The sequence below is a fragment of the Arenibacterium sp. CAU 1754 genome (genome assembly GCF_054482635.1).
The window spans coordinates 503934-558450 of sequence record NZ_JBTLRG010000002.1; the positions used below are offsets into that span (position 1 = coordinate 503934).

60 protein-coding genes (2 of these 60 only partly in view) are annotated in these 54517 nt (G+C 61.1%); 34 read left to right on the forward strand and 26 right to left on the reverse strand.

Features of this window, described 5'->3' with window-relative positions; all coding sequences use genetic code 11:
- The 3 genes in view from mobB to ACXYMO_RS09195 are tightly spaced (each overlapping or abutting the next) and all read left to right on the forward strand, a layout consistent with a single transcriptional unit that may run on beyond the window.
- Positions 1 to 380, forward strand: partial view of a molybdopterin-guanine dinucleotide biosynthesis protein B gene (gene mobB / locus ACXYMO_RS09185; protein ID WP_458878395.1) — the 3' portion only. 112 nt of this gene lie to the left of the window's left edge; only the last 380 of its 492 coding nucleotides appear in the window; its start codon lies off the left edge, out of view; it ends in the stop codon at positions 378 to 380.
- A complete protein-coding gene (locus ACXYMO_RS09190; RefSeq protein ID WP_458878396.1) occupies positions 377 to 1204 on the forward strand; it encodes a molybdopterin guanine dinucleotide synthesis in 828 nt (275 codons plus the stop codon). The genes mobB and ACXYMO_RS09190 overlap by 4 nt, the downstream gene beginning before the upstream one ends.
- The gene (locus ACXYMO_RS09195) at positions 1201 to 2454 is read left to right on the forward strand and encodes a molybdopterin-binding protein (protein ID WP_458878397.1); all 1254 of its coding nucleotides are present in this window, start codon (positions 1201 to 1203) and stop codon (positions 2452 to 2454) included. Before ACXYMO_RS09190 ends, ACXYMO_RS09195 begins: the two co-directional genes overlap by 4 nt.
- 18 nt (positions 2455 to 2472) lie before the next feature.
- On the opposite strand, the gene ACXYMO_RS09200 is transcribed toward ACXYMO_RS09195, so the two are convergent.
- The 3 genes from ACXYMO_RS09200 to ACXYMO_RS09210 all read right to left on the reverse strand — a co-directional run bounded on the left by ACXYMO_RS09200 (position 2473) and on the right by ACXYMO_RS09210 (position 4474).
- A complete protein-coding gene (locus ACXYMO_RS09200) occupies positions 2473 to 3492 on the reverse strand; it encodes a hypothetical protein (protein ID WP_458878398.1) in 1020 nt (339 codons plus the stop codon).
- A gap of 12 nt (positions 3493 to 3504) precedes the next feature.
- Entirely contained in the window at positions 3505 to 3975 is a 471-nt protein-coding gene (gene greA / locus ACXYMO_RS09205) for a transcription elongation factor GreA (protein ID WP_458878399.1), read from the reverse strand.
- A 115-nt stretch (positions 3976 to 4090) separates the two neighbouring features.
- The gene (locus ACXYMO_RS09210; protein ID WP_458878400.1) at positions 4091 to 4474 is read right to left on the reverse strand and encodes a VOC family protein; all 384 of its coding nucleotides are present in this window, start codon (positions 4472 to 4474) and stop codon (positions 4091 to 4093) included.
- An 80-nt stretch (positions 4475 to 4554) separates the two neighbouring features.
- On the opposite strand from ACXYMO_RS09210, the gene soxR reads away from it, so the two are divergent.
- From soxR to ACXYMO_RS09230, 4 genes are all read left to right on the forward strand, one after another.
- Positions 4555 to 5007 (forward strand): redox-sensitive transcriptional activator SoxR, encoded by a 453-nt coding sequence (gene soxR, locus ACXYMO_RS09215; RefSeq protein ID WP_458878401.1) that lies wholly within the window; start codon positions 4555 to 4557, stop codon positions 5005 to 5007.
- A gap of 165 nt (positions 5008 to 5172) precedes the next feature.
- Positions 5173 to 6822 (forward strand): electron transfer flavoprotein-ubiquinone oxidoreductase, encoded by a 1650-nt coding sequence (locus tag ACXYMO_RS09220; RefSeq protein WP_458878402.1) that lies wholly within the window; start codon positions 5173 to 5175, stop codon positions 6820 to 6822.
- Between the two features lie 97 nt (positions 6823 to 6919).
- Complete coding sequence (locus tag ACXYMO_RS09225; protein WP_458878403.1) at positions 6920 to 8665, forward strand: tetratricopeptide repeat protein; 1746 nt, start codon at positions 6920 to 6922, stop codon at positions 8663 to 8665.
- Positions 8652 to 9479 carry a 4-(cytidine 5'-diphospho)-2-C-methyl-D-erythritol kinase gene (locus ACXYMO_RS09230; RefSeq protein ID WP_458878404.1) on the forward strand — a complete coding sequence of 276 codons (828 nt, stop codon included), beginning with the start codon at positions 8652 to 8654 and terminating at the stop codon, positions 9477 to 9479. The genes ACXYMO_RS09225 and ACXYMO_RS09230 overlap by 14 nt, the downstream gene beginning before the upstream one ends.
- Here ACXYMO_RS09230 and ACXYMO_RS09235 read toward each other — a convergent pair whose 3' ends face one another.
- Positions 9480 to 10478: a polyprenyl synthetase family protein gene (locus tag ACXYMO_RS09235; protein ID WP_458878405.1), complete on the reverse strand. Its 999-nt coding sequence runs from the start codon at positions 10476 to 10478 to the stop codon at positions 9480 to 9482.
- Between the two features lie 56 nt (positions 10479 to 10534).
- Here ACXYMO_RS09235 and ACXYMO_RS09240 point away from each other — a divergent pair, with 56 nt between their 5' ends.
- The 3 genes from ACXYMO_RS09240 (at position 10535) to ACXYMO_RS09250 (ending at position 11803) form a co-directional block, all read left to right on the forward strand.
- Positions 10535 to 10750: a putative signal transducing protein gene (locus ACXYMO_RS09240; protein ID WP_458878406.1), complete on the forward strand. Its 216-nt coding sequence runs from the start codon at positions 10535 to 10537 to the stop codon at positions 10748 to 10750.
- A complete protein-coding gene (locus ACXYMO_RS09245; RefSeq protein ID WP_458878407.1) occupies positions 10747 to 11520 on the forward strand; it encodes a tRNA1(Val) (adenine(37)-N6)-methyltransferase in 774 nt (257 codons plus the stop codon). Before ACXYMO_RS09240 ends, ACXYMO_RS09245 begins: the two co-directional genes overlap by 4 nt.
- A gap of 118 nt (positions 11521 to 11638) precedes the next feature.
- Positions 11639 to 11803 (forward strand): YdcH family protein, encoded by a 165-nt coding sequence (locus ACXYMO_RS09250; protein ID WP_458878408.1) that lies wholly within the window; start codon positions 11639 to 11641, stop codon positions 11801 to 11803.
- Here the strand turns inward: ACXYMO_RS09250 and yddG are convergent.
- The 5 genes from yddG to ACXYMO_RS09275 all read right to left on the reverse strand — a co-directional run bounded on the left by yddG (position 11800) and on the right by ACXYMO_RS09275 (position 17002).
- Positions 11800 to 12669: an aromatic amino acid exporter YddG gene (yddG, locus tag ACXYMO_RS09255; RefSeq protein WP_458878409.1), complete on the reverse strand. Its 870-nt coding sequence runs from the start codon at positions 12667 to 12669 to the stop codon at positions 11800 to 11802. The genes ACXYMO_RS09250 and yddG overlap by 4 nt on opposite strands.
- Positions 12666 to 13613, reverse strand: coding sequence for a transcriptional regulator GcvA (locus ACXYMO_RS09260; RefSeq protein WP_458878410.1), 948 nt, complete (start codon positions 13611 to 13613; stop codon positions 12666 to 12668). Before ACXYMO_RS09260 ends, yddG begins: the two co-directional genes overlap by 4 nt.
- Before the next feature lie 298 nt (positions 13614 to 13911).
- A complete protein-coding gene (gene phbB, locus ACXYMO_RS09265; RefSeq protein WP_458878411.1) occupies positions 13912 to 14634 on the reverse strand; it encodes an acetoacetyl-CoA reductase in 723 nt (240 codons plus the stop codon).
- A gap of 149 nt (positions 14635 to 14783) precedes the next feature.
- Positions 14784 to 15959 (reverse strand): acetyl-CoA C-acetyltransferase, encoded by a 1176-nt coding sequence (locus ACXYMO_RS09270; RefSeq protein WP_458878412.1) that lies wholly within the window; start codon positions 15957 to 15959, stop codon positions 14784 to 14786.
- A 200-nt stretch (positions 15960 to 16159) separates the two neighbouring features.
- Positions 16160 to 17002 (reverse strand): EAL domain-containing protein, encoded by an 843-nt coding sequence (locus ACXYMO_RS09275; protein ID WP_458878413.1) that lies wholly within the window; start codon positions 17000 to 17002, stop codon positions 16160 to 16162.
- Positions 17003 to 17138: 136 nt separating this feature from the next.
- Here ACXYMO_RS09275 and ACXYMO_RS09280 point away from each other — a divergent pair, with 136 nt between their 5' ends.
- Positions 17139 to 17711 (forward strand): DNA-3-methyladenine glycosylase I, encoded by a 573-nt coding sequence (locus ACXYMO_RS09280; RefSeq protein ID WP_458878414.1) that lies wholly within the window; start codon positions 17139 to 17141, stop codon positions 17709 to 17711.
- Here ACXYMO_RS09280 and ACXYMO_RS09285 read toward each other — a convergent pair.
- The 5 genes from ACXYMO_RS09285 to ACXYMO_RS09305 all read right to left on the reverse strand — a co-directional run bounded on the left by ACXYMO_RS09285 (position 17708) and on the right by ACXYMO_RS09305 (position 20686).
- On the reverse strand, positions 17708 to 18637 hold the full coding sequence (locus ACXYMO_RS09285; RefSeq protein ID WP_458878415.1) for a sterol desaturase family protein: 930 nt from the start codon (positions 18635 to 18637) through the stop codon (positions 17708 to 17710). The two genes, ACXYMO_RS09280 and ACXYMO_RS09285, sit on opposite strands and share 4 nt — an antisense overlap.
- On the reverse strand, positions 18630 to 19019 hold the full coding sequence (locus ACXYMO_RS09290; protein ID WP_458878416.1) for a hypothetical protein: 390 nt from the start codon (positions 19017 to 19019) through the stop codon (positions 18630 to 18632). The genes ACXYMO_RS09285 and ACXYMO_RS09290 overlap by 8 nt, the downstream gene beginning before the upstream one ends.
- A gap of 63 nt (positions 19020 to 19082) precedes the next feature.
- On the reverse strand, positions 19083 to 19517 hold the full coding sequence (locus ACXYMO_RS09295) for a hypothetical protein (protein ID WP_458878417.1): 435 nt from the start codon (positions 19515 to 19517) through the stop codon (positions 19083 to 19085).
- Between the two features lie 120 nt (positions 19518 to 19637).
- Positions 19638 to 20063, reverse strand: coding sequence for a hypothetical protein (locus ACXYMO_RS09300; RefSeq protein WP_458878418.1), 426 nt, complete (start codon positions 20061 to 20063; stop codon positions 19638 to 19640).
- A gap of 65 nt (positions 20064 to 20128) precedes the next feature.
- The gene (locus ACXYMO_RS09305; protein WP_458878419.1) at positions 20129 to 20686 is read right to left on the reverse strand and encodes a TlpA disulfide reductase family protein; all 558 of its coding nucleotides are present in this window, start codon (positions 20684 to 20686) and stop codon (positions 20129 to 20131) included.
- A 21-nt stretch (positions 20687 to 20707) separates the two neighbouring features.
- On the opposite strand from ACXYMO_RS09305, the gene argH reads away from it, so the two are divergent.
- The 6 genes from argH (at position 20708) to ACXYMO_RS09335 (ending at position 27884) form a co-directional block, all read left to right on the forward strand.
- Positions 20708 to 22099, forward strand: a complete 1392-nt coding sequence (argH, locus tag ACXYMO_RS09310; protein ID WP_458878420.1) for an argininosuccinate lyase — start codon at positions 20708 to 20710, stop codon at positions 22097 to 22099.
- Complete coding sequence (locus ACXYMO_RS09315; protein ID WP_458878421.1) at positions 22096 to 22278, forward strand: hypothetical protein; 183 nt, start codon at positions 22096 to 22098, stop codon at positions 22276 to 22278. Before argH ends, ACXYMO_RS09315 begins: the two co-directional genes overlap by 4 nt.
- Before the next feature lie 4 nt (positions 22279 to 22282).
- On the forward strand, positions 22283 to 22597 hold the full coding sequence (locus tag ACXYMO_RS09320; protein ID WP_458878422.1) for a DUF2834 domain-containing protein: 315 nt from the start codon (positions 22283 to 22285) through the stop codon (positions 22595 to 22597).
- A 142-nt stretch (positions 22598 to 22739) separates the two neighbouring features.
- Positions 22740 to 23915, forward strand: coding sequence for a sugar-transfer associated ATP-grasp domain-containing protein (locus ACXYMO_RS09325; RefSeq protein ID WP_458878423.1), 1176 nt, complete (start codon positions 22740 to 22742; stop codon positions 23913 to 23915).
- A 70-nt stretch (positions 23916 to 23985) separates the two neighbouring features.
- A complete protein-coding gene (gene lysA, locus ACXYMO_RS09330) occupies positions 23986 to 25251 on the forward strand; it encodes a diaminopimelate decarboxylase (RefSeq protein ID WP_458878424.1) in 1266 nt (421 codons plus the stop codon).
- A gap of 32 nt (positions 25252 to 25283) precedes the next feature.
- Positions 25284 to 27884: a TIGR02302 family protein gene (locus ACXYMO_RS09335; protein ID WP_458878425.1), complete on the forward strand. Its 2601-nt coding sequence runs from the start codon at positions 25284 to 25286 to the stop codon at positions 27882 to 27884.
- 2 nt (positions 27885 to 27886) lie between these two features.
- Here ACXYMO_RS09335 and ACXYMO_RS09340 read toward each other — a convergent pair whose 3' ends face one another.
- Positions 27887 to 28840: a zinc-ribbon domain-containing protein gene (locus ACXYMO_RS09340; protein WP_458878426.1), complete on the reverse strand. Its 954-nt coding sequence runs from the start codon at positions 28838 to 28840 to the stop codon at positions 27887 to 27889.
- A 122-nt stretch (positions 28841 to 28962) separates the two neighbouring features.
- Between ACXYMO_RS09340 and ACXYMO_RS09345 the strand changes: the two genes are divergently transcribed.
- Genes ACXYMO_RS09345 through ACXYMO_RS09360 form a run of 4 tightly spaced genes read left to right on the forward strand, consistent with a single transcriptional unit; the run spans position 28963 to position 31868 of the window.
- Entirely contained in the window at positions 28963 to 29640 is a 678-nt protein-coding gene (locus tag ACXYMO_RS09345) for a cell division ATP-binding protein FtsE (RefSeq protein WP_458878427.1), read from the forward strand.
- The gene (locus ACXYMO_RS09350) at positions 29637 to 30536 is read left to right on the forward strand and encodes a cell division protein FtsX (RefSeq protein ID WP_458878428.1); all 900 of its coding nucleotides are present in this window, start codon (positions 29637 to 29639) and stop codon (positions 30534 to 30536) included. The genes ACXYMO_RS09345 and ACXYMO_RS09350 overlap by 4 nt, the downstream gene beginning before the upstream one ends.
- The gene (locus tag ACXYMO_RS09355; RefSeq protein WP_458878429.1) at positions 30536 to 31276 is read left to right on the forward strand and encodes a lysophospholipid acyltransferase family protein; all 741 of its coding nucleotides are present in this window, start codon (positions 30536 to 30538) and stop codon (positions 31274 to 31276) included. Before ACXYMO_RS09350 ends, ACXYMO_RS09355 begins: the two co-directional genes overlap by 1 nt.
- Complete coding sequence (locus ACXYMO_RS09360; RefSeq protein WP_458878430.1) at positions 31263 to 31868, forward strand: pyridoxamine 5'-phosphate oxidase family protein; 606 nt, start codon at positions 31263 to 31265, stop codon at positions 31866 to 31868. Before ACXYMO_RS09355 ends, ACXYMO_RS09360 begins: the two co-directional genes overlap by 14 nt.
- Positions 31869 to 31954: 86 nt before the next feature.
- Here ACXYMO_RS09360 and lpdA read toward each other — a convergent pair whose 3' ends face one another.
- The 9 genes from lpdA to mdh form a co-directional block, all read right to left on the reverse strand.
- Complete coding sequence (gene lpdA / locus ACXYMO_RS09365; RefSeq protein WP_458878431.1) at positions 31955 to 33343, reverse strand: dihydrolipoyl dehydrogenase; 1389 nt, start codon at positions 33341 to 33343, stop codon at positions 31955 to 31957.
- Positions 33344 to 33430: 87 nt separating this feature from the next.
- Positions 33431 to 33820, reverse strand: a complete 390-nt coding sequence (locus ACXYMO_RS09370; protein ID WP_458878432.1) for an MAPEG family protein — start codon at positions 33818 to 33820, stop codon at positions 33431 to 33433.
- The gene (locus ACXYMO_RS09375) at positions 33817 to 34623 is read right to left on the reverse strand and encodes a hypothetical protein (RefSeq protein WP_458878433.1); all 807 of its coding nucleotides are present in this window, start codon (positions 34621 to 34623) and stop codon (positions 33817 to 33819) included. The genes ACXYMO_RS09370 and ACXYMO_RS09375 overlap by 4 nt, the downstream gene beginning before the upstream one ends.
- Complete coding sequence (gene odhB / locus ACXYMO_RS09380; protein WP_458878434.1) at positions 34623 to 36146, reverse strand: 2-oxoglutarate dehydrogenase complex dihydrolipoyllysine-residue succinyltransferase; 1524 nt, start codon at positions 36144 to 36146, stop codon at positions 34623 to 34625. Before odhB ends, ACXYMO_RS09375 begins: the two co-directional genes overlap by 1 nt.
- A 3-nt stretch (positions 36147 to 36149) precedes the next feature.
- Positions 36150 to 39113, reverse strand: a complete 2964-nt coding sequence (locus ACXYMO_RS09385) for a 2-oxoglutarate dehydrogenase E1 component (RefSeq protein ID WP_458878435.1) — start codon at positions 39111 to 39113, stop codon at positions 36150 to 36152.
- 4 nt (positions 39114 to 39117) lie between these two features.
- On the reverse strand, positions 39118 to 39711 hold the full coding sequence (locus tag ACXYMO_RS09390) for a hypothetical protein (protein WP_458878436.1): 594 nt from the start codon (positions 39709 to 39711) through the stop codon (positions 39118 to 39120).
- Complete coding sequence (sucD, locus tag ACXYMO_RS09395; protein WP_458878437.1) at positions 39708 to 40589, reverse strand: succinate--CoA ligase subunit alpha; 882 nt, start codon at positions 40587 to 40589, stop codon at positions 39708 to 39710. Before sucD ends, ACXYMO_RS09390 begins: the two co-directional genes overlap by 4 nt.
- Before the next feature lie 61 nt (positions 40590 to 40650).
- A complete protein-coding gene (gene sucC / locus ACXYMO_RS09400) occupies positions 40651 to 41844 on the reverse strand; it encodes an ADP-forming succinate--CoA ligase subunit beta (protein WP_458878438.1) in 1194 nt (397 codons plus the stop codon).
- A gap of 303 nt (positions 41845 to 42147) precedes the next feature.
- The gene (gene mdh / locus ACXYMO_RS09405; RefSeq protein ID WP_458878439.1) at positions 42148 to 43110 is read right to left on the reverse strand and encodes a malate dehydrogenase; all 963 of its coding nucleotides are present in this window, start codon (positions 43108 to 43110) and stop codon (positions 42148 to 42150) included.
- Positions 43111 to 43269: 159 nt separating this feature from the next.
- On the opposite strand from mdh, the gene ACXYMO_RS09410 reads away from it, so the two are divergent.
- Positions 43270 to 44025, forward strand: a complete 756-nt coding sequence (locus tag ACXYMO_RS09410; RefSeq protein ID WP_458878440.1) for a sulfite exporter TauE/SafE family protein — start codon at positions 43270 to 43272, stop codon at positions 44023 to 44025.
- 38 nt (positions 44026 to 44063) lie between these two features.
- On the opposite strand, the gene ACXYMO_RS09415 is transcribed toward ACXYMO_RS09410, so the two are convergent.
- Positions 44064 to 44381, reverse strand: a complete 318-nt coding sequence (locus tag ACXYMO_RS09415; RefSeq protein WP_458878441.1) for a hypothetical protein — start codon at positions 44379 to 44381, stop codon at positions 44064 to 44066.
- A 317-nt stretch (positions 44382 to 44698) separates the two neighbouring features.
- Between ACXYMO_RS09415 and ACXYMO_RS09420 the strand changes: the two genes are divergently transcribed.
- The 12 genes from ACXYMO_RS09420 (at position 44699) to ACXYMO_RS09475 (ending at position 54046) form a co-directional block, all read left to right on the forward strand.
- A complete protein-coding gene (locus ACXYMO_RS09420) occupies positions 44699 to 45553 on the forward strand; it encodes an HpcH/HpaI aldolase/citrate lyase family protein (RefSeq protein WP_458878442.1) in 855 nt (284 codons plus the stop codon).
- Positions 45554 to 45592: 39 nt separating this feature from the next.
- Entirely contained in the window at positions 45593 to 46150 is a 558-nt protein-coding gene (locus ACXYMO_RS09425) for an NnrU family protein (protein ID WP_458878443.1), read from the forward strand.
- Complete coding sequence (locus ACXYMO_RS09430) at positions 46147 to 46353, forward strand: DUF1737 domain-containing protein (RefSeq protein WP_458878444.1); 207 nt, start codon at positions 46147 to 46149, stop codon at positions 46351 to 46353. The genes ACXYMO_RS09425 and ACXYMO_RS09430 overlap by 4 nt, the downstream gene beginning before the upstream one ends.
- Complete coding sequence (locus ACXYMO_RS09435) at positions 46354 to 47385, forward strand: MaoC family dehydratase (protein WP_458878445.1); 1032 nt, start codon at positions 46354 to 46356, stop codon at positions 47383 to 47385.
- A 51-nt stretch (positions 47386 to 47436) separates the two neighbouring features.
- Entirely contained in the window at positions 47437 to 48096 is a 660-nt protein-coding gene (locus ACXYMO_RS09440) for a DUF1194 domain-containing protein (protein WP_458878446.1), read from the forward strand.
- A 275-nt stretch (positions 48097 to 48371) separates the two neighbouring features.
- Complete coding sequence (gene sdhC, locus ACXYMO_RS09445; RefSeq protein WP_458878447.1) at positions 48372 to 48758, forward strand: succinate dehydrogenase, cytochrome b556 subunit; 387 nt, start codon at positions 48372 to 48374, stop codon at positions 48756 to 48758.
- A gap of 14 nt (positions 48759 to 48772) precedes the next feature.
- Entirely contained in the window at positions 48773 to 49144 is a 372-nt protein-coding gene (sdhD, locus tag ACXYMO_RS09450; RefSeq protein ID WP_458878448.1) for a succinate dehydrogenase, hydrophobic membrane anchor protein, read from the forward strand.
- Between the two features lie 23 nt (positions 49145 to 49167).
- Positions 49168 to 50973, forward strand: coding sequence for a succinate dehydrogenase flavoprotein subunit (gene sdhA, locus ACXYMO_RS09455; RefSeq protein ID WP_458878449.1), 1806 nt, complete (start codon positions 49168 to 49170; stop codon positions 50971 to 50973).
- A gap of 17 nt (positions 50974 to 50990) precedes the next feature.
- The gene (locus tag ACXYMO_RS09460) at positions 50991 to 51833 is read left to right on the forward strand and encodes a hypothetical protein (protein WP_458878450.1); all 843 of its coding nucleotides are present in this window, start codon (positions 50991 to 50993) and stop codon (positions 51831 to 51833) included.
- Between the two features lie 45 nt (positions 51834 to 51878).
- On the forward strand, positions 51879 to 52658 hold the full coding sequence (locus ACXYMO_RS09465) for a succinate dehydrogenase iron-sulfur subunit (protein WP_458878451.1): 780 nt from the start codon (positions 51879 to 51881) through the stop codon (positions 52656 to 52658).
- 175 nt (positions 52659 to 52833) lie between these two features.
- Entirely contained in the window at positions 52834 to 52989 is a 156-nt protein-coding gene (locus ACXYMO_RS09470; protein ID WP_458878452.1) for a hypothetical protein, read from the forward strand.
- A gap of 211 nt (positions 52990 to 53200) precedes the next feature.
- Positions 53201 to 54046: an urea carboxylase-associated family protein gene (locus ACXYMO_RS09475; RefSeq protein WP_458878453.1), complete on the forward strand. Its 846-nt coding sequence runs from the start codon at positions 53201 to 53203 to the stop codon at positions 54044 to 54046.
- Here ACXYMO_RS09475 and deoD read toward each other — a convergent pair.
- A protein-coding gene (deoD, locus tag ACXYMO_RS09480) for a purine-nucleoside phosphorylase (protein WP_458878454.1) crosses the window boundary here: on the reverse strand, positions 54043 to 54517 show its 3' portion. Its footprint extends 230 nt past the window's final position; only the last 475 of its 705 coding nucleotides appear in the window; the start codon falls outside the window, past its right edge; the stop codon is at positions 54043 to 54045. The genes ACXYMO_RS09475 and deoD overlap by 4 nt on opposite strands.

Below are 54517 nucleotides of genomic sequence, written 5' to 3' on the forward strand. Positions count from 1 at the left end.
CCCATCACACGTTCGATGTGGACCACGCAGGCAAAGACAGCCACCGCCACCGCGTTGCAGGCGCGACCGAGGTGTTGCTGGCCTCGCGCAACCGCTTTGCCCTGATGCACGAGTTGCGGGGCGAAGACGAGCCATCGCTGGAGGATCTGCTGCCGCGACTGGCCCCGGTCGATCTGGTGCTGATCGAGGGTTACAAACGCGATAAGCACCCCAAGGTCGAAGCGCACCGCGCCGAAACCGGCAATCCGCTGATCGCGCCCGAGGATGATTCCATCCGTGCCGTGGCGGCCGATGTGCCGCTTGATCTTGACCGCCAGGTGTTCGACCTGAACGATACGCGCGCGATTGCCGATTTCATTCTGTCCGAGGTTGGGTTGTGACATTCGACAGCTTCGTCATGGTGGACTGGTCCGGCGGCAATGACCGCGGCCCGACCCCCTGTGCCGATGCAATCTGGGCCTGCTCGGTGCGCGGCGGTGTTTCCGACACTCCCGTTTACCTGCGCAACCGGCAGCTGGCCGAAACATGGCTGTGCAATCTGATCGAAGCGGAACTTGCCGCTGGGCGGCGCCTGTGCCTGGGGTTCGATTTTCCCTTTGGCTACCCCGCCGGGTTTGCCGCCGCGCTGACCGGACGGGATGACCCGCTGATCCTGTGGGACTGGTTCACCGGCCGGATCGAAGACGCGCCCAAAGCCAACAACCGGTTTGATATCGCTGGCGAAATCAATCGCCAGTTTGGCGGGAAGGGCCCGTTCTGGGCCAATGCGTTGAAACGTGACATCGACGGCCTGCCCCGCACCAAGGCCGGGTATCACAACCCGTTCCCCGACCGTCGCGCGGTCGAGTTGCTGGCAAGGGGCAGTTTCACCTGCTGGCAGATGGCCGGGGCGGGGGCCGTGGGCAGCCAGGTCATGATGGGCCTGCCGGTGCTGACCCGCCTGAGGCAACGGTTTGCCGGTCAGGTCGCCGTCTGGCCGTATGAGCCACTGGATCGACCCGTTGCGCTGGTCGAAATATGGCCCTCGCTGACCGTGGGGGCGCCACCCGCCGACATGATCAAGGATGCCTGGCAGGTGCAGCAGGTTGCCCTTGGCCTGTCCCGTCTGTCCGCCAGTGCCTTGTCGGATCGTTTGAGGGTCAAAGCGCCGGAAGAAGGCTGGATCCTCGGCGTCCCGCAATCCGGACAAAGGGTCGCCGCATGATCAAGCCGCCCCCCCTGCGCAATGACTGTTTCGCTTTGCCCGCCGGTGTGAACTGGACACCGGTGGATGACGCGCTCGCGCTGCTGCGCGACCGGTTGTCGGCTGTCACCGGCGTGGACGAGGTTGCCTTGGATCAGGCGTTGGCTCGCGTTCTGGCACAGGATGTGATCGCGCAAAGGTCAAACCCGCCGCAACCCAACACCGCCGTTGACGGTTATGGCTTTGCCGGGGCCGTGCCCGAGGGCGACCATATCCTGCCCCTCATGGATGGGCGCGCGGCGGCCGGTGTGCCCTTTGACGGGACCGTGCCCGCTGGCAAGGCCCTGCGCGTTCTGACCGGCGCGGCCCTGCCGCCCGGAGTTGAAACCGTGATCCTTGAGGAGGACGTTACCGCGCAGGACGGGCAGATCGCCTTTCGCGGGCCGCTCAAGGTCGGGGCCAACACCCGCAAGGCGGGCGAAGACGTGGTCGGGGGGGCCACCGCCCTGAGGGCTGGTCGGGTGATCACCGCTGCCGATCTTGCGCTGTTGTCCGCCGTGGGGGTCAGCCGCGTGCCGGTGCGAGACCGGCTGAAGGTCGCGGTGATCTCGACCGGCGACGAACTGGTCGAACCGGGGGATCCTGCCGGTCTGGGACAGATTTACGATGCCAATCGCCCGATGCTGATCTCGATGCTGGACTCCTTTGGGTTCGAGGCGATCGACATGGGCCGCATCGCCGATGATCGCGAGGCGTTGCGCGCCTGTCTCGATGATGCGGCATCAAAAGCCGATGCAATCATCACCAGCGGCGGCGCCTCGGCGGGAGATGAGGATCACGTGAGCGCGCTGTTGCGCGCTGCAGGCGCGATGCAGGAGTGGCGAATCGCGGTCAAGCCGGGACGCCCGCTGGCCTTGGGCATGTGGCAGGGGGTTCCGGTGTTCGGCCTGCCGGGAAACCCGGTTGCGGCGATGGTGTGCACCCTCGTCTTTGCGCGCCCCGCCCTGACGCTTTTGGCCGGGGCCGGATGGGCGGACCCCCAGGGGTTCGACCTGCCTGCGGCCTTTGAAAAGCGTAAGAAACCCGGGCGGCGCGAATACCTGCGCGCCCGCATGCGCGACGGTCGGGCCGAGGTTTTCGCCTCCGAAGGATCCGGGCGGATCAGCGGGCTCAGCTGGGCCGAGGGACTGGTTGAAATCGAAGACGGCGAACGCCACATCCGGCCCGGCGACCTGGTGAAATTCATTCCCTACGGCAGCTTCGGTCTCTAGCCGAAACGCCCTGACCGGTCAGTCGAACGTTCCCGCCACACGTCCCAGCAACATGAAGGCGCGGGCCGTGCGGGTGTCGGACAGTGCTGAAATGTCGCCATCGGTCGCGGTTTTTTCGAACTCGACGAACATGCGGTCGAACAGGCGCAGGAAATGGTGCGCGGCATCGCGGAAGATCGGGTCCTGCTTCATCCGTCCTGCGGAAAGAGCCAGCGACGTGCGGTCACGCACCCCACCCAGTGGGGCAACTGCCCGCCCGCGGATCCCTTGGGCAAACTGGCGCCAGATTTCGGGACGGGCCATGTCGGGGCGCAGATCGTCCATGTAAATGCCGTCCTGGGACAGCAGGGTCAGCACATCCTGGCTGGCCTGGATGATCTGTGATGTCTTGCGGTCCCGCAGCGCCCGGCGCAGGGCGGAAAACCCGGCTTCGTCTTCGGCTGTTTCAGGAAAATTCAGGGCCCGGATGAAATCATCCGTTGGCAGGGGCGGCGACAATTCTTCGGCGGGCGTTCCCAGCGCCAGAGACCCCTGATCGCCCGTGGCGACCTGTTCGGGCGCAGGCGCCGCACGTTGCTGTTCACGCTCGCGGCGGGTTGAAAACGTGGCCAGCGTGGTTTCCGTCTTTTTGGCGACAGCGGCAATTTCATCCAGCTTGCGCGCGACCGAGGGTTCCGGGCCCATGGACGACCTTTGCTGCATCGCGACATAGGACTGCCGGATACCGTCGATGGCCGCCTGCAGGCGCTGGCTTTCCTCGCGCATGATCCGGTTGGACCGTGCCGCGGTGGCGGCGATCCAGATCATCGCCACGGGCAGAAAGATCGCCAGAATCGTGATGATGAACTGCAGGCCGTTAAACAGGGGCTCGTCGGATTCGGGGACCAGCACAAAAAAGACCAGCGACCCGCCCAGCCACAGAATGCTGAGCGCGATTGCGATCACTTCGATCCCGGTGACCCGCTCGCGCTCGGGGCGATCGTAGATGCCCAGCGGCGTGGCCTGGTTCTCGGGTGGTTTTTGTGATGGGCCGGACATTGCGGCGCTCCGTCAGGAATATTCGATCTTCAACACTTCGTAGGATCGTTCTCCGCCCGGTGTGCGCACTTCGACACTGTCCCCCTCGTCCTTTCCGATCAGGGCGCGGGCAATGGGCGACTTGATGTTCAAAAGGCCTTTTTCGATGTTGGCCTCGTGTTCACCGACGATCTGCCAAGTCTTTTCTTCGTCCGTGTCTTCGTCAACCAAGGTTACCTTGGCTCCGAACTTGATGGAACCGCTCAATTTGGCCGGGTCGATGACGTCGGCCAGCGACAGGACACCTTCCAGTTCCTTGATGCGGCCTTCGATGAAGGACTGTTTCTCGCGGGCGGAATGATATTCGGCATTTTCGGACAGGTCGCCATGTTCGCGCGCTTCGGCGATGGCCTTGATGATCGCGGGGCGTTCTTCGGATTTCAAATGCTTCAATTCGGCTTCAAGTGCGCTGAAGCCCGCCGGGGTCATCGGGATTTTTTCCATAATCTTTATCCACGCAAAATTTGACGCCCCGCCGCAAAACGCGTCGGGGCGACCTCAGGAGTCTGGGATTAACTGACCCAAACCGCGTGGGGATTGCAAGTGAAACCGCTGCGGCCTAGGCCTGATGGGAGGCGACTTCCCACTCAATTCCGTCGCCGTCGTGAAAATAGAACCGGCGCCCCGGCGCATAATCGTTGTGGTTTGTCGGCGTGAACCCGGCCTGTTTCACCCTGGTTTCGATTTGGTCGATGTCGTCGGTAAAGACGGCAATATGGTTCAGCATGCCGATGGTGCGATACGATTCATCCCTGGCGGGTTTGGCATCGCCATAGGAAAACAGCGCGACATAGCTGTCTTCGCTGCCAACATGCACGGTGTATCCGGTCTGCATTCCGGGGCCTTCCCAGCGGATGTGCCAGTCAAACACATCGCACAGCCATGCGGCGGTGGCCTTGGGGTTGGAAACGGTGACATTGGCGTGTTCAAGTCGGGGTATCATGGCAAATCCTTTTCTTGTGGATTTGTCTACCGTAATTTCTAAACCTAACTTTAGGTCAAGATAATTTTCAGGGGGCTGGAATGGCACAAAAAGCAGGGCTGTCCATCGGGGCGCTGGCCAAGCGGACAGGGCTGGCCGTGTCCGCCATCCGGTATTACGAGTCGCAGGGGCTTTTGGAACCCTGGCGCAATGCGGGCGGGCAGCGCCGTTTTCAGCGCGCCGATATCCGGCGGCTCAGCTTTGTCATGGTGGCGCAGCAATTCGGGTTTTCCCTGCCCCGGATTCGCGCGCTTCTGGATCGGTTGCCGGGCGGACGCACCCCGACGCCACAGGATTGGGCGCGCATCAGCGAAGAGTTTCGCAGTCATCTGGACCAACGCATCGCCACGCTGGAAAAGCTGCGCGATAACTTGGACGGGTGCATCGGTTGCGGTTGTCTCAGCCTGCCAAAATGCAAACTGTTCAACCCGGATGATCGCGCCGCATCCCGCGGAACCGGGCCGCGATACCTGATGGGCGATCGCCCGGAATGAGTAGGCGGGAAACATTATTGCCCACATTCCGGGCGCACATGCCAAAGTGATCGGTGTGACGCGGTGTTGCGATTGACCGCGCCCGGTGACAAAAGGTAATCAGCCGCGAAATAAAGTTACGCCCGAATGCAATTGTCGGGCCCAGCCATAATGAGGAGCGCCACGATGGCCGAGATTGAACGCGAAGCGATGGAATATGACGTTGTGATCGTCGGCGCAGGCCCGGCCGGGCTTTCCGCCGCGATCCGGCTCAAGCAGCTTGATGCGGACCTCAACGTTGTGGTGCTTGAAAAAGGCTCCGAAGTGGGCGCGCATATCCTGTCGGGCGCGGTTCTTGATCCTTGCGGCCTTGATGCGCTCATTCCCGACTGGAAAGAAAAAGGCGCGCCGCTGAACACGCCGGTTAAAGAAGATAACTTTTACATGCTTGGCGAGGCGGGCAAACTGCGCGTTCCCAATTTCCCGATGCCGCCGCTGATGAACAACCACGGCAATTACATCGTGTCGATGGGCAATGTCTGCCGCTGGATGGCAGAACAGGCCGAGGAGATGGGCGTCGAAATCTTCCCGGGCATGTCCTGTTCCGAACTGGTCTATGGCGACAACGGCGAAGTCAAAGGCGTGGTTGCCGGTGTCTTTGGCCTGGAAGCTGACGGATCCTATGGCCCCGACACCGAACCGGGCATGGAACTGCACGGCAAATACGTATTCCTGTCCGAAGGCGTGCGCGGATCACTGTCCAAAGAGGTGATCGCCAAATATGACCTGCAAGCCGGGAAAGAGCCGCAGAAATTTGGCATCGGCATGAAAGAGATCTGGGAGATCGACCCCGCCAAGCACCGCGAAGGCACCGTGACCCACACCATGGGCTGGCCGCTGAACGCGAACGCCGGTGGCGGGTCGTTCATCTATCACCTGGAAAACAACCAGGTTTACGTCGGCTTCGTGGTGCACCTGAACTACAAGAACCCGTATCTCTTTCCCTATATGGAATTCCAGCGGTTCAAGCATCACCCGATGGTGGCTGACCTGCTCGAAGGCGGCAAACGCGTGGCGTATGGCGCCCGCGCGATTTCGGAAGGGGGCTATCAGTCGATGCCCAAGATGACCTTCCCGGGCGGTGCGCTGCTGGGCTGTTCAGTTGGCATGGTCAACGTGCCGCGCATCAAGGGCAACCACAACGCCATGCTGTCCGGCAAGGCCGCGGCCGAGGCCGCCCATGCCGCGATCAAGGCCGGGCGCAGCGGTGATGAACTGCCCGACTACGAAAACGAGGTGCGCACAGGCGCCATCGGCAAGGACCTCAAGAAGGTGCGCAACGTCAAACCGCTGTGGTCGAAATTTGGCCTCGTCGCTTCGCTCACCGTGGGCGGGTTCGACATGTGGACCAACACCCTGGGCTTTTCGCTGCTGGGCACGCTGGGCCACGGCAAGAACGATGCCGAAGCCACCGAAGAGGCCAGCAAGCACACGCCGATCGATTATCCGAAGCCGGATGGCAAGCTGTCGTTCGACCGGCTGACCAACGTCTCGTTCAGCTTTACCAACCACGAAGAGGCGCAACCGGCGCATCTGAAGCTGCTGGATGACAGTATCCCTGTGTCCGTGAACCTGCCCAAATATGCAGGCCCCTCGGCACGGTATTGCCCGGCCGGTGTGTACGAATTCGTCGAGGAAGAAGGCAAAGACCCGCGCTTTGTCATCAACTTCCAGAACTGCGTGCACTGCAAGACCTGCGATATCAAGGACCCCAGCCAGAACATCAACTGGACGACACCGCAGGGTGGCGACGGCCCGAACTATCCCAACATGTAAGCACGTCTTCGTGCGATCCGAATAAATTGCGACAGTGGCACAGCCTTTTCAGGTTGTGCCATTGCGCCTTGTGGGCTGAGCGCCTAGCTTTGATTCAATGGTGCGCAGGAAGCAGGGTTTTCAGGTGATTTCATTTCTTCCACGGGCGGCGGTTGCCGCAGTTGTCATATCGCTCTTGTCGCCGGGTATCGGTGCGGCCCAGTCCGGGGCGGGCGCTTATCTGGCCGGGCGACAGGCCCTGTATTCCAGCGATTTCGAAGCGGCTGCACAGTATCATACGCGCGCTCTGGCGCGGGATCGCGACAATGTCACGCTGATGACGAACGTTGTCCTCGCGCAGGTCGCGCTGGGCAATTTGGACAAGGCCCTGCCGGTGGCCGAAATGGTTGAATTCCGGGGCCAGCGCAGCCAGGTGGCCCATATGGTCGTTGCCGCCAACCTGATCGCCAAAGGCGATTTTGACGCGGTACTGGCCCGCGATACGGAAACCCAGGGCATCGGCCCGTTGGTGGACGGTTTGATGCTGGCCTGGGCCCATATGGGCAACGGTGACGTGGAAAAGGCCACGGGGCAATTCGATGCCGTTGCCAAGGAGGGCGGCCTGCGCAATTTCGCGCTGTATCACAAGGCGCTGGCATTGGCCTCGGTCGGTGATTTTCAGGCCGCCGAAGAAATTTTTGCCCAGGACAATGGAAACCTTTCGACCATGAGCCGCCGCGCCGCGATGGCGCGGGCCGAAATCCTTTCGCAGCTGGGGCGCAATACCGATGCGCTGGACATGATGGCCGACGCGTTTGGCGCTGGCTTCGACCCCGGGCTGACCGATCTGGCCGATCGTCTGGCTCAGGGTGAAAAGCTTGACTTTACGCATGTGACTTCGGTGCAGGACGGCATGGCCGAGGTGTTCTATTCCATCGGACAGGCGCTCAAGGGCGAGGCATCGGATGACTATGCGCTGGTCTATGCACGTATTGCAGGCTACTTGCGGCCCGACCATATCGACTCGCTGTTGCTGACCGCCGAACTTCTCGACAATCTGAGCCAATACGATCTGGCCGTCGCGACCTATCGCAAGGTGCCCAAATCCAGCCCCGACCATCATGCCGCCGAACTGGGCCGGGCAGAGGCGTTGCGCCGGTCCGCCAAACCCGATGCGGCCAGCGAGGTCCTGCAACAACTGGCGTTGGAATACCCGGCCTTGCCGCTGGTGCATTCGGCGCTGGGCGATCTGATGCGCCAGCAGGAAAACTATGCCGGTGCGGTCGAAGCCTATGATCGGGCGATCGAATTCACCGAAAAGGGGGCGCCATCCCAATGGTTCCTGCTCTATGCGCGCGCAATCAGTCACGAGCGGCTGAAAAATTGGGAAAAGGCCGAGCAGGATTTTCGCAGTGCGCTGGAACTGAACCCGGAGCAGCCGCAGATCCTGAACTATCTTGGCTATTCGCTGGTCGAGCGGCAGGAAAATCTGGACGAGGCGCTCGACATGATCGAACGGGCCGTCGCGGCCCGCCCCGACAGCGGTTACATCGTCGATAGCCTTGGCTGGGTGCTTTATCGCCTTGGTCGGTACGAAGAGGCGGTCGGCCACATGGAAAAGGCTGTGGAACTGATGCCGGTGGACCCGGTGGTAAACGATCATCTGGGCGATGTGTTCTGGGCCGTTGGCCGTTACCGCGAGGCCGAATTCCAGTGGCGCCGCGCCCTTTCGTTCATCGACCCAAAGGACACCGATGGTGAGGCCGATCCTGACAGGATCCGCCGCAAACTTGAAATCGGGCTTGACAAGGTTCTGGCCGAAGAGGGCGCACCGCCCCTCAAAGTGGCGAATGACAAGAAATAGGGTTTTTGCGCCGGCCAAGATCAACCTGACACTGCATGTCACGGGTCGGCGTGCGGACGGATACCACCTGTTGGATTCGCTGGTCGCCTTCGCCGATATTGGCGATGTTCTCTCGGTGTCGCCCGCATCCCAAACCCGGCTGACCGTCACCGGCCCAAAGGCGCAGGGGGTTCCGGCGGATGGGCGGAACCTTGTGATCAGGGCGGCGGAGCTGATGGGGATCACGGCCGATATCCATCTTGAAAAACACCTGCCTGCGGCGGCCGGAATTGGCGGCGGATCGTCGGATGCCGCCGCCGTGCTGCGGGCGCTTGCCGAGATGGCGGATGCGCCCCTGCCATCGCCAGCGGCGCTTGTGACGCTGGGGGCGGATGTGCCCGTCTGTATGGTGTCACAGTTATCGCGCATGCGGGGTATCGGAGAAGTCGTGGACCGGCTGACACCCCGCGCGCCCCTGCCGATGATCCTTGTCAATCCGGGCGTCGATGTGCCCACGGGGGCGGTGTTTCACGCTCTTTCCAGTGCAGATAATCCGGCAATGGACTGGCCAATGCCCGCAATGGAAGGGGACTGGATCGACTGGCTGGAAAATCAACGCAACGATCTGGAGCCCCCCGCATTGCAGGTGGCGCCTGTCATCGGATCGGTCCTTGCCGCGCTGCGCGACAGCGCAGGCTGTCGCCTCGCGCGCATGTCGGGGTCGGGGGCAACATGTTTTGCGGTGATGGCAAATGCGGTCAGCCGCGACCGCGCGGTCGCAGATTTGCGTGCGCGCAATCCGGGCTGGTGGGTCCAGGGCTGCAAGGCGGCCTGATCATGCCAGCCGCGCCACCACATAATCGGCAATGTCGGTCAGCATGGTGCGGATCGGATCATCGGGCAGCGCGCGCAGCGACGTTTTGGCCTTTTCCGCCCATGCCACCGCATCGGCGCGTGTGGCCTCAAGCGTTCCGTACTTGTTCATCAGGCTCAGCGCCTGATCCAGATCGCCGTCAGCCTGCTGACCCTTTTCGATGGTGCGCACCCAAAATGCGCGTTCTTCGGGCGTTGCCTTGGCCACGGCCTTGATCACCGGCAGGGTCAGTTTGCGTTCGCGGAAATCATCACCCACGTTCTTGCCGGTTGCAGCGCTGTCGCCCTGATAATCCAACAGATCATCCGCGATCTGAAACGCGATTCCCAGCGCGTCGCCGTAATCATGAAGCGCCTGAACCTGATCCTCGGGGGCGCCAGCGATCACGCCGCCCACCTGGGTTGCGGCCGAAAACAGCGCCGCCGTCTTGCCGCGCACGACCTTGAGGTAAATGCTTTCATCGGTGGCCAGATCGCGCGCGGCGGTCAGTTGCAGAACCTCACCTTCGGCAATCGTGGCCGAGGCATTGGCCAGAATGCCCAGCACCCGCAAGGACCCGGTTTCAACCATCAAAAGGAAACTGCGGGCAAACAGGTAATCACCCACCAGAACGCTGGACTGGTTGTCCCACAGCAAGTTCGCGGTGGGGCGACCCCGGCGCTGTTCACTTTCGTCCACCACGTCGTCATGCAAAAGCGTCGCGGTGTGGATGAATTCGACCGTCGCGGCCAGCTTGATGTGATCCTCGCCCTGATACCCACACAGACGCGCCGCGCCCAGCGTCAGCATCGGGCGCAGACGCTTGCCGCCGGCCTCGACCAGATGGGCCGTCACTTCGGGAATGCGGGGTGCATGTTCGGATGCCATCCGCTCGCGGATCAGGGCGTTGACCGCGGCCATTTCCCCGGACAGGGTTTGCGCCAGCTGCTCATGTGGTTTGTTGGCCGTGGAAGCGTCCATCACACTCCTGCTACAAGGCTCGACATTCGTGTCACCTTGCCCTTACATCGTTGGTTATGAAGGAACTCTTACGCAGCACCGACCCGACGATTCTGGCCTTCGCGTCCGCCCTTCTTCAGGGCGAGGATATAGACTGCTTTCAGATGGACGTAAACATGAGCATACTTGAAGGCGGCATAGGTGTGTTCCCACGTCGCATGATGGTGCGCAGCGATGATTATGACGCGGCCGTCCGCGTCATGCGCGACAATGACATCCCGCTGGGCCTGTGACCTCGTTTCCGGATCAGGATTTGACCTGCGATGCCTTTCTGGGCGGGCGGGTGAAGCTGTTACAGCCACGCAAGGGATACCGCGCCGGGGGTGATCCCGTTCTGCTGGCTGCGACCGTTTCCGCCCGGGCCGGGCAATCGGTTCTTGAACTGGGCTGCGGGGCAGGGGCGGCGGTGCTGTGCCTGGGTCATCGCGTGCCCGGACTGGTGCTGACGGGGGTTGAGGTGCAACCCGCCTACGCTGATCTGGCGCGGCGCAACGCCGATCTGAACAAGGCAACTCTGACCGTGATCGAAAGCGATTTGACACAGCTCCCCTTGACGGTTCGCCAAATGCAGTTCGATCACGTCATCGCCAATCCGCCCTACTACCGCAAGGGTGCGCACAGCGCCGCCCAGGACGCCGGTCGCAGCCTTGCCTTGGGCGAACAGACTCCGTTGGCGGAGTGGGTCGATGTCGCGGCCCGCAGGCTGGCGCCCAAGGGCGTGCTGCATATGATTCAGCGGGCCGACCGGTTGCCGGAAATGCTGGCGGCCTGCGGCGGTCGGCTCGGCTCACCAGAGGTGTTGCCGCTCTGCGCCCGATCAGGCCGCGCGGCCGAGTTGGTCATTCTGCGGGCGCGAAAGGCGGGGCGCGCGGATTTCAAACTTCATGCGCCGGTGATTCTCCATACGGGTGCGGCACATGGGCAGGATAGCGACAGCTATGCCCCTGCAATCACCGCGGTTTTGCGCAACGGCGCGCCACTGCCATGGCCTGCCGGTGCCTAGCCCTTGATCCGCTGGTCGGCAGATTATCCAAATAAATGGCATTCGATGCGCATGCGGCGTGACAGAGCGCCGGGAATGTGCTCAACTTGAAAGGCAACTTATTCAGAGGAGGATTGCCATGAGCCTGAGCTCGCATCTCGCGGAACTGAAAAAGAAGCACCAGCACCTGAGTAGCGAAGTTGAGCAAGCTCAACGCGCGCCGGGTGTAGATGCTCTCCAGCTGGCATCGATGAAAAAGCAAAAGCTGAAACTGAAAGAAGAGATCGAGCGCCTGTCGAGTTAGACAGACCTCAGGCTGGCGCGCGCTGCTATCAGCGCGCCGCCGGTGATCAGGGCCGCCGCCAAGGCCAGCGACCAGCTGGGGGCGGCGATCCCTGTCGCAACAAGCAGCAGGGTGGACAGCAGCGGCGCCGCGTATGAGCTGGTACCAAGTAGCTGGATATCACCCTGTTTGACCCCGATGTCCCAGACGTAGAAGGCCAGGCCGACGGGTCCGAGGCCCAGCCCGAGCGTGGCCAGCCACCCAGAGACGCCGATGGGCCAGACGGTTTCTTCCAGCCAAAGGTGCATGACAACGGACAAGGCGGCCGAGGCCAGGCAAAACACCGCGACCGAACTGGTCGGGGCCACGCCCACGCGGCGCGACAGGACCGAATAGCTCGACCAGGTCAGCGCACATAACAGCGCCAGCCCATAGCCGGGCAAATGCTGTGCCTGAAATCCGTCAAGCCCGCCGCCCGTGATGATCAGCGCCGCGCCGCCAAACCCCAGCAGCGCGCCCGCCAGATGCCCCGTGGCCAACCTTTCCCCAGGCAAAAGCCCCGAAAACAGCACGATCAGTAATGGCCAGAGATATGCTATCAGGCCGGCCTCGGCGGCAGGGGCCATGCGCAGGGCGGAAAAATAGAGTGCGTGATAGCCGAACAATCCCAGCGTCCCCATCAGATAGATGTGCCATCCCACCCCGCGCAGTTGAGCCAAACCGCCGCTCATCCCGGTCCAGATCAGGCCCAGCGTGCCGCCGATGCCAAAGCAAATGGCATTTAGCAACAAGGGCGGCGTTGGCGCCGATCCAACGGTCAACAGGGCCAGAAGCGACCATAACAGAACCGCGATAAATCCGACGGCTGTGGCGCGACCGCGGCTCATGCAGGGGGGACGTCTTCGACGGGGATGATGGTCAGGGAGTTTGAGACATCCGCTGTCTTGTCTATCTCGGCCAGAATCCATTCACGAAACGCTTTGATGTGGGGGCGGTTTTCGGGGCCCTTGGGGCACAGGAACCGGAAATGCGCCTTGGTCTGGATCGCAACGCCGTAGGGCGCAACCAACCGTTTTTCGTGCAGGTCCTTGATCACCAGTGCCCGGCGGCCCAGCGTGATGCCGGCCCCGGCCAATGTTGCGTCCACCGCGTGATCAGCCTGGGAAAAATGCGCACCGTGGGTCGGGGTGTAATCGACGCCAACGGCGCGGAACCATGTGGGCCAGTCACAAGGCGGGTCCAGGAAGGCCACCGATTCATCAAAGATCAGTGGTGCATCCTTCAGGCTTTCGGGCGTCGGGTATTTCTCGGCCATATCAGGGGTCATTACCGGGGTCAGCCACTCCTGCGCCAGCGGCAGCGCATAAAGATCAGGGTCAGGGCCATACCCAAACCGGATCGCGACATCGACCTCGTCCCGGTCGAAATCCATCATTCTGAGGCTGGCGGAAAACCGCAGCTCGATTTCGGGATGCGCGCGGGCGAATTCAAAAAGCCGCGGCGCCATCCACTTTGCCGTGAAGGCCGGCCCGGCGGTCACGGTCAGGGTGGTGTCGTCCTGCATCCGACGCACCGCGCGCCAAGCCGAAGTCAGGGTCTGAAACCCGTCTTCGACACCGGGGGCCAGAACGCGCCCCGCCTCGGTCAGCTCCACGGCCCGGTTTAGACGACGGAACAGCGGTTGGCCCAGATGCTCCTCTAGCGATTTGACCTGGAACGACAGGGCAGCGGGGGTGACGCTCAACTCCTCGGCTGCTTTGGCAAAGGACATGTGTCGCGCGGCGGCGTCAAAGGCGCGCAAGGCGGTCAAAGGGGGAAGGGCGGTGCTCATATTCAGTTAAATAATACTAATCTGAAGAGATGAGAAGTCTCGTTTGTCCGTTTTATCTCCAAAGTCCATATTGGGTTCAGAACAGGAATTCTGAGCGTTAGGAGCAAACAAATGCTGGAAAATGCGACAACACCCACCGTGTATCGGGCCATGCAGGCCGCCCATGAAGAGCGGGCCAAGGCGATGAAATCGGCTTGGTCCTGGCTGTTCGGTAAGCGCTGAACCGGGGCACCACACCCAAAAACAAAGGGCCGGTCCATTGGACCGGCCCTTTGTCGTTTGTACTTTTGCGCAGGCGTCAGACGAAGAACTGACCGCCGTTTGCGCTGATGGTCGAGCCGTTGATGAACCCGGCATCGTCCGAGGCCAGGAACACGACGCAACGCGCGATTTCTTCAGGCTCACCCAGGCGGCCTGCCGGGATTTGCGCGATGATCGATTCGCGCACCTTTTCCGGAACTGCCATAACCATGTCCGTGCCGATATAGCCGGGGCAGATCGCGTTGGCGGTGATGCCGGCGCGCGCGCCTTCCTGGGCCAGCGATTTCACGATGCCCAGATCGCCCGCCTTGGTTGCGGCATAGTTTACCTGCGCGAACTGACCCTTCTGGCCGTTGATCGAGCTGATAACCACGATGCGGCCGAACTTGCGTTCACGCATGCCGGGCCAGACAGGGTGGATGGTGTTGAACACACCGGTCAGGTTGGTGTCGATCACCTGATGCCACTGCTCCGGAGTCATCTTGTGGAACGGGGCGTCGCGGGTGATGCCAGCGTTGGCGACAACCACGTCGATCGGGCCCAGATCGGCTTCGACCTGTGCGATGCCCTTGGCGCTTTCGTCGTAATCGGCAACGTTCCACTTATAGGTTTTGATGCCGGTTTCTTCGGTGAACTTGCCTGCGGCTTCGTCATTGCCCGCATAAGTCGCGGCAACGTTATAACCGGCGTCTTTCAGGGCTGTGGAAATAGCGGCGCCGATCCCGCGGGATCCACCGGTTACAAGGGCTACGCGCGACATGGTGTGTGTCTCCTCCAAAAAAATGCGTTCGCAATGTTGTTACGTACATAATTTCCCGTGCGCAACAATATTACGCTGCGGATGCAAAGGAAATTCCCGCCGTCTGGGGCGGATACAGGCGGCGCGGTTCAGCGCCGCCTTGATCAGTATCAGTCGCGCTCAAGGCACATGGCAACGCCCATGCCGCCGCCGATGCACAGCGTGGCGAGGCCTTTCTTGGCGTCGCGGCGCTTCATCTCGAACAATAGGGTGTTCAGGATCCGCGCACCCGAGGCACCGATCGGGTGACCGATGGCAATGGCGCCGCCGTTCACGTTGACCACCTCGGGGTTCCAGCCCATGTCCTTGTTCACGGCACAGGCCTGCGCGGCAAAGGCTTCGTTAGCTTCAACCAGGTCGAGGTCCTCGGCTTTCCAGCCGGCCTTTTCCAGCGCCTTGCGGCTGGCATAGATCGGGCCGACGCCCATGATGGTCGGGTCCAGACCAACGGTGGCGTAGGATGCAATGCGCGCCAGCGGTTCGATCCCGCGCTTTTCAGCGTTCTGGGCACTCATCAACAGGGTGCCGGCGGCGCCGTCATTCAGGCCCGATGCGTTTGCGGCCGTGACCGAACCGTCCTTGGTAAAGGCCGGGCGCAATTTCTGCATTGCTTCCATGGTGGCGCCGTGGCGGATGTATTCATCCTTGTCCATCACGATGTCGCCCTTGCGGGTCTTGATGATGAACGGCACGATTTCATCGGCGAATTTGCCAGCCTTTTGCGCGGCTTCGGCCTTGTTCTGCGAGGCAACGGCGAATTCATCCTGTGTGTCGCGGCTGATCTGCCACTGCTGGGCGACGTTTTCGGCGGTCTGGCCCATGTGATAGCCGTGGAAAGCGTCCCACAGACCGTCGCGGATCATGGTGTCGATGTATTTCATGTCGCCCATCTTGTGTCCTGCTCGCAGGCTGGCGGCGTGTGGCGACAGGGTCATGTTCTCCTGGCCACCGGCGGCCACGATATCTGCATCGCCGAGCTGGATGTGCTGTGCACCCAGGGCGACGGCACGCAGTCCGGACCCGCACACCTGGTTGATGCTCCACGCGGCGCTGCCCTGGGGCAGACCGGCGTTGATATGGGCCTGGCGGGCCGGGTTCTGGCCCTGTGCGGCGGTCAGAACCTGACCCAGAATGGTTTCGGACACTTCGTCCTTGCTGATGCCGGCGCGTTCAACGACAGCCTCAAGAACGGTGGCGCCCAGATCGTGCGCCGGGGTGTTGGCGAACGAGCCGCCGAAGCTGCCGACGCCTGTGCGCGCGGCGGATGCAATTACTACATTGGTCATGTGTTCGTGGTCCTCTGCCAAGATGTGTTTGGAGAGTATGCGCGCGCAGAAAGTAGTGTCTCTGGTGCGTGTGTCCCCCCGGGCCTTCCCACACAGGACATAAAGGATTGCTGCACTTGCAGCAACAGTCAGGGTGTCTCAGGGTCAACCACCCGTTTCAAGGGGACGGAGCGGTGCGTCCAGTGCGGTTCCGCCGGGGCTCATGCACGCTCGGCTGTGACCCCCTGCACCGTCCAGGGCGGGCGCACTGTCGGGGCGCCAAACAGATAGCCCTGAAGGCAATCAACCCCAATCCCGGCAAGGAATTCTGCGTCCTGCACGGTTTCCACGGACACAGCGATGACCAGCATGTCAAACTGCTTTGCCAGTGCTACCAGCGCCTGGGCCACGTCCTGGTTGTCGGGGTTGGCGTGGATGCCGCGCACGAATTGCCCGTCGATCTTGACCGCGTCGAAAAAGAAATCGCGGAAGTGTTTGAACGACGTGATCCCGGCCCCGAAATCATCCAGCGCAAAAGCGATTCCCTTTCCCTGGAGACGATCCATGAAGTCGATTACCAGTTCCGGCATCGCCATGGCCGAGGCCTCGTTGATTTCCAGCATCAACCGCTCGCCCAGCGTGGCATCCTTTTTCAGATGCCGGTCCATCGCGTTCATCCAATTCTTGTACCCGATCGAGCGCGCCGACATGTTGATCGACAGGCGCACAGACGGGTTGCGCGCCAGCGTGCGCAGCCCGGTTTCCAGCGCGATGCAATCCAGTTCCCTGCCCAGTTCGCTGTCTTCGATCATCGGCATGAAGTCCCGCGCAGGGATGACGCGTCCGGTATCATCCAAAACGCGCACCAGACCTTCGTGGAATGCGATGTGATGGGGTGGGTTTGTCTGTAGGATCGGCTGAAAGGCGAGCAACGCCTGGCGGTGACGCACGGCGGCCGACACCATGTCCATGGTGGAGCGGTCCCGCCCGACCAACGCGGCATTCAGCGGGCTGTCGGCCCCTTCGGGCAAATCGGCGAGTTTGCGTTTTCGACGGTTCTTCATGGCATCTTCCGGGTCTGGGGCCGCATAAGATATGGTCAGCAATGCGCGCAGCATTGCGCGGAAGTCTGAATCAGCGTTTAAACCTCATATTTTGCGATGATTTTCGATAGATTGATCGCATAGGGGGGCGACGTGCATGGAACGGTGCGACTGGGCGGGCGATGATCCGATTTATGTGCAATATCACGACACCGAATGGGGCGTTCCGGTCTATGACAGCCGCGCGCTCTATGAAAAGCTGATCCTCGACGGGTTTCAGGCCGGGCTGAGCTGGATCACGATCCTTAAAAAGCGCGACAATTTTCGCGCCGCTTTTGCAGGGTTCGATCCCAACGTGATCGCAACATGGGGTGAACCCGAAATCACCCGCTTGCTGGGCGATCCGGGCATCATTCGCCACCGGGGCAAGATCGAGGCGACCATAAACAACGCCCGTGCTTGGCAGCGGATCGAACGGGATCAGGGGTTCGACCGGTTTCTGTGGGATTATGTCGGTGGACAGCCTTTGCGGAACACTTGGACCAGCATGGCGCAGGTGCCGGCCGCAACATCGCTGTCCGAGCAGGTGTCAAAAGACCTCAAGAAGGCGGGGTTCAAATTTTGCGGGCCCACGATTGTCTATGCGTTCATGCAGGCGACCGGCCTGATCAACGATCACATCGTGACTTGCCACCGCCATGGCGCCGTCGCCCGTCTGGCGCGCTCCTAACGAAATCCCGGCGTGCCCGCATCGGCCGGGTTTCGGGTCAGATGCTTGGCCTTGATGGTTTCTGAGGTGTCGCGGCTGCCATCATGGCTATAGCCCGGTGGCCCGAACGCATAGGACAGCCGTTGGCGCAGGGTCAGACCCGGGTGGACCACATCGCGAAACAGCCCGACCCATTCATGAAACGCCACCCGGATCGGATTGAAGGTGCCAAGGTTCTGAACCAGACCGTAATCGGGTTTCTCTTCCTCCAGTTCGGGGACGAAGGTGCCGAACATCTTGTCCCAGATGATGAACACCCCTGCATAGTTCGCGTCCAGATAACGCGCGTTGCGCCCGTGATGCACGCGGTGGTGCGACGGCGTGTTCATCACCGACTCGAACCAGCGGGGCAGACGATTGATCGCCTCGGTGTGGATCCAGAACTGATAGATCAGGTTCAGGCCGCCCACGAACAGAACCATCGCCGGATGAAACCCGATCAGGATCAGCGGCGCGCGCACCACCATCATCAGGGTGAATGTCCCGGTCCAGGTCTGGCGCAGGGCGGTGGTCAGATTGTAATGCTGGGACGAATGGTGATTGACATGGCTGGCCCAGACCCAGCGGATGCGATGGCCGAACCGGTGCACCCAGTAGTAGCGCAGATCATCCAGCACGAAACACAACAGAACCACCCAGACCGACGTGCCCAGATCCAGTGGCGTGATCGCCCACAGCGCCATCAGAAACCCGTAAACGATGAACCCCAGCACAAGGCCCGCGGCCACGTTGCCCGCGCCCATGATCAGCGATGTCAGCGCATCGCGCGTTTCATACCGCCCACCGCGCCCCTTGATCACGATCCAGAACAGTTCAATCAGGATCGCGGCGACAAACAATGGCACGGCCCACTGGACCACGTCAGGATAACTGAGGGTGTCAGTCATGCGGTTTCATCCTTTCGCGCCAGACGCGCTTTTCAATCTCGGTCAGGTGCAGGGTGACGGTGGGGGCGGTGTAGTCATGAAACAGGACGCGCAGCCCGGTCTTGTGATCCATGATGTCGAAATCGCGCAGCCGCCGTCCCGTCGTATCGGCCCCGAAGGCCCACAACAGCCCGCTGCCTTGTTCGGTTTCGATCAGGGCGCTGTGCCCATCCGCGGCCAGAAGAACATCGGTGATCATGTCATCCGGGAAATGCCCATGCCACTCGGCGCGGGCATCTTCGGGGGCCATGACCAGTTTGCCCGATTTCCCGAGCAGATGCAGCAGCACCACGATGGCGCCAATGCCTCCGATCACCAGAAGCAGCAAAACGTTCAGCGGCATACGGCCCTCCCTTGACGCGGTATTTGGCGTTCCCAAAGACCGTTTGTCAAAGTTGGCGTTGCGTCAGTTGTATTCGTTGTTGTCCTTGAACCCGAGGCTGACCAGTTCGACCGGTTTGCTCACGTCCAGAAATGTCAGGGCCTGCGACGGGTCGCGGATGCGTTCAAATTCCACCAATGTCTTGCCCGCGGTTGCCGTGGTCACCCGACCGGCCAGCGACCAGCCCGGCTCGCAATCCGCCAGAATCGCGCATTTCTTTCGGTAATTTCGCCGTAAGCTGAACCCGATGAGCATTGCGATCAACTGTTGTTCCTGTGCGTCGTTGAACCTGAGTTCAGCAATCTGGAGCAAGTCGATGATGACATTTGTCGTGTCGATATTTCCGGGCTCCGTGGCAGCCTTGTCAAACAGGTCCAGGATATCCCGCAGACTGGGCGCGCCCGTCAGTCGACAATGCAGGATATTGATGTCTTTGTGCAGGGTGTATGTGCAGGGCATACAGGTCCGTTCTTGCTCAGAATTTTGTCAGGTTACACCAAGAAACCAGAAATATCCCTGCTTCCCAAGGATTTTACGTACCGACATTAGGATCATATCTGGTCGTGAACAGGGTCTCGATCAGACCTTTTCAACGCTGATTATGTCGGTCCAAAGGCGTCTATCGGATCGGCCCAGAAATTCCAACGCGTCTTGTCCAGTATCAAAACGTTGTGCCTGAACACTGTTGTAAGTTGACATCTTTTTGCAGAACGCCGTGGCGACCTTTCGGCCCGGATCATCAGGGGCCACAATGGCAATTTTTTTGGTGTGACCGCCGCGGAGAAAAATACCGCGTGCCATTTCATTAATGTTTTCCAAGGTTTCAGGGTTGAATCCAGAATACTTTAGATTCTTGAAGAAAACGATTTCATCCATCTTGGGGTGGTAAAGTGGGTTTTCGTCCAGTTGATCAAGCAGCCCCAGAATGTCCTGCGGAACAATGGCTCCGTGAAACACAATCCTTATGACGTCAAGGTCATCAAATATTTTGAAGTTATACGGCATACGATCACCTGGCTAATTGTGTCGGATAACTAACAGTCAACTTCGGCGCAAGTCGGAACCGGACGTCAGTCAATCAACGCGCGAATGATGTTTTTAGCACTATCCGAATTCCAGTCAGCATCGCCCTGAAGGCGGGCGATTTCCTGCCCTTCAGGGTTCAGGATAACCGTGATCGGCAGGCCGAAAACAGCCATCTCGCGGGCGACAGCCTGTTTGGGGTCCTGATGCCGGGGCAGGCTGACGATGTTGTTTTCATCGAAAAATGTCTTGATGCCCGTCGGCGAATTACGCCCCGTGGCCAGCGTCAGCACCTCGAAATCGTCGCCGCCGAATTCCGTCTGCAACGCTTCCAGCATGGGCATTTCCTTTCGGCAGGGGGCGCACCAAGTCGCCCAGAAATTCAGCAGAACATATTTGCCCCGGTGATCGGCCAGTGTGCCCATGCCGGCCTCGTCGGCCAGAACGAACTCGGCCTCGGATGTTGGTTTCGGGGCGCTGTGGATCACCAGCTTTTTCATGTCGCCTTCGCGCAGCGCTTCGAGTGTCGCGGTATCGGCGGCCATGGTGGTATTTGCACCCAGCGCAAGGGCCATATAAAGGGTCAGCAGACGAAACAGGCGCATAATATCTCCGGGTACAGATCAATGTCAGACAAAACCGCGAACCAGATGTGGGGTGGCCGCTTTGCCGCAGGGCCGGACGCGATCATGGAGGCGATCAATGCCTCGATCGGGTTCGATCAGCGGATGGCGGCACAGGATATCGCAGGCTCGCGCGCCCATGCGGCCATGCTGGCCGCGACAGGTGTCATCACACATACCGATGCCGAGGCCATTCGGGAAGGGCTGCTCACAGTCTTGTCAGAGATCGAGGCGGGAACATTTCAGTTTTCCACCGCGCTTGAAGACATCCACATGAATGTAGAGGCGCGGCTGAAGGAGATCATCGGCGAACCTGCAGGGCGGCTGCACACAGGGCGCAGCCGCAACGATCAGGTCGCAACCGATTTCAAACTCTGGGTGCGTGACCAGCTGGACGCCGCCGAGAGTGGGCTTTTGGCCCTGATCAAAGCGCTTCTGGGTCAGGCAGAGGCGGGCGCCGACTGGGTCATGCCAGGCTTTACCCATCTGCAAACCGCCCAGCCGGTAACTTGGGGCCATCACATGATGGCCTATGTGGAAATGTTTGGCCGTGATCTCAGCCGTGTGCGCGATGCGCGCGCCCGGATGAACGAATCGCCCCTTGGCGCGGCGGCCCTGGCCGGTACTTCCTTTCCCATTGATCGCGAGATGACCGCACAGGCGCTGGGCTTTGACCGTCCGGCGGCCAATTCGCTGGATGCGGTCAGCGACCGTGATTTCGCGCTCGAATTCCTGAGCACGGCCAGCGTCAGCGCCATTCACCTCAGCCGCATGGCCGAGGAATTGGTGATCTGGTCCTCGGCCCAGTTCCGGTTCGTCACCCTGTCCGATCGGTTTTCGACCGGGTCCAGCATCATGCCGCAAAAGAAAAACCCCGACGCGGCCGAACTGATCCGCGCCAAGGTCGGGCGCATCTTCGGGGCGAACACCGCGCTGATAATGGTCATGAAGGGCCTGCCGCTGGCCTATTCCAAGGACATGCAGGAAGACAAGGAACAGGTCTTTGACGCCGCCGACAACTGGATGCTGGCCCTTGCCGCGATGGAGGGCATGGTACGTGACATGAGCGCGAACCGCGACTCGCTTGCCGCCGCCGCCGGATCGGGGTTTTCGACCGCAACCGATCTGGCCGACTGGCTGGTGCGGGTTCCGGGCCTGCCGTTCCGCGATGCGCATCACGTCACCGGATCGCTGGTGGCCATGGCCGAACAGCGCGGTTGCGACCTGCCGGATCTGACCCTTGAGGACATGAAATCGGTGCACGAAGACATAACCGAGGACGTCTTTGGTGTCCTTGGTGTTGAAAATTCGGTAAACTCGCGCACCTCATACGGGGGCACGGCACCGTCACAGGTCCGCGCCCAGGTCAAGAGGTGGAAAGCGAGGCTGGCATGATCCGGACCAAGGCAATAGTTGCAAGTGTCATCCTGACGGTTCTGGCCGGCTGCGGTGCCGACGGCGAGCCTGTTCAACCCAGTGCAACCGCCGGTGTGTCCGTGTCCAACAGCGGCGTCCACGTCGGTGGCGGGGTCGGCCTGCACAAGGGGCCGCTGTCCATTATGCTGGGGTTCTAGGGGTATGACACCGTTGCGGATCATCTATCTTGGGCTTGCGGTCTGGGGCGTGATCCACCCGATGTCCTATTTCATCCCGTGGTTTCAGGAAAACGGGTTTGATCTGGCGGGTATGGTCAATGCCTGGCACGCCAATGACGCCAGCAGCGGGTTAGTCTGGGATCTGACAATCGCAGCCATCGCGCTGACCGTTTTCGTGGTTTCAGAGTCGGTTCAGAAACGCAATTGGGTTGGTCTTCTGGCCATTCCGGCAACCTTCCTGATCGGCGTCAGCTGCGGCTTGCCTCTCTATCTGTTCTTGCGCGGGCGCGTTGCCTAGCGTCGAGCCCATGACCAACGGCCGACCTGCGCGACACCGGATATTTCGCGCGAAATTGGAAACAATGGCGTCAAGTTTTGGCCATTATCTCTGATTAACCTGCGGACAAATGGCTGAAGCCTGAGCAGGAGAGATCACGAAAATGGCCACCGCATCGACCGAAAATTCCGCCCTTCTGGAAGGGCCCGATGCCGCGAAATCCACCGAAGCCTCGCAAATCGTTCGGGTCGCGCGCGAATTCGGCGTCAGCCCGTTGCGTCAGCTGCGCGAAATGACGGCGCTGCGGTTTTCCGGGCCCAAGCTGCAGACCACCGAATACTATGCTAACGGGCTATATGATCCCGCGCTCTCGGCGGCTGAAAAACGTGAATTTGTCGGCGTGGTTGCAAACCGCGCGCTAAACACGCGTATGTCGCCGCCAGAATTGGCGCGCTCGAACGATTTCGTGGGGAACAAGGTTCTTTACACCGCGCTGTTGCGCCAGCTTGGCCTGTCCACGACCCGCACACAGGCGGTGGTTCACTCGCACAGGCACTTCGGCGCGGTGCGCACCCTGACCAATGCACAGGAGGTGCGTGATTTCCTGCTAACCGATGCGCAATATCCGCTGTTCGGAAAACCCAACAATGGCTCGCTCAGCGTCGGGTCGGTTTGCGTCACGTCGATCGAAGCCGATCAGGGCAAGCTGCATCTCGGCAACGGGCGCAGCGTTGAACTCGACCAGTTCTGTAACGAGGTGGTCAGGGCCGAAGGCGGCGGATATCTGTTCCAAAGTGCCTTGGTCCAACACCCCGACATGGCCCGCGTCGCAGGGGAGGCCATCGGCACCGTGCGCATCGTCACCGTGATCGAGGACGAAACCCCCAAACCCCTGTACGCCGTGTGGAAAATCCCGTCGCCCGACGCCATGTCCGACAATTTCTGGCAAAAAGGCAGCATGATCGCTGCCGTCGATGTGCAGACCGGCACCGTCACGCGCGCCCGCATCGGAACCGGCCCGGACGCCAGTGATATCGAAACTCACCCGGTGAGCGGGGCCAGCTTTGACAATCTGCATCTGCCCTGCTGGGATCAGGCGCTGCAACTGGCCTGCGATGCACACGCGGTGTTCCCAGAATTCGGTATTGTCGGATTTGATATGGCGATCACGACGGATGGCCCGGCTATCGTCGAATGCAACGACAACCCGTTCCACATGCTGTTCCAACTGGCCAATGGGCGCGGGATCAAGAACCCCGATTTCATGCCTGTGTTCGACCGCGTCGCGGCCCGGTCGGCCGCCATCCTGAAACAGCGCAAGGCCGCTGCCAAAGGTTAGACCGGCCAATCACCCGCGCCGGGCCGGAATCCATTTGATCTGTGGCGCGCTTTGCGTCTAAACGCGCGCCATGGATCATTTTCTTTACAAGAATGGCGCCCTCTACGCCGAGGACGTCCCGCTTAGCGAAATTGCCGCCGCGGTGGGCACGCCGTTTTACGTCTATTCGACGGCGACTCTGCTGCGCCACTTCAACCTCTTTGACGAGGCGCTGGAGGGGACCGACCACCTGGTCTGCTATGCGATGAAGGCGGCCAGCAACCAAGCGATCCTGGCCACCCTGGCCCAGGCTGGGGCGGGAATGGACGTCGTATCGGAAGGGGAATATCGCCGCGCCCGCGCCGCAGGCGTGCCCGGCGACAAGATCGTGTTTTCCGGCGTCGGCAAGACCGCCGAAGAAATCCGCACAGCGCTGAGCGGTGGTATCCGCCAGTTCAACGTCGAATCCGAACCCGAGATGGAGGTTCTGAACGCCGTCGCGCTGGACCTGGGGACCGTGGCCCCCATCACCATCCGGGTGAACCCGGATGTGGACGCGAAAACCCATGCCAAGATCGCCACCGGCAAATCCGAAAACAAATTTGGCATCCCGATTTCGCGCGCCCGTGAGGTGTATGCCATGGCCGCCGCTTTGCCGGGCTTGGACGTGATCGGGATCGACGTGCATATCGGCAGCCAGCTGACCGAACTTGAACCCTATCGCCTGGCCTATCAGAAGGTTGCGGAACTGACCGAAACCCTGCGCGCCGACGGGCATGACATTCGCCGGCTCGATCTGGGCGGCGGTCTGGGCATTCCCTATACCCGCAGCAACGAGGCCCCGCCGCTGCCCACGGATTACGGCGCGCTGGTCAAGGAAACGCTGGGGCACCTGGGATGCGAGATCGAAATCGAACCCGGCCGGCTGATCGCCGGGAACGCGGGCGTTCTGGTCAGTAAGGTGATCTATGTGAAATCGGGCGAAGACCGGACCTTCCTGATCCTGGACGCGGCGATGAACGACCTGATCCGCCCGGCCATGTATGACGCACATCACGACATCGTCCCGCTGAGCGAACCGGCACCGGGCACTGAACCGCAACCCTATGACGTGGTCGGCCCGGTCTGCGAAAGCGGCGACACCTTTGCCAGGGGGCGTGACCTGCCCCCGATGGCGGCGGGCGATCTGGTCGCATTCCGCAGTGCGGGGGCCTATGGCGCGGTGATGTCCAGCGAATACAATTCGCGCCCCCTCATCCCCGAGGTTCTGGTGAAAGACGATCAATTCGCGGTTATCCGCTCACGTCCGACCTTTGACGAAATGATAAATCGCGATACCATCCCTGAATGGCTTTGACGTGAACCCGCGGCAAATGCCGTGCGGAGACCATGATGCAAAAGCCAACCGGCGCTGATCCTGTCCTGAAGAAACTGCGAAAGCCGCTGTTCCTGACCCGTGCGGGGATGGTGGCCGAACAGGCCGTGCGCTGTTTCTGGCCTCTGATCAGCATCGTGATGGCGGTGCTGGCCCTGTTGATGCTGGGCCTGCATGACATCCTGGCTGTCGAACTGGTGTGGGGCGGTGGGGCGCTGGCGCTTCTGGGGGCTTTGGTCAGCCTTGTGCTCGGCGTGCGCCGGTTCCATTGGCCCAGCCGGGCCGAGGCATTGGTCCGGTTGGATGAAACCCTTCCGGGCAGGCCCATTCAGGCCCTGGTCGACGAACAGGCCATCGGCATCGGCGACGCTGACTCCGCCGCGGTATGGCGCGCGCACCAGGCACGCATGGCCGCCCGCGCGGCACAGGCCCGTCCGGCACGTCCCGATCTGCGGGTTGCGCGGCGTGACCCATATGCGCTGCGTTATGTTGCGGCCGCCGCACTGGTCGTGGCCCTGTTGTTTGGCTCTATCTGGCGGGTCGGGTCGGTCGGCGACATGACCCCCGGACTGACCGCAGAGGCCTCCGGCCCGTCGTGGGAGGGGTGGATCGAACCGCCACGATATACCGGCCAGCCGACACTCTATCTCAACGACATGACCGAGCCGGATCTGAGCGTTGTACAAGGCAGCCAGATCATTCTGCGGTTTTATGGCGAGGTTGGCGCCCTGACACTTGCCGAAACCATTTCGGGCCGCACGGGCGATGGGCCGACGGCATCCGAGCCGCTTCAGGAATTCACGGTCACACAGGATGGCACTTTGCACATCGACGGACGTGGCGGGCGCACATGGGATGTCGCGGTGATCGAGGACACTGTTCCGGTTGTTTCCGTCCTCAGTGCCGCGGAACCCGAAGCGATGGGCCAGATGTCGCTGCCGTTTCAGGCCGAGGATGACTATGGCATCGTGTCCGGCGAGGCGCTGATCACGCTCGACATGGCGGCGCTGGACCGCCGCTATGGTCTCGCCATTGACCCTGACCCGCGCGAGGGGGTCAACGTGCCCCTGCCGATGCCCATCACCGGCGATCGGGCGGCGTTTTCGGAGACTTTGATCGAGGATTTCTCAAAACATCCGTGGGCCAACCTGCCGGTCACCTTCACTCTCAGCGTCGCGGATGCGGCCGGGCAAACGGGTCAATCGGACCCCTTCGCCACCATCCTGCCCGCGCGACGGTTCTTCGATCCGATGGCGGCGGCGGTCATCGAACAGCGGCGCGATCTGCTGTGGTCGCGCGCCAATGCGACCCGCGTCGCGCAACTTTTGCGCGCCATTTCGCACCGTCCCGACGATGTGTTCCGTTCAGAAACTGCCTATCTGCGGCTGCGCGTCATTCTGCGTCGCCTCGAAACGATGACGGCCTTTGATCTGAAGGCCGAACAACAGGACGAAATCGCCGAGGCGCTTTGGGATCTGGCCGTGCTGCTGGAAGATGGTGATCTGGGCGATGCGCTGGAACGTCTGCGCCGCGCACAGGAACGCCTGAGCGAAGCGATGAAAAACGGTGCCAGCGATCAGGAGATCGCCGAACTGATGCAGGAACTGCGCGAGGCGACGAACGACTATATGCGCCAGCTGAGCCGGCAGGCGCAGGAAAACGGCGAGAGTCTCGATCCGAACGAACTGCCCGAAAACACCATGCAGATGACTCAGAATGATCTGCAGCGGATGATGGACCGCATTCAGGAACTGATGGAACAGGGCCGCATGGCCGAAGCACAGCAAGCCCTGCAGGAACTGCAGGAGCTGATGGAGAACATGCGGGTCACCAACGCGCCCGGGCAGGGCGGACAATCCGAAGGGCAACAGGCCATGGAGGGCCTTGCCGATACCCTGCGCGAACAGCAGGGCCTGTCCGATCAGGCCTTCCGCGATCTGCAGGAACAATTCAATCCCGGCGCTAATTCCGGTCAGAGCCAGGGCAATCAGGGCCGCAACGGCGGTCAGGGTCAGGGCCAGAGCCACGAAGGTCAGGGTGGCGAGGGCCAGGCCGAAGGGCAGGGACAGCAGCCCGGTGGTCAGGGAACCGAGCAGGGCGGTCAGGGCGGTGGAGGGCTGGAAGAGTCGCTTGCGCAACGCCAACGGTCCTTGCGGCAGGAACTGCAACGGCAGCAAGGTAACCTTCCCGGTGCCGGAACGGCCGAGGGCGATGCGGCGCGCGATGCGCTGGACCGTGCAGGCCGGGCGATGGAAGGGGCCGAGGACTCATTACGCCGCGACGATCTTGCCGATGCCATCGACAAACAGTCCGAAGCGATGGAGGCCCTGCGCGAAGGCATGCGCTCCTTGGGCGAGGCGCTGGCGCAACAGAACCAGCAAATGCAGCCCGGACAGGGGCAGACCGAGGGCGATCAATCAGCGCGCGGGCGTGATCCGCTGGGCCGCGACACCGGTTCGAATGGGTCAATCGGTACGGGCGATAACATGCTTCAGGGCGAAGATGTCTATCGCCGGGCGCGTGAATTGCTGGACGAAATCCGCCGCCGCAGCGGCGAAGGCGAACGCCCCGAACTGGAACTTGAATATCTGGAACGCCTGCTTGAGCGCTTCTGACCTTACTTGGGAATGAAACCGCTGATCTTGGATTCCAGCCAGACACGCCCCTGGTCGATCATTGCCACATAGGATGAAATCACCGGCTCAAGCGCCGGAACCATTTCGATGATCGTGGCCGCGTTCATGTAGATCAGGATCAGAATGACCGTCAGCAGGATGATCAGGCCGAATCCACGTGAAAACCCGCCACCGCGCGGTTCGATTTCTTCGGCGCCCATGCTCATCGCGTTCTGCGCTACCGAGGCCTCGCCTTCGGCACGCAGGGTCGAATTGATTTCTTCGATATCGGGCAACAAGCCGCCGCGCGACTCTGGCAGCGCCTCGGGTTCCGCGGTATCCGCGGCTTCGCCGCGCATCCGAGCCATGCGTTCCTGGGCTTCGCGTGACCGGCGGGCGGCCTCGTCGCCGGCGGCCTCGTCCAGTCCGAGGTCTCCCTGGCTCTCCAGCCCCCCGACCTCGCCTGCGCGCAGGCGCGCTTCGTGCTCGGCCTCTTCGCGCAGGATGTCGGCGACCGACGGGTCCAGTTCGCGCTGGACCAATCCCTCGGGCTGTTCCTCGGGCTCGGGAATGTCTTCCGGCTCGGGGGTGTAATCCTCTTCGGGCTCGTACTCGGGTTCGGGTTCCGGCTCGTAATCCGGTTCCGGTTCGGGCTCTGGCTCGGGTTCCGGCATGGGGTCTGACAGGTGATCGTCGTGATCTTCGGTATCGGCAGGTGACGTTTCCACATCGTCCTGCGGGGCCGATCGGGTTGGCATCGGGGTGTCAGGAATGTTGTCAGGATGTGCTTGAAACCACGTGTCACCACAATTGGAACACTGAACGTCGCGTCCTTCGGAGGGGATGACCTCGGTCGGAACCTCGTATTGTGCTCCGCAATTGGGGCAAGAGATACGCATTTGCTGCTCCCGGTCCTGTATGCTGCCTGCTGTTTTGTTTTGTGCAATCATACGCATAGATGTGCATTCCGCAAAGGGACAATCGTCCAGGGTTGCATAAAGGCAATACACCGTTGCGTCTGGGCATTGAATCTGAACCTGTGGTCGGGCACAAGGCAACTGTATTTCGAGGGACTTCCGTGATTGATCTGGACAATGTTGGTTACAGCTATGGCGGTGGTGCGCTGCTTAGCGATGTGTCGGTGCGCCTGTCGCCCGGGTCGTTTCATTTTCTGACGGGGCCGTCAGGATCGGGCAAGACCACATTGCTGAAACTGTGTTACGGCGCACTCCTTCCGACCAGCGGTCAGGTGCGTGTCTTTGAAACTGACATGCGCAGCCTGGACCGGGACCAGATGGCCATGATGCGCCGCCGCATCGGTGTCGTGCATCAGGATTGCCGGTTTCTCGACCATCTTCCGCTTGCCGACAATATCGCCCTGCCGCTGACCGTGTCGGGGCGCGACCTGGCCCAGGAAAACCAGAATCTGAACGAATTGATGAACTGGGTCGGCCTGTCGGGGCGCGCGGATGCACTGCCACCCGAACTTTCGGGCGGTGAGCGGCAGCGCGCCGCGCTTGCCCGCGCGGTCATCATGTCGCCCGACGTGGTTCTGGCGGATGAACCGACGGGCAACGTCGATTGGGAAATGTCCCAACGCCTGCTTCAGTTGCTGGTCGAATTGAACAAGATGGGCAAGACGGTCCTGGTCGCCAGCCATGATCTGGCCCTCATCCGGGCCGCCAAAAGCCAGGTGCAGGCACGGGTTCTGCGCATTTCGAACCAGCGGCTGCAACTTGCGGGGGCCGATCTATGAGCAAAGGAAACATTCGCGCCCTGTTCACGGGCGATGCCCAGGCCGACCGGGTTGTCCCGCCCAGTGGCTTCACCGCCCAGCTGACCCTGTTCGTTTCCGGGGCGATGGCCTTTCTGGCGGTGTTTGCGCTGGCGCTGTCGATGGCGTCGGGGCGTCTGGCCAATCGCTGGTCCGACGAACTTGCCCGCAGCGCCACGCTGCGCATCAGCGCCCCGGCAGACCAGCGCGCTGCCCAGACCGAAGCGGCGTTGAAACTGTTGCGCCAGACACCGGGCATCGCCAGCGCCCGCGCGCTCAGTTCGGAAGAGCAGCGTAACCTGCTGGCACCGTGGTTCGGGACCGACCTGCCGCTCGACGATCTGCCGGTGCCCCAGTTGATCGAGGTGATCGAGGATGAAAACGGCATGGACGCCGCCGGCCTGCGCCTGCGGCTCACCGCCGAAGTGCCCGGCGCCGTTCTGGACGATCACACCCGCTGGCGTCGCCCGCTTGTCGATGCGGCCAACAGCTTGCGCCGTTTGGGCCTTTTCTCCATCCTGCTGATCGGCGGGGCCACGGCCGCAATGATCACCCTGGCGGCCAATGCGGCCCTCGCGGCAAATGCTCAGGTGATCGAGGTTTTGCGGCTTGTCGGCGCGCGGGATCGCTATATCGCGCAGGCTTTTGTGCGTCGCTTCACGCTGCGGGCGCTGATTGGTGCAGGTGTCGGCATGGTGTTCGGGGTAATCGGCGTGGCACTGCTTCCGGCGGCATCGGACGAGGGCGGGTTTCTGACCGGCCTGGGGTTCCGGGGGGCCGGATGGTTGCTGCCCATCCTGATCCCGATCATGGGCGCGGCGGTGGCCTTTCTGGCCACATGGTATTCGGCCCACCGGCGGTTGGGGGAGCTGCGCTGATGGGACAGGCAATTCAATGGCTGCGCTCACTGGTTTTCGTTGTCCAGATGTACCTGGCCATGGTGGTCATCGGGGTGATCTTTGCCCCTTATGCCCTGATATCGCGCAACGGCGCCTTTGCCGCTTGCAAGTTCTATTGCCGCTGGGTGTTCTGGACGGCGCGCTGGATGGTCGGACTCCGGACCGAGGTGCGCGGAACGCCCCCCACGGGCGAGGTACTGGTCGCGGCCAAACATCAGTCTTTCCTCGATATCATGATGATATTCAACGCGGTGCCACGCGGAAAATTCATCATGAAGCGAGAGCTTTTGTGGACCCCGATCATTGGCATTTACGCCAAACGGCTGGGTTGTGTCCCCGTGAACCGGGGCAAACGTGGCGCCGCCATCGCCAAGATGGTCAAGGATGTGGCCGCCGAGTTCACCGATCCCGGTCAGTTGATTATCTATTCGCAAGGCACCCGCGTCGCGCCGGGGGTCAAGAAACCCTATAAGGCAGGCAGCGGTGTTCTTTATGCCGAACTGAACGAAATCTGCGTGCCCGTGGCCACCAATGTCGGCGTCTTCTGGCCCCGCACCGGGATCATGCGCAAGCCGGGATTGGCCGTGGTCGAGTTCATGGAGCCGATCGCCGCCGGGTTGTCGCGCGACGCCTTCATGGCCGAACTGGAAAAACGTGTGGAAACGCGGTCGGATGAATTGATGCGCGAAGCGGGGTTTGATCCGGATGGAGTTCATTGACGACATAACCGCGCTGAAAGCGCTTTATGGTCAGCCGGGCGCCCCCGCCCTGCGCAAGGTCGCACGGCGCATGACGCCGCTTTATCGCAAATGGATCATGGCCTCGCGCTTTTGCGTGCTGACGACGGTGGGCGAGGGCGGCACCGACGGCAGCCCCCGGGGCGATGACGGCCCGGTTGTGACCGAGCTCGACCCCGGTACCCTCGCCATGCCCGACTGGCGCGGCAACAACCGTCTGGATTCGCTGCGCAACATCGTGACGGACGGGCGGGTATCGCTGATTTTTCTGGTTCCGGGATCAAACACGGCCGTTCGCATCAACGGCACCGCGCGTCTGACCGCGGATGAAAACCTGCGTGCCCGGTTCGACAGGAACGGGCGCCGACCGGCGACCGTGATCGTGATTACCATCGCTGAGATCTATACACAATGCGCCCGCGCCCTGATGCGCGCCGGGACATGGGCGGGGGTTCCGCCACCTGCGGACTTGCCCACGGTGGGGGAAATTTTGTCCGAGATGACAGACGGGGATGAGGGCGGCGCCGCCTATGATCAGGCTTGGGGCGCGCGGGCGGCCGACACCATGTGGTAGCCGCAGGCGCAGCCGGTTTGCGCATGCAAGAAACGAAACAGGCACGCCATTCCGGCGCGCCTGTTCCTTGTTTCGGTGCGGTTTGATCAGCTGTGGATCGGGCCGTCGCCACAGGCCAGCGCTGCCTCGCGTACGGCCTCGGAATAGGTGGGATGCGCGTGGCAGGTCAGGGCCAGATCCTCAGCCGAAGCGCCGAACTCCATCGCGACACAGATCTCATGGATCAGCTCACCCGCCGCAGGGCCGATGATATGTGCGCCCAGGATGCGGTCGGTTTCCTTGTCTGCGATGATTTTCACGAACCCATCCGCGGCAAAGTTCGCCTTTGCCCGGCCATTGCCCATGAAGGAGAACTTGCCGACCTTGTAGGCGTGGCCCTGTTCCTTGAGTTGTTCTTCGGTCGCGCCGACATTGGCCACCTCAGGGTGGGTATAGATCACACCCGGGATCACGCCATAGTTCACGTGGCCATGCTTGCCCGCGACAACCTCGGCCACGGCCATGCCTTCGTCCTCGGCCTTGTGGGCCAGCATCGGGCCTTCGATGCAGTCGCCGATGGCATAAATGCCTTTGACATTGGTCTGCCAGTCCTTGCCCACGTTGACCTGACCGCGTTGGGTCATTTCGATGCCCAGACCGTCCAGACCCAGACCGTCGACATAGGGTTTACGCCCGGTGGCGACCAGAACGACATCCGCATCGATCACATGTTCACTGTCGTCCTTGCGCAGCTTGTAGGTGACCTTGGCCTTGGTTTTCGTGGCTTCGGTCTTTTGAACTGCAGCACCCGTCACAAAGGTCAGCCCCTGTTTCTTGAGCGTGCGTTGGAAGGTCTTTTGTACCTCGCCATCCATGCCGGGAGTGATCGCATCGAGGAATTCGACAACCGTCACCTCGGCCCCGAGACGCGAATAGACGCTGCCCAGTTCAAGACCAATGACACCGGCGCCGATGACGATCATCTTTTTGGGGACCTTGCCCAGTTCCAGTGCGCCGGTGGATGTGACGACAACCTTTTCATCGACGTCCACACCGGGGAGCGAGGACGGCTCGGACCCTGTGGCGATGATAATGTTCTTGGCCTCGTGCACGTCGTCACCGACCTTGACCTTGCCCGGCTCGGGGATGCTGCCCCAGCCTTTGATCCAGTCGACCTTGTTCTTTTTGAACAGGAATTCGATGCCCTTGGTGTTCTGGGCAATGGTATCGTCCTTGTAGGACAGCATCTGTTTCCAGTCGACCGAGGGCGATTTGCCCTTGAGTCCCATGGCGGCAAAGTTGTGTTCGGCCTCGTGCAGCATATGCGAGGCATGCAGCAAGGCCTTGGACGGGATGCAGCCCACGTTCAGGCAGGTGCCGCCGAGCGTTTCGCGCCCTTCAACGCAGGCCACTTTGAGGCCCAGTTGAGCGCAGCGGATGGCGCAGACATAGCCGCCGGGGCCGGAACCGATGATGATGACGTCGTAATTAGCCATTGTTCTGTCCTTTGTTTGGGCCGGGCTGGGGGCGCTGCCCCCGTCGCTTTCGCGACTCCCCCGGGATATTTTGGGAAAGAGGAAACATCAGATTAACGCCGCCCCAAGCATGACGACGGTGGCGAGAAATCCAACAGACCAGATGAGCGAACGCCACGGGGTGAGACCAAACGCATAAGCAGGCACGTAGAGGACCCGCGCACCCAGATAGGTCCAGGCGCATCCGGTTGTGAGTGGGGTGGACTGATTTGAAAGCGTGATCACGGTGCAGGCGATGCCAAACAGGATCAGGCCTTCGAAATGGTTGTTCATCGCCCGCTGCATCCGGCCCGCGAGACCGGTCAGGTGGACCGGCTTGTCCCGGGGGCCAAGGGCAACCTTGGGGCCGACCTGCAGATTGGCCGAGACCGAGAACAGGCAGAACTGGACGGCCTGCAACAGACCGGCGAGGGCGAGGGCGGTGAGTTCGGGGGTCATGACTGGACCTGGGCCTTCTGCCCGATCTGGATGCTAAGGGCCAGCGCCGCAGCTGCCGCAACGGCACAGGACCAAAGGCCCAAGTTCGCGGCGCCAAAGCCAAATCTGCCAACCAGATTGATATTGGCGAGCATGGGGTTGAGCAGCAGCAGCATGGCAACTGCCGAGATCCAGCTAACCGCTGTCGAACGCTGTCGCGCGGCCAGAATGGCCAGCGTCAACGCGACGAGTGTGGGCTGAAGCGTCCACCGAAGCAACGCAAGATTTCCCAGCGTTGAGCCGCCGCGTTCAATGACCCTTTCGATCAGGGTCGGCGGCTGGAACCAGTAAATTACCAGCGCGAACAAGAGCGCGCCAAAAAGGCCAAGCTGCAACGGGTTTGATGCATGCCCACCTGCTTGCCGGAAGGGAGGGAAGGCTTTCGCCGCAAAGACCGCGGCGGCGAAGGGAGCCGCGATGTCAACGATCCTGTAGGCGTAGCCAAAAAACTGGAAGCCCGCACTGTAGTGAAAGGACGGGCTGAAGATCCGGATGACGTCGTCCACCCGATAGACCGCGGCAAGCGCGAACAGCCAGAACGCCGCCGGCCTGTTCTTTGCGGCCAGAAAGACGCCAAGAGCCAGCGGCACAAAATAGGGGTTAGCCTGATTGAGTTCGGCGAGCGACTTCAAGGAAGGCCAGCCGCCTTGACCGCCAAAAGCAATGAAGGGCGCAAACCCCGCCTTCAATAATAGCCCGATAAGGCCAAAACCGAAGGCGAGCCAGCGCGGTTCCCTCGCCAGTTGGATCAACGGATTGACCATCAAAGATCCATCAGCAACCGGCGCGGGTCCTCCAGCGCCTCTTTGACCCGCACGAGGAAGGTCACAGCGCCTTTGCCGTCGACGATGCGGTGATCGTAGGACAGCGCGAGGTACATCATTGGGCGGATCACGACCTGGCCATTGATGGCCATGGGGCGGTCCTGAATTTTATGCATGCCCAGAATGCCCGATTGTGGCGGGTTCAGGATGGGCGAGGACATCAGCGAGCCATAGACGCCGCCATTCGAGATGGTGAAGGTGCCGCCCTGCATTTCCGCCATCGACAGTTTGCCATCGCGGGCGCGGCGGCCTTTTTCGGCAATCGCCTTTTCAATGTCGGCGAAGGACATCGAATCCGCGTCGCGGATGACCGGAACCACAAGGCCCGTAGGGGTGCCCGCAGCGACGCCCATGTGGACAAAGTTCTTGTAGACGATGTCGGTGCCGTCGATTTCGGCGTTGACCTCGGGCACCTCTTTCAGGGCGTGGCAGCAGGCCTTGGTGAAGAAGGACATGAAGCCGAGGCGCACGCCATGCTTCTTTTCGAACTGGTCCTTGTACTGGCTGCGCAGGGCCATGACCTCGGTCATGTCCACCTCGTTATAGGTGGTCAGCATCGCGGCCGTGTTCTGGCTGTCCTTCAGACGGCGGGCGATGGTCTGGCGCAGGCGGGTCATCTTGACCCGTTCCTCGCGGGCGGCGTCATCGGCGGGGACCGGAGCGCGCGGCGCGGCAGCTGCCGGGGCGGGGGACGCGGCCGTTTGCGTTTTGCCGGCGGCGACAGCGGCCTGAACGTCGCTTTTCATGATGCGTCCATCGCGGCCGGTTCCGGTGACCTGATCGGCGGTCAGACCGGATTCAGCCATCGCCTTTTCAGCCGACGGGGCATTGGCGACGTCCTTGCCACCGGTCGCGGGGGCCGCCGCAGGGGCCGGGGCCTCAGCCGGAGCTGCCGGAGCGGCCGCCGCACCTGAACCGGAAATTACGCCCAGCTTGGCAGAGGCATCGACGGTGGTGCCCTCGGGAGCGGTGATTTCGGTCAGAATGCCAGCGGCCGGGGCCGGAACCTCGACGCTGACCTTGTCGGTTTCCAGCTCGCACAGCATTTCGTCCTGCGCGACGCTGTCGCCGACGGATTTGAACCAGCTGGACACCGTCGCCTCGGTCACGGATTCACCCAGGGTGGGGACCATGACGTCGGTGCTTGCGCCACCTTCAGCGGCGGCTGTGGAGGCGGCTTTGGCAGCCGGCGCCGATTTGGCCGGTGCCGGTGCGGCGGCTTCGCCACTTTCCGAAATGGTTGCCAGCAGGGCATCAACGCCCACGGTCTCGCCTTCGGCGGCGACGATTTCACCCATCGTGCCGGCAGATGGGCTGGGCACTTCGACGGTGACCTTGTCGGTTTCCAGTTCGCACAGCATTTCATCCACCGCGACCGCATCGCCGGGTTTCTTGAACCAGGTGGCAACGGTGGCTTCGGTGACGGATTCCCCCAAAGTCGGGACACGGACTTCGATTGTCATGACTTACTTTCCTTCGATGGTCAGCGCATCGTTCACGAGGGCTGATTGTTGTGCTTTGTGCTGACTTGCCAGGCCGGTTGCGGGAGACGCCGATGTGGCGCGGCCCACGTAAGCCGGGCGCTGATGTTTTGCGCCGATGCGGTTGAGGACCCATTCGATGTTGGGTTCGATGAACGTCCAGGCCCCCTGGTTCTTTGGCTCTTCCTGGCACCAGACCATTTCCGCGCCCTTGAAGCGTTCCAGTTCCTTGACCAGGCTGATGGCCGGGAACGGGTAGAACTGTTCGACACGCAGCAGATAGATGTCGTCGATGCCGCGGGCGTCACGCTCTTCCAGCAGGTCGTAATAGACCTTGCCCGAACACATCACGACGCGCTTGATCTTTTTGTCGGCGACCAGCTTGGTATCCGAATTGCCCTTTTCCGCATCGTCCCACAGAACCCGGTGGAAGCTGGACCCGGTTGTGAAATCTTCCGTCGAGCTGATCGCCAGCTTGTGACGCAACAGCGACTTGGGCGTCATCAGAATGAGCGGCTTGCGGAAACTGCGATGAATCTGGCGGCGCAGGATGTGGAAATAGTTGGCCGGGGTCGTGCAGTTGGCCACGATCCAGTTGTCCTGACCGCACATCTGCAGGAACCGCTCCAGACGGGCGGAGGAGTGTTCGGGGCCTTGCCCTTCGAACCCGTGGGGCAGCAGCACCACAAGACCAGACATGCGCAGCCATTTGCTTTCGCCCGAGCTGATGAATTGGTCGAACATGATCTGCGCACCGTTGGCGAAATCGCCAAACTGTGCCTCCCACAGGACCAGCGCGTTGGGTTCCGCCAGGGAGTAGCCATATTCGAACCCGAGCACGGCGTATTCCGACAGCATCGAATCGATGACATCGTACTGGGCCTGACCCGCGCGGATATTGTTCAGCGGGAAATAGCGTTCTTCAGTTTCCTGATTGATCACGGCCGAATGGCGCTGGCTGAATGTGCCGCGGGCGGCATCCTGACCGGCCAGCCGCACGGGATAGCCCTCGGTCAGAAGCGAGCCGAAGGCCAGTGATTCGCCGGTGGCCCAGTCAAATCCGTTTCCTGACGTGAACATCTCTTTCTTGGCATCCAGCAGGCGACCGACCGTTCGGTGCATCGGGAAACCGTCGGGGACACGGGTCAGCGCATCGCCGACTTCGCTCATCGTTTCCGGGGCGATTTCGGTCGTGCCGCGCACATAGTCCTCTTTGTTCTTGTCCAGATGCGACCAGCGCCCATCCAGCCAATCAGCCTTGTTGGGTTTGTAATCCTTGCCGGCCTCGAACTCTTCGTTCAGGTGCGACTGGAACGCGGCCTTCATATCCTCGATCTCGCCCTCGGGGATCAGTCCATCCTGAACCAGACGCTCGGTATATAGGCTGAGCGTGGTTTTGTGCGTCTTGATCCGCTTGTACATCACCGGGTTGGTGAACATGGGCTCGTCGCCTTCGTTATGGCCGAACCGGCGATAGCAGAAGATGTCGATGACCACGTCCTTGTGGAATTTCTGACGGAATTCGGTGGCCACCTTGGCGGCGTGTACAACCGCCTCGGGGTCGTCCCCGTTCACGTGGAAAATCGGGGCCTCGACCATCAGCGCGATGTCCGTCGGATAGGGGGACGAGCGTGAGAAATGCGGCGCGGTGGTGAACCCGATCTGGTTGTTCACGATGATGTGCATCGTCCCGCCGGTTTTGTGCCCTTTCAGACCCGACAGGCCAAAGCCTTCGGCAACGACTCCCTGACCGGCAAAGGCCGCGTCCCCGTGCAAAAGAATGGGCAGCACCTGTGTGCGGTCGGCATCGTTCAACTGATCCTGCTTGGCGCGGGCCTTGCCCAGAACGACGGGGTTCACGGCCTCGAGGTGGCTGGGGTTCGCGGTCAGGGACAGGTGCACGACGTTGCCGTCAAATTCCCGGTCGGAACTGGCACCGAGGTGGTATTTCACGTCGCCCGAACCATCCACATCCTCGGGTTTGAAGCTGCCGCCCTGAAATTCGTTGAAAATGGCGCGATAGGGTTTGCCCATCACATTGGCCAGAACGCTCAGACGGCCGCGGTGGGGCATGCCGATCACGATCTCTTTCAGACCCAGCGCGCCACCGCGTTTGATGATCTGCTCCATGGCGGGGATCAGGCTTTCGCCGCCATCAAGGCCAAAACGTTTGGTGCCCATGTATTTCACATGCAGAAACTTTTCGAACCCTTCGGCCTCGACCATCTTGTTCAGGATCGCTTTGCGCCCCTCGCGGGTAAAGGCGATTTCCTTGCCAAAACCCTCGATCCGCTCTTTCAGCCAACCGGCCTCTTCCGGGTTGGAAATGTGCATGTACTGCAGCGCAAAAGTGCCGCAATAGGTGCGTTTGACGATCTCGATGATCTGGCGCATCGAGGCGAGCTGCAGACCCAGGACATTATCGATGAAGATCGGGCGATCCATGTCGGCCTCAGTAAAGCCGTATGTCTTTGGATCAAGCTCGGGGTGGGGGGTCTGGTCGCGCATGCCCAGCGGATCAAGGTCAGCCACCAGATGGCCCCGGATACGATAAGCCCGGATCAGCATCAGTGCCCGGATGGAATCAAGAACGGCCCGCTTGACCTGTTCTTCGGAAACCTCGGTGCCCGCAGCGGCGGCCTTGGCGGCAATCTTTTTGCCAGCGGCCTTGGTCTCCTCAACGGGGGCGGCCCATTCGCCGGTCAGCGCGGCGGTCAGGTCGTCGCCCGGCTGGGGCGGCCAATCGGTGCGGGCCCAACTGGGGCCCTGTGCCTCGGCTTTGACGTCCAGTTCGGCATCGCCCAATTGTCGGAAAAACTCGGCCCATGCCGCGTCGACCGCATTGGGATCATTGGCGAACTGGGCATATAACTGCTCCAGATACTCCGCATTATGCCCCTGCATAAAGGAGGAGGCGTGGAACTGGTCGTTGGGGGATTGGTCGGTCATGGGATTACCTTTCGGACCACATTGTCAGGATGTGAAGTTGGACGCCGGGCAGACGGAGCGGGCCCGTTTCGAAAAAGACTGCAGGTCGGCCCTGATAGAGCCCGTGCATGTCGCCGTTTCTCTTAGCGAGAGTATTGCCGGAATTAAGAGCCTTCAAGGCTCGCAGGATCGCTCGCTCTTTGGATTTGGTTTCAAAGATCAGAACGCAGGATTTCCCCACCCCGGGTCCGGCTTCCAGCCGAAATGCAAGGTTATCCCGAGTGCTGTGTACGGCGCCACCAGCCGCGGATTGCGTCAGCCCATTGGTGGCTGCGATACGTTTTGCCTTGGCGAAATTTGGCAAAGACTTTCCGCAGATAGCATCGAACAACGCAACCGCCCGTTCGGCGGGCACAGCGGGCAATCCGTTTTCAGGCAAGCTGAGCGCGACCTGCGCCTGCGCTGTGTTGGAACCGAACGCTATTCCGGCTGAAAAGAGAAAAAGGGATAGGGCCATCAAAGGCCCTTTGCCGCGCCGCTGGGCGGCGCGGCCACGCGAACTGGAATTCGCGTAGCAAGGCGTTTCGAAACGCCTTTCGCGCTTCGAAGTCGCGATCACCCAATTGCCTCCAGAACCGCCTCGCCCAGACCCGCCGGGCTGTCGGCGACAATGATACCAGCGGATTTCATCGCTTCGATCTTGTCCTCGGCACCACCTTTGCCACCGGCGACGATGGCACCGGCGTGGCCCATGCGACGGCCCGGAGGCGCCGTGCGCCCGGCGATAAAGCCAGCGGTTGGTTTCCAGCGGCCTTTTTTGCGTTGCTCGGCCAGGAATTCGGCGGCTTCTTCTTCGGCGGAGCCACCGATTTCGCCGATCATGATGATCGACTGGGTTTCGTCGTCGTCCAGGAACATGTCCAGGACGTCGATATGTTCGGTGCCCTTGATCGGGTCACCACCGATACCAACGGCCGAGGACTGACCCAGACCGATGTCAGAGGTCTGTTTCACCGCCTCATACGTCAGGGTGCCCGAGCGGGACACGACGCCGACCGACCCACGTTTGTGGATGTGGCCGGGCATGATGCCGATCTTGCAGGCGTCAGGTGTGATGACACCGGGGCAGTTCGGGCCGATCAGGCGGGATTTGGACCCCTCCAGCGCGCGCTTGACCTTCATCATGTCCAGAACCGGGATGCCTTCGGTGATGCAGACGATCAGTTCCATTTCGGCGTCGATTGCTTCGAGGATCGAGTCTGCGGCAAAGGGGGGCGGCACATAGATCACCGATGCGTTGGCTTCGGTTACATGTTTGGCCTCGTGGACCGAGTTGAAAACCGGCAGGTCCAGATGTTTCTGGCCACCTTTGCCGGGGGTCACACCGCCGACCATCTTGGTGCCATAGGCGATGGCCTGTTCGGTGTGGAATGTCCCCTGCGAGCCGGTGAGGCCCTGACAGATGACTTTGGTGTTTTCGTCGATGAGGACTGCCATTTTGGCGTACTCCTTAAAATCTGTTCATAGGGAAAGGTGGGGTGTCTCACCCACCCTACGATTAACCTTTGACCGCTTTCACGATCTTTTCGGCGCCATCCGACAGGTTGTCGGCGGCAATCACGTCCAGGCCGGATGTGTTGATGATCTCCTTGCCCGCTTCGACGTTGGTGCCCTCAAGGCGCACAACCAGCGGAACCTGCAGGCCAACTTCTTTCACCGCGGCGACGACGCCCTCGGCGATGACGTCACAGCGCATGATGCCGCCAAAGATGTTCACCAAGATGCCTTTTACGTTCGGGTCCGAGGTGATAATCTTGAACGCTTCGGTCACTTTTTCCTTGGTTGCACCGCCGCCCACGTCGAGGAAGTTGGCAGGCTCGGCACCGTAAAGTTTGATGATGTCCATGGTCGCCATGGCCAGACCGGCGCCGTTCACCATGCAGCCGATTTCACCGTCCAGAGCGATATAGTTCAGGTCGTATTTCGACGCTTCCAGTTCCTTGGGGTCTTCTTCGGTGGTGTCGCGCAGTTCTGCCACATCGGCGTGGCGGTAGACGGCGTTGCCATCAAAGGAAACCTTGGCATCCAGCACCTTGAGGTTGCCAGCATCGGTCACGATCAGAGGGTTGATTTCCAGCATCTCCATGTCTTTTTCGATGAAGGCCTTGTAAAGCTGACCCATCAGGGCAACGCATTGTTTGACCTGCGGACCTTTCAGACCCAGAGAGAATGCGATGCGGCGGCCGTGGAACCCCTGGTACCCGGTCGCGGGATCGACGCTGAACGACAGGATTTTATCCGGCGTGCTGGCGGCGACCTCTTCGATATCCATGCCGCCCTCGGTCGAGCAGACAAAGCTGACGCGGCTGGTCTGACGGTCGACCAGCAGGGCGAGGTACAGTTCGGTTTCAATACCGCTGCCGTCTTCGATGTAGATGCGGTTGACCTGTTTGCCGACAGGGCCGGTCTGGTGCGTGACCAGGGTGCGGCCCAGCATTTTCTTGGCTTCCTGGGCGGCTTCCTCGACCGATTTGGTCAGGCGCACACCGCCTTTGTCGCCGGCGTCAGCCTCTTTGAACTTGCCCTTGCCGCGTCCACCGGCGTGGATTTGGGCCTTGACCACCCACAGAGGGCCGTCCAGTTCGCCGGCGGCGGTTTTGGCGTCTTCGGCCTTGAGCACGACACGCCCGTCCGAAACCGGAGCGCCATAGCTGCGAAGCAGGGCTTTTGCCTGATATTCGTGGATGTTCATAAAAGCTGTCCCGTCTAACTGCGTTTAAGTGTGGGTATACGGACCCGGTTTATACGCAGTTAAACCAGTTTTTTGCATCGGGGGAGTGTTTTTGAACAAAAAACGACATTTGTGATCACGGTCTTAAAAAGTGTGATCACAAACTTGCGCAAATGCTTGGAGATCGGCGATTTCCTGCATCGATCCAATGGCGGTGAGCGATTCCCGGAGTGGTTGACAGGTCGGGCAGCGCCGTTCGCTTCATCGAAAAAGAGCGCCCCGATTGGGACGCTCTCTTCGAATTTGCAATTACAAGTCTCGGGCTCAGGCTAGCGAGCTGTCGATGCCTTTGCACGCCTCGACCAGTCCTTTGACCGCGTTGACCGAACTGTCGAACATTGCCTGTTCGTCCTTGGTCATCTTGATGTCGATGACACGTTCGATGCCGCCGGCGCCGATGATGGTGGGCACGCCCACATACATGCCTTTCAGACCCAGGGCACCGTCAACATAGGCGGCACAGGGCAGAACACGTTTCTGGTCTTTCAGATAGGCCTCAGCCATTTCGATGGCGCTGGTGGCGGGCGCATAGAACGCGCTGCCGGTTTTCAGCAGGCCAACGATCTCGGCGCCGCCATCACGGGTGCGCTGAATGATGCTGTCCATCTTTTCCTGCGTGGTCCAACCCATGTCGACCAGGTCGGGCAGGGGGATGCCGGCAACGGTCGAATAGCGCGCCAGCGGGACCATCGTGTCGCCGTGACCGCCCAGAACAAACGCGGTGACGTCGCGCATGGAAACGTTGAATTCAGTCGCCAGGAAGTGGCGGAAACGGGCGCTGTCCAGAACGCCGGCCATGCCGCAAACCTTCTCATGCGGCAGACCCGAAAATTCACGCAGGGCCCAGACCATTGCGTCCAGCGGGTTGGTGATACAGATGACGAATGCGTTCGGGGCGTGGTCACGGATGCCTTCGCCGACCGATTTCATGACCTTAAGGTTGATGCCCAGCAGGTCGTCGCGGCTCATCCCCGGTTTGCGGGGAACACCGGCGGTGACGATGCAGACGTCCGCACCTGCGATGTCGGCATAGCTTTGGGTGCCTTTCAGCGTCGCGTCAAACCCTTCCGAGGGGCCCGATTCCGCAATGTCGAGCGCTTTGCCTTCGGGTGTTCCTTCGGCAATATCAAACAGGACTACATCGCCGAGTTCTTTGATCGCAGCGAGATGGGCAAGGGTGCCGCCGATTTGACCTGCGCCGATCAGCGCGATTTTGGGTCTGGCCATTGGATTTTTCTCCGGTCCGATGAAATTTGCGCGTTGCCTAGTGCCTTACGCCGCTGCGCGCAAGAGTTCTGCGTTGCGGCATGCAGTGTCAAGGGCGCTGTCAACGTGCCGCCCTTTGGGCTAAACCGGTGCTACCTGAACGGGTTACGGGGCGTCAGCATGTTGGAATTGGACTGGGCATTTTTCGCAGTTGCAGCCCCGGCAGCGATGTTCGCGGGCATCTCGAAGGGCGGTTTTGGCTCGGGGGCGGCCTTTGCGTCGGCGTCGATTCTGGCGGTTTTCTTCGATCCGGGGGTGGCGTTGGCGGTGATGTTGCCGCTCCTGATGCTGATCGATTTCGCAACTCTCCGCCCCTATTGGAAAAAATGGAGCTGGCCGGAAGCGCGGATTTTGATCCTAGGGGCTTTACCCGGCGTGGTTCTTGGTGCCTGGCTTTATAAACAGACAGATCCGGATGTGTTTCGACTGATGATCGGGGTGATCTGCATCGCCTTTGTGGGCTGGCAACTGGCGCAACGGGGTGGGCTGATCCGTCCACTGTCCCGACGCCTGCCCACCGGCGCGGGCGCTGCGGCCGGGTTGGCGGCGGGGTTCACCAGCTTTGTCAGTCACGCGGGCGGCCCGCCCGTGGCCGTATACCTGTTGTCACAAGGCCTGGACAAAACCCGGTACCAGGCCACGACGGTTTTGACCTTTTGGGCAATCAACATCGCCAAGTTCATACCTTATGCACTGCTGGGCATGTTCACGACCACAACGGCCACCGCCAATCTGGCGCTGGCCCCTTTTGCCCTGGTCGGCGCGTGGCTGGGCGTTGTGGCCCATCGGCGCATCCCCGAGCGGCTTTATTTTGGCGTAACTTATGTTCTGCTGGGCGTCACTGGATGCAAACTGATCTGGGATGCTTTGACCTGACGCCCAAACAGTTTTCGGGCGTCAGGCTAGGCCGGTGTTCAGGCGTCTTTGCCCTGCGGCGGCAGCGCCTCGGCCAGGGTTTCAAAGGACTGGCCAGACGCGACAAGACAGGTCAAGCCGTTGGCGGTGGTCACTGTAATCGTCCAGGTGCCGGTTTCGGTCGAGGCGAACACTTCGACCATAGCGCCTTGTTCGCCCAACCCGAGGCTCTGGCGTGTTTCGCCATATCCGTCCGCAAGCCGCTGAACCACAACGTCGCGCGGGGCGCAGTTGCGGGCCTGTTGCGCTGAAACCTGAGTGGCCGCCAGCGCCATGATTCCTAGGCCCATCGTCATTTTGAACATTGTCTTCATCATGGGGTTTGCCTTTTCGTCTGGGGCCGCCCGCCCGGTCAGGCCCGCCGGTTTCCCGGTGCGCCGGCCGGACGGCCCAGTGCCTTCAGGTATCGAAACCGCTGCCCGCGTATTTGGTGGCCCAGCCAAGGCGGCCGTCCTGTTCGGGTTCGACAGCAAAAACACTGCCAAGCAGATGCTTAAGAATGGTTAATGTGTCGTGCGCGCAGCCGGTCTCCCGAGGCGTCACCGTGGTAATGCTGCGTCGCGGCGATTTTGGCCTTGAATTTTCCGCAAAATAATGGCCCTTTCCGCGCAACAATATAACTCAGGAGATCAAGATGGACCCGCGCAGCCGCCCCTATCGCTCAGTCCTTTATATTCCCGCGTCCAAGGAACGCGCGTTGGACAAGGCCCGTGGCCTGCCGGTCGATGCCATCATTTTTGATCTCGAAGACGCGGTGACGCCGGACGAAAAAAACAACGCGCGCGAAACGCTGAAAGCCGCGCTGAGTGAGGGTGGATATGGTCAGCGCCTGAAAATCGTCCGAATCAACGGGCTGGATACCGAATGGGGCCGCGCCGATGCCGAGGCTGTGCGCGATATGGACGCCGATGCCGTGCTGCTGCCCAAGGTCGATCGGGCGGCGCATGTCGAGGAATTGGGCACGATCACCGGCGATATGCCAATCTGGGCAATGATGGAAACCCCGCGCGGCATGTTGCATGCCGCCGAAATCGCGGCGCACCCGAAACTGCAGGGCATGGTGATGGGGACCAACGATCTGGCCAAGGAACTGCAAACGCGGTTCCGCGCGGATCGCGAACCGATGATAACCGCGCTGGGCCTGTGCCTGCTGGCGGCCAAGGCCGAAGGCGTCGTGATCGTGGATGGTGTCTATAACGCCTACAAGGACGACGAAGGACTGGCGATTGAATGTGCGCAGGGGCGCGACATGGGGTTCGATGGCAAGACGCTGATCCATCCGGCGCAGGTGACCGTGACCAATACCGCCTTTGCCCCGTCCGAGGCGGAAATCGACCTGGCCCGCCGCCAGATCGCCGCGTTCGAGGAAACCGAAGCGGCAGGGCAGGGCGTTGCCGTTGTCGATGGCAAGATCGTCGAGAACCTGCACGTGGCCACCGCCCGCGAAATTCTGGCCAAGGCCGAGATGATTTCCCAACTGTCAGAATAAGGTGTATGTGAAAATCTTTCACATTCTTTGGGGGCTGAGATGATTCTTCTCGTACTGGGCATTGCGCTGTGGTTTGCCGCACACCTTTTCAAGCGGGTGATGCCCGAACGCCGCGCCGCGATGGGCGACGCGGGCAAGGGTCTGGTGGCCCTGGTCCTGTTTGCCTCTCTCGTGCTGATGGTGCTGGGGTACCGCTGGGCCGACTTCATCCACGTCTGGGCGCCGCCATCCTTCATGGTGCATATCAACAATACGCTGATGCTGTTTGCGGTCTGGGTCTTCGGATCGAGCGAGATCAAGGGCGGCAAGGTCTGGCCGGCCACCCGCATTCGGCACCCGCAACTGACAGCCGTAAAAATCTGGGCGCTGGCGCACCTTCTGGTGAACGGTGATCTGGCGTCGATCATCCTGTTTGGCGGCATGATGGCCTGGGCCGTGGTCGAATTGATCGTCATCAACAAGGCCGAACCCGACTGGACCCCGCCGCCCAAGGCGCCGAGCCGCAAGATCGCCGTTCTGGCCGTCATCACGGCCGTCGTTTTTGCGGTCGTGGCCGGCATTCATATCGGGCTGGGCGTCTGGCCGTTCCCGTCATGAATACGATCTATCGCTTCCTGACCGAGGACGACACCTCGGCCTTTTGCCACAAGGTCAGCGATGCGCTGGCCAAGGGGTGGGTCCTGCACGGGCCGCCCACCTATGCCTTTGACGCGGCCCGCGGTGTGATGCGCTGTGGGCAGGCCGTGACGAAACAGATTTCGGGCGACTACAGCCCCGACATGAAACTGGGAGAACAGTAAATGGCCAAGACCAATCCGGGCCGGTTTTTCGAAGATTACTCTGTGGGTCAGGTTCTGAAACATGCGGTGCCGCGCACCGTGTCGGGGGGCGAACGGGCGCTGTATCATGCGCTCTACCCTGCGCGTCACGCGCTCTATTCTTCGGATGCGTTTGCACAGGCCAGCGGCCTGCCCGCCAGCCCGATTGACGATCTGGCCGCGTTCCACGTTGTTTTTGGCAAAACCGTTCCGGACGTATCGCTGAACGCGGTTGCCAACCTTGGCTATGGCGAAGGCCGTTGGCTGAAACCGGTTTACCCGGGCGATACATTGCGGTCGGAATCCGAGGTCATCGGGCTCAAGCAAAACTCGAACGGGAAAACCGGCGTGGTCTATGTGCGCACGCGCGGCATGAACCAGCGTGACGAGGCGGTGATGGAATATTGCCGCTGGGTGATGGTGCGCAAGAACAACCTGGATGCACCTGCGCCGGACACGGTTGTGCCGGACCTGGCCAAGGCCGTGGCCGCCGATCAACTGGTCATTCCCGAAGGGCTGGATTTCACCAATTACGATTTCGATCTTGCGGGCGAGGCGCATCGCTGGGGCGATTATGAAGTCGGTGAACAGATCGACCACGTCGATGGTGTCACCATCGAAGAGGCCGAACACATGATCGCTACGCGCCTGTGGCAAAACACGGCCAAGGTGCATTTCGATGCGACCTTCCGCCCTGACGGCCAGCGCCTGATTTATGGGGGGCACGTGATTTCGATGGCGCGCGCGCTGTCCTTCAACGGTCTGGCGAATGCGCAGATGATCGTCGGGTTGAACGCGGGCGCGCACGCGAACCCCTGTTTCTCGGGTGATACGGTCAAAGCGTGGTCCGAGGTTCTGGACAAGGCCGAAACGTCGGCCCCGGGCGTTGGCGCCATTCGCCTGCGCCTTGTGGCGACCAAGGGCGGCGATCCGTTCAATCTCAGGGGCGAGGATGGTAAATACCTCCCCGAGGTCCTGCTGGACCTGGACTATTGGGCGCTGATGCCGGTCTGATCTGACCGCAACGTGATGGGACAACCGGGCCTCTGTTGCTAAGGTTGTCGCATGCGATGGCTGCTGTCCTTTTTCTCCACCTGCCTGACTGGCCCGGCACTGGCCTGCGACCTCGCGCTTGCGCTCGCGGTCGATGTGTCCGGCTCGGTCGATGCCGGTGAATACCGGATCCAGATGTACGGGCTGGCCACTGCGCTGCGGGATCCCCTGGTTTCCGAAGCGTTGGTGCGCGCACAGGCGCAGGTGCTGTTGGTGCAATGGACTGGGACAACCCGGGCCAGCGTCACCATCCCCTGGACCCGGATCGAAAGTTTTACGGCACTGGATACGCTGGCCGACCGCATCGAACAGGACCCCCGGCTGTGGCGCAATTACTCGACCGCCATCGGCGAGGCGCTGGTGCATACGATGAACCAGTTCCCGGCCGTGTCCCATTGCGAACGCCTGCTAATCGATCTTTCGGGGGATGGGCTGTCCAACGAAGGTATCCCGCCGGGCGAGGTGCGCGGACAACTTAAAATGGCTGGTATCGTCGTGAACGCCATAGCGATCGAAGCCAGCGAACCCGATTTAACGGGCTATTTCTATGAAAACGTGATCGTGGGCGAGGGCGCGTTTGTTGTGACCGCGGGCGATTATAAGGACTATCCCGACCGCATCAGGAAAAAACTCCTGCGGGAAGTGACGCAACAAACAGCGCGCGCGGATTGAAGAACGGAAATTTCGGATATGTGACCACACGGGCAGACAAGGAACACTGAATGCGGGATTCGGATTTCTCCTGAACGATTTGGTAATATCAACCTGCGCATTTCCAACGGGATTGTGTTAGCGCTGTAATGTGATCACGCCTTGTGGTCATGTGATCACATAACCGGATTTCGCGCAAATCGCGCCAAAAAACCGCGCCTATTTTGGTGCTCAACCCGTGACAGGATGGAAAAAAGCTTTAATAACATCCTCAGCCAACCGGAAAAGGAGCCACCATGGCCGATGTCAATCGGGGCAATCGCCCGCTTTCGCCGCATCTGTCGATCTACCGTCCACAGTTGACGTCGATCACGTCCATCCTGACACGTATCACAGGCAATGCCATGTTGTTGGCCGCCCTTCTGATCGTCTGGTGGTTTCTGGCAGCCTCAACATCGCCTGAGTACTACGCCATCGCGGATGGCTGGATCACCAGCTGGTTCGGGGACGTGATCATGTCGCTGTCCCTGCTGGGTCTGTGGTATCACACTCTGGCAGGTATCCGGCACCTGATCTGGGACAACGCGGTCGGGCTTGATCTGCCGACAGCTGAAAAACTGGGCTATGCGGTTCTGGGCGGGTCTGTCCTGCTTACGGCGCTGACCCTGCTTGTAATTTCCTGAGAGGAGACGGACACATGCGTTACCTGACTGATCGCAAACGTGCCGTCGGCATGGGCTCGGCCAAATCCGGGGTTGCACATTTCTGGGCCATGAAGGTCAGCTCGGTCGCCCTGTTGGTGCTGATCCCGCTGTTTCTGTTCACATTTGGTCCGATGCTGGGCGAACCGCATGCCGACGTGATCGCCTATTTCGAACGTCCTTTCCCGGCTATCGTGGCGGCGCTGACCATCGTTGTCGGCTTCATGCACTTCAAGGACGGTGTGCAGGTTCTGATCGAGGACTATGTTCACGGAACCATGCAGAAAGTTTTGATCATCGCGATGATCTGCCTGTCCTATGCCGCAGCAGCGACTGGTGTTTTCGCCATCGCGCGCATTGCGCTTTAACTCCGAACGGGAGACGCTGAAGAATGGCTTCTTACGAATACGAAACCCACGACTATGACGTGGTAGTGGTCGGGGCCGGCGGCGCCGGTCTGCGCGCAACGCTGGGCATGGCTGAACAGGGCTTGCGGACTGCTTGCGTGACCAAGGTTTTTCCGACCCGCTCGCACACCGTTGCGGCGCAGGGCGGCATCGCCGCGTCGCTGTCCAACATGGGCCCCGACAACTGGCAGTGGCATATGTATGACACGGTCAAAGGGTCCGACTGGCTGGGTGACACCGACGCGATGGAATATCTGGCGCGCGAGGCCCCCAAGGCGGTTTACGAACTGGAACACTATGGCGTTCCGTTCAGCCGCACCGAAGAGGGCAAGATTTACCAGCGTCCCTTTGGCGGGCATACCACCGAATTCGGTGAAGGCCCCCCGGTGCAGCGCACCTGCGCCGCGGCCGACCGGACCGGCCACGCCATTCTGCACACGCTGTATGGCCAGTCGCTGAAGAACAACGCGGAATTCTACGTCGAATACTTCGCCATCGACCTGATCATGTCGGATGATGGTGTCTGTCAGGGTGTCGTCTGCTGGAAGCTGGACGATGGCACAATGCACGTGTTCAACGCCAAGATGGTCGTTCTGGCCACGGGCGGATATGGCCGCGCCTATTTCAGCGCGACATCGGCCCATACCTGCACCGGTGATGGCGGCGGCATGGTGGCCCGTGCGGGCCTGGCCCTGCAGGACATGGAATTCGTTCAGTTTCACCCCACCGGCATCTATGGATCGGGCTGCCTGATCACAGAAGGTGCGCGCGGCGAGGGCGGATATCTGACCAACTCAGAGGGCGAGCGGTTCATGGAACGCTATGCCCCGACCTACAAGGATCTGGCACCGCGCGATTACGTGTCACGGTCGATGACCATGGAAATCCGCGAAGGTCGCGGTGTGGGCGAACATGGCGACCACATCCACCTGAACCTGTCGCATCTGCCGGCCGAGGCGCTGGCCGAACGTCTGCCGGGCATTTCGGAATCGGCCAAGATTTTCGCGGGTGTCGATGTGACCAAGGAACCGATCCCGGTTCTGCCGACCGTGCATTACAACATGGGCGGTATCCCGACCAACTATTGGGGCGAGGTTCTGAACCCGACCAAGGACAACCCGAACGCCGTCGTTTCGGGCCTGATGGCCGTGGGCGAGGCAGGCTGTGCATCGGTTCACGGGGCCAACCGCCTAGGCTCGAACTCGCTTATTGACCTTGTGGTCTTTGGCCGCGCCGCGGCGATCCGCGCGGGCAAAGTGGTGGACGCCGAGGCGTCCAACCCGACCCTGAACCAGCCCAGCATCGACAAGGCGTTCGACCGGTTCGACGGTCTGCGCCATGCCGATGGTGCCATCCCGACCGCAGAATTGCGGCTGGAAATGCAGCGCACGATGCAGGCCGACGCCGCCGTGTTCCGGACTTCGAAGACCCTGTCCGAGGGTGTCGAGAAGATGGACGCCATTGCCGCGAAACAGGGCGATCTCAAGGTTACTGACCGCAGCCTGGTCTGGAACAGCGATCTGATGGAAACGCTGGAACTAACCAACCTGATGCCCAACGCACTGGCCACGATCACCGGGGCCGAGGCGCGCAAGGAATCCCGCGGCGCCCACGCGCACGAAGATTTTTCCGAGCGTGACGACAAGAACTGGCGCGTGCACACGATCGCCCACCTTGATGGCAACAAGGTCACCCTGAGCTATCGTGACGTGGTCAAGGACCCGCTTACGACCGAGGAGCAGGGCGGCATCAGCCTGAAGACCATCGCGCCCAAGGCGCGGACGTTCTAAGGTCGGAGCGCGGACAAGTGGCGGAACACAACGACATTGGGACGGATCGGAGGGTGATCGTGCATTGCGGTGCCCAGAAGACCGGCTCGACCTCGTTCCACCACTTTGTCCAGAACAATGGCCAGGCGCTGCGCGGGCGGGTTGAGGTGTTGACCCCTGTCAAAGGCTCTGCCACCCGCGAGCTGGGGCGTGTTTCGGCGCTCTATAGTCTGGAACCGGAGACGCACGAGGCCAAGCTGATCGCGGCCATTCAGGCGGTGCGTGATCAGGTTCTGGACGTTGAGTGTACCTGCATCATCAGCCACGAGAATATCGCGGGCGCGATGATAGGGCGGTCGGGCGTGACCACGCTCTACCCGGCCCTGCCGAAGATCATCGCGCTTTTGGAGCGGCACCTGGCGCCGATCCGGCCGGATTACGTGATCTATACCCGCGACATGCAGAGCTGGAAGCCCAGCGTCTATAACCAGGCGGTGAAGTCCGACAACTACACGCGCACGCGTGCGGAATTCCTGGAAGAAACCCGCGATTGCGGCAGCTGGGAGCAGTTGCGGGCCGATCTGACCGCCCGTCTGGGCGCAGACAGGGTCCGGTTCTTTCGGCTGGAGGACGAACCCGACAGCCAGCGGCCCGGACAGCAGTTGCTGGAATTCGCAGGGATCAGCGGCGCGGATATCGCCGTGATGGCCCCTCTGAGAGGCCGCCTGAACCAAAGCCTGAACCCCGGCGCGCTGGAGTTCATGCGGCAGATGAACGGATTGGGGATGGCGCGGCCTGCCCGACGGCAGATCGCCGCCCTGATCAAGGAAAACCAACAGCTGTTTGCCACCCGGATCGACCCGGAACAGGCGGCTGACTAAGGAACGCAACAGCGCGCGACGCGCGACCGAGCCAAGGAGACACAGATGGTCCAATTGACCCTGCCCAAGAACTCCCGCGTGACCACGGGGAAAACATGGCCAAACGCGAATGGCGCAACCAATGTTCGCAAGTTCCAGATCTATCGCTGGAACCCGGACGATGGGCAGAACCCGCGCGTGGACACCTATTTTGTCGATATGGACAAATGCGGTCCGATGGTTCTGGACGCGCTGATCAAGATCAAGAACGAGATCGACCCGACGCTCACCTTCCGCCGGTCTTGCCGCGAAGGCATCTGTGGGTCCTGCGCGATGAACATCGACGGGATCAACACGCTGGCCTGTATCTATGGTCTGGATGAGATCAAGGGCGACGTCAAAATCTATCCATTGCCCCACATGCCGGTGGTCAAGGACCTGATCCCGGATTTGACGCATTTTTATGCTCAGCACGCGAGCATCATGCCTTGGCTGGAGACCAAGACCAACCGCCCCGCGAAAGAGTGGAAGCAGTCCATCGAGGACCGCAAGAAGCTGGATGGTCTTTATGAATGCGTCATGTGCGCATCCTGTTCGACATCCTGCCCATCCTACTGGTGGAACGGCGACCGCTACCTTGGGCCGGCGGCGTTGCTGCATGCCTATCGCTGGATCATCGACAGTCGTGACGAGGCCACGGGCGAGCGTCTGGATGGTCTGGAAGACCCGTTCAAGCTGTATCGGTGTCACACCATCATGAACTGCACCAAAACCTGCCCCAAGGGTCTGAACCCGGCCAAGGCAATTGCAGAAATCAAGAAGATGATGGTCGAACGCACGGTCTGACCTGCGTTGTATCGAAATTGGAAGCGCCGTCCTGCTGGGGCGGCGCTTTCCCTTTGGTCAGCTTTGCGTCAAGCGCATTTCGCAGTTGCAGATAATGCCAGGTGTTCCGACGCGCCACGGGGACTATATATCAGGTCATGGGAGGCAACCTGACGAGTAATTAAAGGTACCCCCAATGAACAAATCAAAAATCTCGACCAAGAAAGCCCGCAGCGCTCTTGCTGATCTGGAACAAGGCTGGGCCTACTACACCCCTGAATTCTACAGCGCTGAACAGCCAGATGTGGAAAAAGGCGCTTCGGTGGCCTGGGTCTATTACCAGGCCATCTGAGATCTTTCGGTGGCTGTGAGCACATCACGCGCGCAGCCGCCGTTCAGAAAAAATCAATTCTTGGCGCCCGGGCTGGCTGGTCGATGGTGGCGCAGACCGAAGCCGCGAAAAGGCTTTGGTTCGGCGTGCCGGTTCAAGGCCTTTACAGTGACTAGGGAAGCACCCAAAGATTGCAGATCGCAATTTTGAACCTGCTCGCTCTGAGGTCGCAATGAAACGCCCTGATGATGCGGATGCCCGCCGCGCTGTCGCGCCGGTGATCTGCTATCCGCCAGAAACCCTGCCACAGCCCGATCTGGCGCTCTATGGGGCGGCGCGTGTCACCGCGCGCAAGACAGGTGAAACCCTTGTTCCCCCGCGAGAGGCGCGCTGTTTCGATGTGCCGGCCGGACATTTCTTTCGCATCACCTCGGTCGAAGGGCCACAGGTGGGAGATCTGAACCTGCATGCGCGGGCGGATCTGTCGGAGCGGTTCTATTCCGGCAAGACTCGCGCGCTGCACGGGACGCACATAACAACCGGAGACAGGATGTGGTCCAGCTTTCCATACCTGCGCCCGATGGCGACCGTTGTCGCCGATACGCTGGGCTGGTACGGGATCGATGACTTTGGCGGGTCCGTGCATGACGTCATCGGGACGCGGTGTGACCCTTACACCAACACCCTGCTGACCGGCGGGCAGTATCACCATTGTTGCCATTCCAACCTGACGCGATCCCTGGCCGATTATATGGGCGTCACGCCGGATCAGGCCGAACCGCTGGTGCATGATGTTTTGAACGTGTTCATGTGTACCGGGTTCACCCGCGATACCGGGCAATATTTCATGAAGGCCAGCCCGGTCCGCCCCGGCGATCATATCGAGTTTTTTGCCGAGATCGATCTGGTCGGAAACCTGAGCGCCTGTCCGGGCGGCGATTGCAGCGCCGAACACTCAAGTGATGCGGCCGCGTGTCATCCGCTGCTGGTAGAGGTCTTTGAACCGGCCAGAAACGCGCTCACCGGCTGGGCGCCACCACCCGTCAACGGGTACGACCGCTCCCACGGTCTGGGTTAATCGAACGCCGCTGTCAGCGCGATTTCCACCATGTCGCCAAAGCTTGTTTCCCGCTGATCCGAAGGCAGGGCGTCGCCCGTCAGCAGGTGGTCGGAGACGGTCAGCACAGCCAAGGCGCGCCGGCCAAAGCGTGCGGCAAGGGTATAAAGCTCGGCCGCTTCCATCTCGACCCCCAGGATGCCATGGCGCGTCATCTGCTCATTCAGATCGGGGCGTTCGTCGTAAAACGTATCGGATGAATAGATGCCGCCAACGTGGGTCGGCGTGCCCTTGTCCTCGGCGGCTTGCGCCGCGCGGCGCAAAAGGGACCAGTCGGCACAGGGCGCGAACTGCAATTCACGGAAAATTCCGCGGGACGGCGTGCTGACGGTGCTGGCCGTCATGGCAAGGATCACGTCGCGTACCTTGACCTTGTCCTGCATCCCGCCGCAGGACCCGATCCGGATCAGCGTTTTTGCGTCGTAATCGCGG

Excerpts from the sequence above, each read along its gene's own strand:
- ACXYMO_RS09195 (WP_458878397.1), top strand. The coding sequence starts at position 1,201 with ATGATCAAGCCGCCCCCCCTGCGCAATGACTGTTTCGCTTTGCCCGCC.
- ACXYMO_RS09200 (WP_458878398.1), bottom strand. The coding sequence starts at position 3,492 with ATGTCCGGCCCATCACAAAAACCACCCGAGAACCAGGCCACGCCGCTG.
- greA (WP_458878399.1), bottom strand. The coding sequence starts at position 3,975 with ATGGAAAAAATCCCGATGACCCCGGCGGGCTTCAGCGCACTTGAAGCC.
- ACXYMO_RS09210 (WP_458878400.1), bottom strand. The coding sequence starts at position 4,474 with ATGATACCCCGACTTGAACACGCCAATGTCACCGTTTCCAACCCCAAG.
- soxR (WP_458878401.1), top strand. The coding sequence starts at position 4,555 with ATGGCACAAAAAGCAGGGCTGTCCATCGGGGCGCTGGCCAAGCGGACA.
- ACXYMO_RS09220 (WP_458878402.1), top strand. The coding sequence starts at position 5,173 with ATGGCCGAGATTGAACGCGAAGCGATGGAATATGACGTTGTGATCGTC.
- ACXYMO_RS09225 (WP_458878403.1), top strand. The coding sequence starts at position 6,920 with ATGGTGCGCAGGAAGCAGGGTTTTCAGGTGATTTCATTTCTTCCACGG.
- ACXYMO_RS09230 (WP_458878404.1), top strand. The coding sequence starts at position 8,652 with ATGACAAGAAATAGGGTTTTTGCGCCGGCCAAGATCAACCTGACACTG.
- ACXYMO_RS09235 (WP_458878405.1), bottom strand. The coding sequence starts at position 10,478 with ATGGACGCTTCCACGGCCAACAAACCACATGAGCAGCTGGCGCAAACC.
- ACXYMO_RS09240 (WP_458878406.1), top strand. The coding sequence starts at position 10,535 with ATGAAGGAACTCTTACGCAGCACCGACCCGACGATTCTGGCCTTCGCG.
- ACXYMO_RS09250 (WP_458878408.1), top strand. The coding sequence starts at position 11,639 with ATGAGCCTGAGCTCGCATCTCGCGGAACTGAAAAAGAAGCACCAGCAC.
- yddG (WP_458878409.1), bottom strand. The coding sequence starts at position 12,669 with ATGAGCCGCGGTCGCGCCACAGCCGTCGGATTTATCGCGGTTCTGTTA.
- ACXYMO_RS09260 (WP_458878410.1), bottom strand. The coding sequence starts at position 13,613 with ATGAGCACCGCCCTTCCCCCTTTGACCGCCTTGCGCGCCTTTGACGCC.
- phbB (WP_458878411.1), bottom strand. The coding sequence starts at position 14,634 with ATGTCGCGCGTAGCCCTTGTAACCGGTGGATCCCGCGGGATCGGCGCC.
- ACXYMO_RS09270 (WP_458878412.1), bottom strand. The coding sequence starts at position 15,959 with ATGACCAATGTAGTAATTGCATCCGCCGCGCGCACAGGCGTCGGCAGC.
- ACXYMO_RS09275 (WP_458878413.1), bottom strand. The coding sequence starts at position 17,002 with ATGAAGAACCGTCGAAAACGCAAACTCGCCGATTTGCCCGAAGGGGCC.
- ACXYMO_RS09280 (WP_458878414.1), top strand. The coding sequence starts at position 17,139 with ATGGAACGGTGCGACTGGGCGGGCGATGATCCGATTTATGTGCAATAT.
- ACXYMO_RS09285 (WP_458878415.1), bottom strand. The coding sequence starts at position 18,637 with ATGACTGACACCCTCAGTTATCCTGACGTGGTCCAGTGGGCCGTGCCA.
- ACXYMO_RS09290 (WP_458878416.1), bottom strand. The coding sequence starts at position 19,019 with ATGCCGCTGAACGTTTTGCTGCTTCTGGTGATCGGAGGCATTGGCGCC.
- ACXYMO_RS09295 (WP_458878417.1), bottom strand. The coding sequence starts at position 19,517 with ATGCCCTGCACATACACCCTGCACAAAGACATCAATATCCTGCATTGT.
- ACXYMO_RS09300 (WP_458878418.1), bottom strand. The coding sequence starts at position 20,063 with ATGCCGTATAACTTCAAAATATTTGATGACCTTGACGTCATAAGGATT.
- ACXYMO_RS09305 (WP_458878419.1), bottom strand. The coding sequence starts at position 20,686 with ATGCGCCTGTTTCGTCTGCTGACCCTTTATATGGCCCTTGCGCTGGGT.
- argH (WP_458878420.1), top strand. The coding sequence starts at position 20,708 with ATGTCAGACAAAACCGCGAACCAGATGTGGGGTGGCCGCTTTGCCGCA.
- ACXYMO_RS09315 (WP_458878421.1), top strand. The coding sequence starts at position 22,096 with ATGATCCGGACCAAGGCAATAGTTGCAAGTGTCATCCTGACGGTTCTG.
- ACXYMO_RS09320 (WP_458878422.1), top strand. The coding sequence starts at position 22,283 with ATGACACCGTTGCGGATCATCTATCTTGGGCTTGCGGTCTGGGGCGTG.
- ACXYMO_RS09325 (WP_458878423.1), top strand. The coding sequence starts at position 22,740 with ATGGCCACCGCATCGACCGAAAATTCCGCCCTTCTGGAAGGGCCCGAT.
- lysA (WP_458878424.1), top strand. The coding sequence starts at position 23,986 with ATGGATCATTTTCTTTACAAGAATGGCGCCCTCTACGCCGAGGACGTC.
- ACXYMO_RS09335 (WP_458878425.1), top strand. The coding sequence starts at position 25,284 with ATGATGCAAAAGCCAACCGGCGCTGATCCTGTCCTGAAGAAACTGCGA.
- ACXYMO_RS09340 (WP_458878426.1), bottom strand. The coding sequence starts at position 28,840 with ATGCGTATGATTGCACAAAACAAAACAGCAGGCAGCATACAGGACCGG.
- ACXYMO_RS09350 (WP_458878428.1), top strand. The coding sequence starts at position 29,637 with ATGAGCAAAGGAAACATTCGCGCCCTGTTCACGGGCGATGCCCAGGCC.
- ACXYMO_RS09355 (WP_458878429.1), top strand. The coding sequence starts at position 30,536 with ATGGGACAGGCAATTCAATGGCTGCGCTCACTGGTTTTCGTTGTCCAG.
- ACXYMO_RS09360 (WP_458878430.1), top strand. The coding sequence starts at position 31,263 with ATGGAGTTCATTGACGACATAACCGCGCTGAAAGCGCTTTATGGTCAG.
- lpdA (WP_458878431.1), bottom strand. The coding sequence starts at position 33,343 with ATGGCTAATTACGACGTCATCATCATCGGTTCCGGCCCCGGCGGCTAT.
- ACXYMO_RS09370 (WP_458878432.1), bottom strand. The coding sequence starts at position 33,820 with ATGACCCCCGAACTCACCGCCCTCGCCCTCGCCGGTCTGTTGCAGGCC.
- ACXYMO_RS09375 (WP_458878433.1), bottom strand. The coding sequence starts at position 34,623 with ATGGTCAATCCGTTGATCCAACTGGCGAGGGAACCGCGCTGGCTCGCC.
- odhB (WP_458878434.1), bottom strand. The coding sequence starts at position 36,146 with ATGACAATCGAAGTCCGTGTCCCGACTTTGGGGGAATCCGTCACCGAA.
- ACXYMO_RS09385 (WP_458878435.1), bottom strand. The coding sequence starts at position 39,113 with ATGACCGACCAATCCCCCAACGACCAGTTCCACGCCTCCTCCTTTATG.
- sucD (WP_458878437.1), bottom strand. The coding sequence starts at position 40,589 with ATGGCAGTCCTCATCGACGAAAACACCAAAGTCATCTGTCAGGGCCTC.
- sucC (WP_458878438.1), bottom strand. The coding sequence starts at position 41,844 with ATGAACATCCACGAATATCAGGCAAAAGCCCTGCTTCGCAGCTATGGC.
- mdh (WP_458878439.1), bottom strand. The coding sequence starts at position 43,110 with ATGGCCAGACCCAAAATCGCGCTGATCGGCGCAGGTCAAATCGGCGGC.
- ACXYMO_RS09410 (WP_458878440.1), top strand. The coding sequence starts at position 43,270 with ATGTTGGAATTGGACTGGGCATTTTTCGCAGTTGCAGCCCCGGCAGCG.
- ACXYMO_RS09415 (WP_458878441.1), bottom strand. The coding sequence starts at position 44,381 with ATGATGAAGACAATGTTCAAAATGACGATGGGCCTAGGAATCATGGCG.
- ACXYMO_RS09420 (WP_458878442.1), top strand. The coding sequence starts at position 44,699 with ATGGACCCGCGCAGCCGCCCCTATCGCTCAGTCCTTTATATTCCCGCG.
- ACXYMO_RS09425 (WP_458878443.1), top strand. The coding sequence starts at position 45,593 with ATGATTCTTCTCGTACTGGGCATTGCGCTGTGGTTTGCCGCACACCTT.
- ACXYMO_RS09430 (WP_458878444.1), top strand. The coding sequence starts at position 46,147 with ATGAATACGATCTATCGCTTCCTGACCGAGGACGACACCTCGGCCTTT.
- ACXYMO_RS09435 (WP_458878445.1), top strand. The coding sequence starts at position 46,354 with ATGGCCAAGACCAATCCGGGCCGGTTTTTCGAAGATTACTCTGTGGGT.
- ACXYMO_RS09440 (WP_458878446.1), top strand. The coding sequence starts at position 47,437 with ATGCGATGGCTGCTGTCCTTTTTCTCCACCTGCCTGACTGGCCCGGCA.
- sdhC (WP_458878447.1), top strand. The coding sequence starts at position 48,372 with ATGGCCGATGTCAATCGGGGCAATCGCCCGCTTTCGCCGCATCTGTCG.
- sdhD (WP_458878448.1), top strand. The coding sequence starts at position 48,773 with ATGCGTTACCTGACTGATCGCAAACGTGCCGTCGGCATGGGCTCGGCC.
- sdhA (WP_458878449.1), top strand. The coding sequence starts at position 49,168 with ATGGCTTCTTACGAATACGAAACCCACGACTATGACGTGGTAGTGGTC.
- ACXYMO_RS09465 (WP_458878451.1), top strand. The coding sequence starts at position 51,879 with ATGGTCCAATTGACCCTGCCCAAGAACTCCCGCGTGACCACGGGGAAA.
- ACXYMO_RS09470 (WP_458878452.1), top strand. The coding sequence starts at position 52,834 with ATGAACAAATCAAAAATCTCGACCAAGAAAGCCCGCAGCGCTCTTGCT.
- ACXYMO_RS09475 (WP_458878453.1), top strand. The coding sequence starts at position 53,201 with ATGAAACGCCCTGATGATGCGGATGCCCGCCGCGCTGTCGCGCCGGTG.